We start from the raw sequence: 55,921 nt of genomic DNA on the forward strand, positions 1-55,921 counted from the left end.
GGCACGCTGTTGAGTTCTCAAGGAACGGACGCTTCCTTTGGTGCGGAGTCAACCGCGCCCTCCGGGCGTTTAACGTTCAAGGTGTTTCAGTTTTTCGTTTCCGTGTTTCGCTTTCGCGTTTCCAGCTTAGCACACCGTTTCGGCGGCTTCGCTTTCCTCGCTTTCGGCTTCCACCGCGTTTCCGCGTTTTCCGCCTCCCGGACTCTAGCAGATCTTGCGACCCGCTTTTCGTCCGTTGCTTTCGGCCTTCGAAACTTTCGTTTCCCCGGCTTCCGGCTCTTCGAGCTTAGCAGCCCTTCCGGCCTGCTTCGCCCATCGCTTCGGCTTCGGAAATTTGTTCTCTCCGCTGCTTTCCGCGACGTCCCGAACATTAGCGGATCGCATTTCGCACCGTCGAATCGGCAGCAATTTACGTTCCGGCGTTCTTCGGGACACCCGAGCACAGAACGACGGTGTGACGCGCACGCGCACCACACCTGGTTCGAATGATCGGGATGGCCACCCCGGGACCAGCCAGCACGAGCGCCTAGGCTCGCGTCTGTCTCAGGTCTCCCTGTCGGGCAACTTGGAGGACCCTACCGGGGGTCGGAGCCGACTGCAAACCGGCGCGCGTGGCCTCCGTTTCAGGTGTTCGAACCCGAGCAGACTCCCCGCATGGTGACCTCTACTGCACGGCGAGTGAACCCGATCGCGACTGTCGTCAGTGTCGTGGCCGCGGTGATCGCCGTCATCCTCGTTCTGCACATCATTCTGTTCGTCTTCGAAGCCAACCCCACCAACGGCGCGGTGGAGACCGTCGCCGACTGGGCCGACTGGCTGGCCCGCTGGGCCAAGGACCTCTTCACGCCCGACAACGTCAAGGCCCGGGTCGCGGTGAACTACGGACTGGCCGCGGTGGTCTACCTCGCCGCCGGCGCGCTGATCTCGCGTTTGGTCAGCCGGGTCTGACCGCGAACGCGGTCCGCTCGATACTTCCGTACGGTGGCGGCGCACCAGTCGCGATGATTGGTACGAGGACCGAACCGCAGCGCCGCCGACCGGAGGGCCCCATGTCCCTGCTCACCCCGGACAGCCTGGGCGATCTCCTGGGCTTGTTCGATTTCGGGAACGGGTGTGTCACCCGGGTCCACATCGACGACCCGTTCAGTCCGGGTGGGGCCACGGCACGTGTCCTGGTGGATGCCCGTGATCGGGAGCACGGCTGGCCGTGGATTCCCGTCGAATTCACCCTTACGGGACTTCGCGACTACCGGGTCGAACACGGCAAGGGCTTCTCCGGAATGCTCTATTTCGACCCGGTGCTGTCCCGATTCACCGATGAGACGTACGGGGACCTCTTCTATCTGGACTTCGATCCGGTGGACGGCCCCGGCGCGTACGAGCCGGTCGACGCCGGCGACGTCGTCGGTCGGTCCCAGTGCTTCTTCGCCGCCGAGAGTTGCTCGTGGCGTGCCCTGCCGCCCGCGGAGAGTCCCCGACTCAGGCTCATTGGTAACGCTTAGGTCTCAAACCTTTCACTTACTAGGTTTAGCTTCTACGTTCACTCGCAACCCGGATCGGTGGCGAGTGTTCGAGTCGTGAACGCTCGACTGTCGATTTCTCCGCATTCGATACGAAGTCGAGTCGAGGAACCCATGAAGCTTCAGCGGAAGCGTTTCGCCGCCCTGCCCGCAGCCATCGGCGCCGGGGCCCTGCTCCTGGCCCTGACCGGGAGTGCCGACGCGGCCCCCGGACACGGTGACAATCATTCGTCGGTGGCCGGGATGCGGATCCTCCTGAGCAACGACGACTCGATGCAGAACGCCAAGCCCGACGGCGCCGACGGCCGAGGCGTCTACGAGGTGCGCCGGGCGCTGTGCGCCGCCGGGGCGGACGTCGTGGTGATGGCTCCGTGGCAGTTCATGAGCGGCTACGGCACCGCGGCCACCGGCGGCGGTGCGCTCACCGTGTCCCGGCGCACCACGCTGCCGGCCGGTTTCGAGGGCGACTGCGCCGGGGCGCCGAGCAAGGGAGTCGTCTTCGGCGTGTGCAAGGGCGACGCCCCGTGCGGCCCGACCACCCCCAGCGCCACCCCCGTGGACACCGTACGGCTCGCCCTGCGTGGCGGGCTCGCCGCCAAGGTCGGCTGGCGCACCGGCCCCGACCTGGTGCTCACCGGCATCAACTCCGGGCCGAACGTCGCCTCGGTCACCAACGACTCGGGCACGCTGGGCGCCGCCATCGCCGCGATCGACAACGGCAAGCCGGCCATCGCGCTCAGCGGCGGCTTCGACATGGCCTCCTTCAAGGTGACCCCGGAGACCTACCGCGCCTTCGCCGACTTCCTGCCCTCGTACGTGGCGCAGCTCAAGGACCGCAAGGCGCTGTCGGACGAGTACGTCGTCAGCATCAACTACCCGAACGCGGTGCCCGGCCGGAAGCCGGGCCGGCCGGTGTGGACCGAGATCGGTACCGAGACCGTGGTGGCGATCCAGTACACGGCCAAGGCCGACGGCGACACCTTCGCGATCGGCCAGGGCGACTGCGCGGTGCCCGGTACCTTCTGCCGCCCGGAGACCAAGCGGCACGCCGACTGGACCGAGTTGAACAAGGGGAACATCACCGTCTCCGCCGCAACCGGTGACCGCACCCTCCGGGGCGGCGCGGACGACCGCCTCGAGCGGTTCGTCAGGACCGGCCGCTGAGCCGACCGCCGAATCGCGACCGAGGCGGCCCGCCCCGATCCGAGTCCGGGATCGGGGCGGGCCGCCTGGCTCGGCCACCGCCTCGATACTGGTCGGATGGCAGACAAGCAGCGCCGACGCGGTCGTGCTCCCGAGCCGGTCCGTGCCGAGGTGGGTTCCGGCAGCGCCGAACTGGAGCCCGATCCGGATCGGGCCCGGGCCTGGACGCTGCGCCTGCACGGATCACCGCAGTCGCACGTGGATCTGGGTGATCCGACCTGGCTGGAGTTCGAGTACGTGCGCCGGCTCGGCCACGTGGTCGACCTGATCGCGGACACCGGCAAGCCGCTGCGGGCCTTCCACCTCGGCGGCGGCGGGCTCACGCTGGCCCGCTACGTCGCGGCCACCCGGCCGCGGTCGCGCCAGCAGGTGGCGGAACTGGACGGGGATTTGGTCGAGTTCGTCCGCCGCGAGCTGCCGTGGGAGAAGAACTGGCAGATCCGGGTGCGTACCGGTGATGCCCGCCAGGTGGCGGGCAAGGCACCCGACGCCGCGTTCGACCTGGCCGTGGTCGACGTGTTCGCCGATTCCCGGGTGCCCGCGCATCTGACCTCGGCCGAGTTCGTCGGCGAGGTGGCCCGGACACTGGCCCCCGGCGGGGTGTACGCGGTGAATTTGGCCGACGGCGGGCGACTCGACTTCGTGCGATCCCAGGTTGCGACGGTGCGCTCGGTGTTCCCGAACCAGCTGCTGATCGCCGACCCCGCGGTATTGCGGGGTCGGCGGTTCGGCAACGTCGTGCTGGTGGCCTCGCACGGCGAGCTGCCGATCGCCGAGTTGGCCCGGCGGACCGCCGCCGACCCGTTCCCGGGGCGGATCGAGCACGGCTCGGCGCTGGCCGACTTCCCCGGTGGGGCCGCGGTGGTGCACGACGCCACGGCGGTCGCGTCGCCGGCCCCGCCCGCGCGTACCTTCGGCCGGAACTGAACCGGCGCGCACCGAACCGGCGCGCACCGAACGGACGCAAGGCGACCCCGCGCGCACCGACCCGGCGGCAAGGAACTCGGGCGAACCGCTATCGCCGTCGCTTGCGCTCCTCCACCCGGCCCTTGAGCAGGCCGACGAGCAGCAGCACCACCAGGGTCGCGACCAGCAGGACCACCGTGACCGCGGACCCGAGCAGCACCTTGCCCCGGTCGGTCAGGGTAAACACCGAGACCGGCAGGGTCCGCCATTCGGCCGGGTAGACCATGATCGTCGCGCCGACCTCGCCCATCGACAGCGCGATCGCCAGGCTCGCCGCCGCCGTGATCGACGGCAGCAACATCGGCAGCCGCACCCGCAGCAGCACTCGGGCCGCGCTCGCGCCGAGCGAGGCGGCCACGTCCGCGAAGGCCGCGTCGGTACGGTCGAGCCCGGCCGACACCGTGGAGTACGCGAACGTCACCACCAGCACCGCGTGCGCGGCGATGACGATCCACTTGGTGCCGTTGAGCAGGATCGGGCCGTCGCTGAAGGCCACCAGCATGCCCAGACCGACCACCACCGACGGCACCGCGACCGGTAGGTGGAACACCGCGTCGGTGAGCCGGCGGATCCAGCGCGGCGCGGTCCGGGCGGCGATCGCCGCCCACGTGCCGACCACGATCGCGATCAGCGACGCGCCCAGCGCGGTCTCGATGCTGACCACGAGGCTGTCGTAGTTGGTGCCCGCGGTGGCCTCGCGGATGTTCTCGCTCGTCCAGGACGCGGGCAGCACGCTGTTCCAGTCGCCGGCGAACGCGGCGATGCCCAGGATCGCCAGCGGGGCGAGCACGAGAGGGGCGAAGACGAGCGCGAAGAGGGCCCAGACGAGGGCTCGTCCGCTACGCGACCAGACCAGCACGGCCGGCTCCTGTCCGGGAGAAGACGAATCGGTAGACCGCGTAGAGCGTGAGCGACAGCGCGACCTCGACCACCGCGACCACGCACGCGCCCGGGTAGTCGAAGGTGACCGCGCCCTTGGCGTGCACGAGCATCGGCAGCGTGGTGACGTCCTTGGCGCCGATGAACAGCACGATCCCGAACTCGTTGAGGGTGAGCAGCAGGGTCAGGCTGCCGCCGGCCGCGAGCGCGGGCCATGCCTCGGGCAGCAGCACCTGGCGAATCACCCGCAGCGGTCCCGCGCCGAGCGAGGCCGCGACGTCGAGCCGGTCCCGGGGCACCAGCGCGAAGGCGGCGAGCAGCGGGCGCATCACGAACGGGGTGTAGAAGGTGATCTCGGCCAGCACCACGCACCACGGCGAGTACAGGAAGCCGACCAGCGGTTCGCCCAGGCCGAGCTTGTCCGCCGCCGCGTTCACCACGCCCGCCGTGCCGTACAGGAAGGTGAAGGCGAGCGCGATCAGGAAGGACGGGAAGGCGAGCACCGTGTCCACGATCCGTCCGACCGCGCGGGCGCCGGGGAAGGGCACGAACGACAACACCAGGGCCAGGAAGAAGCCGACCACCAGACAGCCGAGCGTGGACAGTACGGCGATCTTGACGGTGTTCCACAACGCGTCGCCGAACGAGGGCGAGTTCAGTACCTGGCGCCACACGTCCAGGCCGACCCGCTCGTCCTTGTCGACGAAGGACTGCTTGACCACGAGCGCGAGCGGATAGAGGAAGAATCCGGCGGCGAGCACGAGCGGTGGGAGTACCCACAGCGCGCGGGACGCGCCGCCGCGGGCCTTGCTCGTGCGCATCGGAGCCGGGGTGGGCTCGGCCGCGATCGGCGGTTCGGTCACGGTCGCGGTCATCCGGCCGCTCCCACCGGGACCAGGACGCACGGTGCGGCGGGCAGCGCCACGCCCAAACGCTCGCCGAGGGCCGGGACCTCGGCCAGGTCGGTGACGTCGATCCGGATCTCCCGACCCGTCGTGCCGTCGCCGTCGCCGTCGAGCACGCAGGTCAACCGGTAGTCGGCGCCGCGCCACTGGGTCGCGGTGAGCCGCGCGGGCAGCGTGTGCGGCTGGTCGACCGCGGTCACCCCGAGGGTGTGCGGGCGCGCCACCAGCATCGCCCGCTCGCCCTCGGCGAACGCGCGGGTCGGGTCGGCGGTGACGGTCAGCCCGCCCACCGCGACCTCGACCGCGTCTTCCCCGGCCGCGCACGCCGCGAGCACCCGTGCGCCGAGCAGGTTGGCCGCGCCCAGGAAGGACGCGGTGAACTCGCTGGGCGGGCGCCGGTACAGCCGGTCCGTGGCGTCCAGGTCGACCAGCCGCGCGTCCCGCATCACCGCGATCCGGTCCGCGAGGGCGAGCGCCTCGGTCTGGTCGTGGGTGACATACATGATCGCCACGTCCGGCAGGTCGGCGCGCAGCCGCTGCAACTCGCCGAGCAGGTCGGCGCGCAGCGTCGCGTCCAGCGCGGACAGCGGTTCGTCGAGCAGCAGTACGGGCGGGCGAATCGCCAATGCCCGCGCGATCGCCACCCGTTGCTGCTGCCCGCCGGACAACTCGCGGGGGTAGCGCCGGGCGTAGCTCGCCATGCCCACCATGTCCAACGCCTCGGTGACCCGGCGGGCCACCTCGGCACGCGGCACCCGGCGGGCCTTGAGCCCGAACGCGACGTTGTCCGCGACCCGCATGTGCGGGAACAGCGCGTAGTTCTGCACGACGACGCCGATCCCGCGCTTGTTCGGCGGTTCGTACGTGACGTCGCGGCCGGCCAGGGTGATCCGCCCGGAGGCGGGTCGGAGGAAACCCGCGACCGCCTTGAGCGCCGTGGACTTGCCCGAGCCGGACGGCCCGAGCAGGGCGACCGTCTCGCCCGGGGCGACCTCCAGGCTCAGTCCCTCCAGGGCCACGACGGATCCGTATCGGACCGTCAGGTCCTGGATGCCGATCGCCGGTCGGGTCGGCGCTGCGCTCACGGTGGTCGCCTCGGTGCGCTCGATGGCTGGTGCGGTCATGCGGGTTCCCTCCCTCTCCGCGGTTCTCTCGGGGTGTCGGTGGCTCGGGTCAGCGACCGACGGCCTTGTTGTACGCGGCCAGGTCCGCGTCCAGTTCCTTGAGCACCGTGTCCCATTCCGGCGTCCAGATCTCCACGCCCTCCAAGGCCTTGGCGATCTCGGCGGCGTTGGCGTCGGTCGGCTTGACGTCCTCGCGCGCGGGCAGGCCCAGCGCGTCGGCGGAGACCGAGGTCTGCGCCTCCGGGGAGAGCAGGTAGTCCATCAGCTTGCGGCCGGCGTCGGCGTGCGGGGCGCCGGAGGACAGGCCCATGAAGTACGGCAACGCGAAGGTCGAGGCCTTGCCCGCGTCGTCCGCCGGGAACCAGACCTTGAAGTTGGACTTGTCGTTGTGGATCGACGCCAGGTTCATCTGGAGGTCGCCGTTGGCCACGCTGAGCTCGCCCTTGCCGACCTTGGGCTGGAGCTTGCCGGTGGAGGAGGACGGGCCGACGTTGTTCGACTCGAGCCGCTTGAGGTAGTCGAGCGCGCCCTGCTTGCCGTACAGGTGCTGGAGCTGGATCAGCACGGCGGTGCCGTCACCGGCCTGGCCCGGCGTCGAGTACTGGAGCTTGGACTTGAACCGGCCCTCGGTCAGCTCCTGGAACTTGGTCGGCGCGGGCTTGGCCTGGTCGGGGTTGTAGATCCAGGACGCGTAGTTGTTGACCACGGCCACATAGCGGCCCTGCGCGTCCTTGGAGCCGGCCGGCACCTTGTCGGCGCCGGCGGGCGCGTACGCGGTGAGCAGGTTCGCCTGGGCCGCGCGCTGGATGAACGGCGGCAGCGTGATCGCCACGTCGGCCTGCGGGTTGCCCTTCTCCTTCTCCATGCGGGTGACCACCTCGCCGGAGCCGGACTCCACCAGGTTGACCTTGATCCCGGTCTTCTTCTCGAAGTCCGCGAAGCGCTTGGTGTACCAGTCGGCGAGCCCGTCCACGGAGTAGACCGTCACGCTGCCGGAGCCCTTGGCGGGCGCGCCGCCGGAGGCGGCGTTCGCGGCGGGCTTGGTGTCGTCCGAGCCGCTCCCGCCGGTCCCGCCGCAGGCGCTCGCGCTGAGCACGACCACGGTGGCGGCGGCGGTGAGGCCGAGGATGCGTCGCATGGGAAATCGCCCTTTCGAAAAGACGAATCAGCCCTGGAGCAGGGCGGGGAGGTCGCGGATGGAGCCGAGTACGTGGGTGGCGCCGGCCGCTTCGAGGGCGGCGCGGTCGTGCGCGCCGGTGAGCACACCGGCGGCGATGGAGGCACCGGAGCGCAGCCCGGTGAGCACGTCGAACGCGGTGTCGCCGACCACGGCGACCTCCCGCAGGTCCTCGACGCCCAGGCGCAGTACGGCGGTGAGCACCAGGTCGGGGTAGGGCCGTCCGCGCCCGGCGTCGGCCGGGCACAGGGTCAGGTCGGCCAGGTCGGTCCAGCCGAGCGAGGCCAGGATCGCGTCCTGGGTGGGTCGGCCGAAGCCGGTGGTGAGTGCGACCTTGACCCCGTCGGCGCGCAGCGCGCGGACGGCCGCCTCGGCGCCCTCGATCGGCGCGCACCGGCCCGCCGCGACCAGGTCGGCGTAGGCCGCCTCGAAGGCGAGGTTGGCGGCTTGCGCACGCTCCTCGTCGCCGTCGAGCAGGGCCCGGAAGACGGTGATCTTGCTTTCGCCCATGGTGGCGTGGACGTAGCCGAGCTTGTGCTCGAAGTCGGCGGAGCCGACCTCGACGCCGGCCGCGCCGATCGCCCGGGTGAACGCCTCGACGACGAGGCCGTCGTCGGCGACGGTGGTGCCGGCCATGTCCAGGACGGCGAGCTGATAGTGCGTCATGAGTGGTGCTCCGGTTGGGCTTTCGGCAACGGGCGGGAGTTTCGGGGGTGGGCGGGGCGCAGCCGGGCCTAGAGGCCGGCCAGGTTCGCGGTGCGTTCGGCGATGGCGGGCGAGCAGGTCATCCCGCGCCCGCCGGGGCCGGTCACCAACCAGGTCGCGGGGGCGACCTGCTCGCGGTGCACGACCCGGGTGGTGTCGGTGGTCTGCGCGTACACCCCGGCCCAGCGGCGGCGCACGGCCGGCAACGGCCGGCCGAGCAGGCTCTCGGCGACCTCGACCAGGTGCTCGTAGGGCGCGGAGTCCACGTCGAACGTGAACGGCTCGTCGTACTCGTGCGTGTCGCCGATGGTCAGGCCGCCGTCGAGGCGCTGGACCATCAGCAGTTGCATGCGGTGCTCGGCGGGCACCGGCGCCTGGGGGTGGGCCGCGCGGAGCGCGTCGAGCGCGGTGCCGGCGTAGGCGGGGTAGTAGCGGAAGCTGTCGCCGTCGGCGACCGAGGTGGTCAGCGGCTCGTCGAGCGGGTCGGTCTGCATCATCTGTAGGCGCACCCGGCGCACCGGCAGCTCGGGGGCGAGCTCGCGGACCAGGCCGGTCAGCCAGGCGCCGGTGCACAGCACCACCAGGTCGCCTTCGTGGGTGTGGCCGTGGTCGTCGCGTACGCCGGTGCCGCTCGGCAGCAGGTCGCGCACCTCGCGTCCGGGCAGCCAGGTGTACCGGCCGCCGGCCGCCAGGTGGGCGCGCAGCGCGGGCAGTGCGACCCGGGACTCGACCGCGCCGTCGCGCTCGCACCACAGGGCGGCGTCGAAGCCGCCGCGCAGCGCCGGGTTGTGCTCGCGGGCCTCGCCCGGGGTGAGCAGCTTCAGGCCGCGCTCGGTGGCGTCGGGCAGCGCGAGGGCCGCCTCGGCCACCGCGACCTCCTCGGCGCCTCGGCAGACGGTGAGCGAGCCGTTGGGGCGAAAGCCGGTACCGGGCACGTCGGCGCCGATCCGCTCCCACAGTTCGCGGGCCCGCAGCGCGGTGGCCAGTTCGTCGCCGACGGCCCGGCCACCGATCCACACCAGGCCGAAGTTGCGCACCGAAGCACCGCGCGCCTCGCGCTCGCGCTCGATGTGCACGACCTCGTGACCTCGATCGATGGCCTGCCAGGCATGCATGGTGCCCAGCACGCCACCTCCGACGACGATGACTCGCACCGGCTTCCTCCACGTTCTCGGGGGCGATTGCGACCAGCTTGGGAGCGGTCGATGCCGAGCATGCGGAGGCGGTATGTCGTCCGGGTGAACAGTCCGTTAAGGTCCGAACCTGTTATCTTTTCGTGATCCAATCCTGCCGGGGCCTACGCGCGCAGACGCGTGGCGAAGCCCATCCGGTCGCCCCGGAACAGCGCCCGGACCCGCTCGATGGGCACGCCGTCCGGGTCGTAGGACGTGCGCATGACCAGCAGCATCGGCAGCGCCGGGTTGGTCTCCAGGAGCAGCGCCTCGCGCGGCGCGGCCAAGACGGTCTCCACGGTCTCGTCTATCTCCGCGAAGACCACTCCCAGGTCCTTCTGCAGGCACAGGTACAGCGACCCCTCCGGGCGCAGCACGTCCAGGATGGTGGGAAAGCGGTCCAGCGGCAGGTACGTGCTCTCCAGGCCGATCGGCTCGTCGTCGGCGAGCAGCACCCGCTCCAGGTGCACGGTCAGGTCACCGGTGCGGATCCGCAACCGCTCGGCCAGATCGGGCTGCGCGACGTGGTGTTCGAGGGTGACCACCCGGCGGCTGGGGGTCAGCCCCATCGAGCGCACCGCCTCGGTGTAGCTGCCGAGGCTGACCGGCTGCATGAGCTTGGGCGGCGCGACGTAGGTGCCCCGTCCTCGGGCGGAGCGCAGTCGGCCCTCCATCACCAACTCGCCGATCGCCGATCGCAGGGTGCTGCGGGCGACCCCGTAGGTCGCGGCGAGTTCGCGTTCGGAGGGCAGCAGCGCGTCTTCGCCCAACTCGTCCATGAGTTGGAGCAGGCTCATCTTCACCATGTACGACTTGGGGACGCGGCCGTGTTCGGGGACGCCGTCGCGATAGGGACGGGCGGTGGAGTCTGGGCTGGGCACGAACGGAGCCTATTCGGCCGGCGCCGGGTACGTGCGACCCTTCCACGCCGCACCCCGCCCGCGCGCGTGCCGAACCGCCGAGTGCACGGTCATGCCCAGGTACAGCGTGGCCGCGAAGGGCAACAACACCGCCTCCGCGGCGGGCCGCCCGTAGTAGCGCACCATCGGCACGTAGGTCCCGGTCATCAGGGCCCACACCGCGAGCGCGAGCAGCGCGAGCGCGGCGTCGCCGCCGACGATCGCGGCGAACAGCGCGACCGGCGCGGCCAGGTAGATCAGCGCCAGCCCCACCACGGTGCCCGCGAGCAGCAGCCAGGAGTGCCGCAACTGCGCGAAGGCGCTGCGCGCGACCATGTTCCACAGGTCCGCCAACGCCGGGTAGGGCCGCACGCTGTCCACGTGGCGCACCGGGTCGGCCAGCACCAGCCGGATCCGCCCGCCCGAGCGCTTGACCGCGGTGCCCAGCGACACGTCGTCGATCACCGCGTCCCGGATCGCCGCCACGCCGCCGGCCCGCTCCAGCGCGGTACGCCGGACCAACACGCAGCCGCCCGCGGCCGCCGCGACCCGCGAGCCGGGCCGGTTCACCCGGCGGAACGGGAAGAGCTTGCCGAAGAAGTACACGAAGGCGGGCACGATCAGCTTCTCCCACCGGGTGTGCGTGCGCAGCCGGGCCATCACCGAGAGCAGGTCCAGGCGCTCGTGTTCGGCCTCGCCGACCAGGCGGGCGAGCGAACCGGGCGCGTGCGCGATGTCCGCGTCGGTGAACAGGATCCAGTCCACGTCGCCGACCGACTCGACGCCGTGCCGCAGCGCCCACACCTTGCCGGTCCAGCCCGCCGGCGGCTCGCCGGGCGAGGTCACGGTGAGTGGCACCCGGGCCGCCGCGCCCAGTCGCCGGGCCAGCTCGCCGGTCCCGTCCGTGCTGCCGTCGTCGACCAGGAGCACCTCGACCCGGCCGGGAAAGTCCTGCGCGAGCAGCGTGGGCAGGCTGTCGCCGAGCACCGCCGCCTCGTCGCGCGCGGGCACGATCACCGCCACCGACGCGGTCTCGGCCACCGGCGCCACGGCCCCGCCAAGGCGCACGTCGGTGCGCCAGAACCAGCCGTGGCACAGCGTCAGGTAGAGCCAGGCGAGGCCGGACACGGCGGTGATCCACAACAAGACGTCCACATCGGAAGCCTGCCGGCTCCACCGCGCCACTCGGGCGCTCCTTCCGGGTGAAGTCCGCGCGCGAACGGAGTCCTCGTCTCAAGAGCGCGAGCGCCGCGCCCGATAGCGGGTAGGGGAGCGTTCTCGACAGCTGGGTGAACTACCCATCGGCAGAAGGGCGGTGCCCGTCATGGGCGACGCGACGACGAGGACCCAGGAGCATGTTCGCGGCGGGGCCACCCGCTGGCAGGGATTCGAGGTCGGCACCCGCGTACGCGTGCAGGTGGGCCTGAGCACCGGCCACATCGGTGAGGTGTGCGAGGTGTTCGCCGACGCGCATCGGCCGCCGCTGTCCCCGTACCAGTGGTACTCGGTGCGTTTCGCCGACGGCCTTCGCCCGCTGTACCGGCACGACGAGCTCGTCGAGCTCGCCTAGCCCCTTCCCTCCCGATCCGCCGTCCGGCCCGGTCGGCCTGCCCGCACAGACCGCGTGCGCCCGCGCCCCGATGGCGGGCGCACGCGGCATTCCCCGGGCCGAAGACCCCGGGTCGTCCGCCCTCGGTCGCGTGTCCAACGACACCGTCGGTCGGGTCTTGCGCTCGCACGCCCGCCGGGGCAGGGTGCGGACACGGGATCTGAAAGGGCGTCAGAATGACGATCAAGCTGGGCGTGATGGCGCCCTTCGCGGACGGTCTGATCACCTCCGGCGGCTTCCTGCGCGACTTCGCCGGGACGCTGGAGGAGTGCGGCGTCGAATCCGTGTGGACCGTCGAACACGTCGTGGTCGCCGAGGACTACGAGCCCCTGTACCCGTACTCGGATTCCGGTCGCACCCCCAGCGCCGCCGGCGTGGTGCCGATGCCCGACCCGCTGGAGACCATCGCCTTCCTCGCCGGCGCCTCGCGCACGCTGCGCTTCGGTACGGCGATGGTGGTCGCGCCGCTGCACAGCCCGGTGGTGCTGGCCAAACGGGTCGCCACCATCGACCGGCACTCGGGCGGCCGGTTGATGCTGGGCCTGGGCATCGGGTGGCAGAAGGAGGAGTACGCCGCGGTCGGCGCGTCCTTCACCGAGCGCGGCGCCCGCCTGGAGGAGTGCGTCGGCGCGATGCGCGCGCTGTGGGCCGACGCCCCCGCCACCTTCCGCGGCAGGTTCACCTCCTTCGAGCGCGTGCACTGCCTGCCGCGCCCCGAACGTGGTGCGGTGCCGGTGGTCCTGGGCGGCAACAGCGAGCCCGCCGTGCGCCGGGCCGGGCGGCTCGGCGACGGCTGGTTCCCGTACACGATCGCGCCCGACGAGTTCGAGACGCGCGCCGAACTGCTGCGCACGTGCGCGCGTGCGGCCGGCCGCACGGCGGACGCGGTCGAGATCACCGCATGGCCGGGCTCGTGCGACCGCGAGCTCCAGCACGACCCGAACTGGGTGCGCCGGTTCACCGACGCGGGCGCGACCCGGCTGGTGTTCGCGCCGAACCCGGCCGAACTGGCCGGTCCCGGTGGGCTGGACACGTTGCGCGAGCGGATCGCGCGCTACCGCGAGACCGTGCTGGACAAGCTGTGAGCACCGCCGCCGAACCCGTTCCCGACCCGGTGAACATCCTCGACCACGTCACCCTGACGAACGATCAGGTGGCGTTGTGGCTGGGCCAGTTCCATGATCGCTATCTGCCCGGCGCGCAGCGGCGCGGAATGCGGCTGGAACGCGTCTGGCGTTCGCCCGCGGGCCGGGACGCGACCACCGTGCACATCCTGTGGGTGCTGCCGACGATCCGCGCGTTCTACGCGATGCGCGGGGCCGCGGCGGCCGATCCGGACGTCGCGGCGTTCTGGGCCGCCACCGACGGCTATGCGCTGGATCGGCAACGCCGGGCGCTGCAACCGGCGATGTCCGCGTCCGCCGCCGAGCCGGATCCGGCCCGGGTGGGCGCCGGCGACGCGGCCGCCACCGCAGCGGATCACATCCCGGCGGACCACACCGCACATCGCACGGGAGCACACGCATGACTCGTCGAGTGGTGCTGGCCACGACCATGCCCGGCCCGGGGCACCGATCGCTCTCGGCCGGGCCGGACCTGCCCGGCTGCGTCGGCGGGCACGGCTACTCGTGGGATCTTCGGTCCGACGCGCGGCCCGAACTCCCGGCGCGGGCCGACGAGGTCGCGCTGCGCCCCGTGCGCGCCGGGTTCGCGCCGCTGACCGGTCCCCGGGTCAAGCGCACGCTGCTGTTGACCGTACGCGCGGGCACACCCGCCGACGTACTGGCCGAGTTCGAGGCGGATCTGATCGCCATGCCGCAGCACATCCCGACGATCCGCTCGTGGGCGCTCTCCCGGGTGGTGGAGCGGACCGGGCGGTCGCGGTGGACGCACGCGTGGGAGCAGGAGTACGCCGCGGTCGAGGGGCTGACCGGCGAGTACCTGCTGAACCCCTACCACTGGGCGCATGTGGACCGCTGGTTCGACGGCGAGGTGCCCGGGTCGATCGTGGAGCCGACGCTGGCCCACGTCTTCCGCTGGAGCGATGTCCCGGTGCTCACCGAAACCGTTCCTGACTGATCGTCACTTTCCGCGCCCGACAAGGGCAACCAACAGGTGGGTCCATTCGCGGTCGGTGAACCTCAGGACCGCACACGCACGTTGCTTCGAATCGCGCACCACCACCTCGCAGGGGTGACGATTCACCACTTCCACACAGTTCCCCTGCACGCTGCTGTAGGAGCTCCGTCGCCACGTCGGTGCGTGGGTTTCCCGCAACGAGGTCGCCATCGGCCCGTCCCCCCTGACTCGTCGAGGCCACGCCGACGGGGCGAGTCGAACCCGCTTCCTCCATGTGAGGGCCAGGGACATCGCCCGATCGGGTGAACCGTGTACACGCGGACACCGAAGTGGCGGCGAGAGTTGCACCACCGGGTTTCGTGGAGCATCCTACCGAGCACCCTCACTTTACGCGCTTACAAGATCACTTAAAGCGACGGGACGGGGCGGGGCCGCTTGCGGGGGCAAACGCAGCCCACGCAACAGGAGGTAGCTGCATGACCACCCTGGCCGATCCGGAAGTGGCGGACGCAGAGGACGAGGTCAGCCCGACCATCACGCTGCCGGCGATGCCCGCGTGCGTGTCCGCCGTGCGGGAGCATGTCCGCGTGGCGCTGACGGTTTGGGACCTCGAATCCTTGTCCGACATCGCCGTACTTCTCGCCTCCGAACTGGCGACCAATGCCGTACGCCACGCGGGTCTGGGACGCCCTTTCAGCGTCGTGGTCCGCCGAGACCGCGCCCCCGACGGCGCCGCCTGTGTGTGGATCGAGGTGCACGACACGGACACCCGGGTGCCCCAGGTGGTCGAGGCGACCGACGACGACACCACCGGGCGCGGCCTGCTCCTGGTCGAATCGTTGTCCGACGGCTGGGAGTCGATCCCCGAACCCGGCGGGAAGTGCGTGCGCTTCCGGCTCGCGATGACCGCCTGAACCCGCCCGTACGGCGCCCGCCGCGGGCTCACTCCACCGGTTGCGCCGCGGCCGACCGGGCGACGTAGACCGGCAGTTCGTGCACGTGGGCACGGCCGGGCGCGAGCGTGTCCACGGCGAGCCGACCCAGGTGCGGGTGGTGGGTGAACAACACCACCTGGAACCGGTCGGCCATCGCGTCCAGCACCGAGAGCATCGCGCGCGTGCGCCCGTCGTCGAACGTCATCGCGATGTCGTCGAGCACGATCGGCATCGCCCGACCCGCTTCGGCGTACGCGTCCAGCGAGGCCAGGCGCAGCGCCAGGTAGAGCTGATCGCGGGTGCCCTCGCTCATCTCGTCCACGCCGACGGAACCGGCCGCGGCGACCGGGGAGGAGCCGGCCCGCCGCGCGCGCAGCACCGGGGCGCCCTTGCGGCCGTCGGTCTCCACGAGCAGCCGGTCGAAGCGTCCCGCGGTGAGCGCGGTGAACACCTCCTCCGCCCGGGCCAGCACCGGAGCCTGGTTCTGCTTGCGGTAGTCCTCCATGCAGCGCAGCAGCACCTCGCGGGCCAGCCGCAGCCGGACGAACTCCTCGGTGTCCTCGGCGATCGTGGCGACCGTGCCGGCCACCTCCTCCTGGGCCCGGGCGGCGGCCACCGACTCGCGCTCCAGGTCCCGCACGATCTGCCGGCACCGACCGAGTTCCTCGCCCGCCGCGGCGTACGCCGCCTCGGCCTCCTCGACCCGGCGCGCGGCGTCCTCGATCGCCACGTCGAGTTCCTCGGGGTCGTGCCGCGCGGCCTCCTGTTCGAGTTCGGGGGACAGCAGCGCACCGTGCTCGACCAGCGCGTCCTCGATCGCGCGCAACCGCGCGGATCGGCCTACCGAGGCGCGCAGTTCGTCGGCGTCGGCGGCACCGGCGGCCTCGACCAGCGCGGCGAGTTCGCCCTCGGCACGCTCGACCGCGCCCCGCCCGGCGGCCACCGCGTCCTCCAGCCGGGCGATCCGCTCGGCGAGCCTGCCGCGGGCCTCGTCGGCCCGCCGGGCCCGGGTGGACTCCTCGTGCAGCGCGAGCACCGCGGCGAACGCCGGACGCCCGTCCGCCTCGATCGGCTCCGGCCGTCCGCACGCGGCGAACACCTCGGCCACCCGCGCGCCGAACGCGGCCACCCGCTCGTCCGCGCGGATTCGGCGCCGCTGTGCCTCGGCCGCGTGCCCCACCGCCGCCGCCACCTCGGCCAGCGTGTGCACCGCCGCTGCGACCGCGTCGGGGTCGCCCTCGGGCAGGTCCAGGCCGTGCACCAGTTCGTGCCAGCTCCGCTCCCACGCCGCGCGCTCGTCCCGGGCCCGGTCCGCCTCCGCGTCGGCTTCGGCGAGTTCGGCCTCGGCCTCGCGCACGGCCGCGAGCCCGCTCTCGCGCACCCGCATCGCGTCCGCGAGCGCGTCGCGACGGGCGTCGGCCAGTTCGATCAGCGCGGCCAGGTCGCTCGTGCCGGCCGGCGCGCCGGACTCGGCCAGCGCGACGCGAAACGCCCCCGCCAGTTCGGCGGCGCGCGCCCTGCCCGCGGCCAGTCGATCCCGCGCCGCGCGCGCCTCGACCTCGATCCGGGCCAGCTCGGCCAACGCGTCCAGGAAAGCGCCGGCGTCGTGGGGGTCCGGCGCGGGCAACCCGCTGGGCGCCCAGGCCGCCGCCCACTCCGCCGCGAGCTCGGCCCGGCGCGCGGTCAATTCCAGCCGCCGCTCGGCCAGTCGGGCCAGCGTGCGCTCGTCGTGCTCGACATCCACCCGGAGCCGGCCGAGCCGGACCGCGTCCTCGGCCCGGCGGGCGATCCGCTCGGCGATCTCGTCCGCCACCCGAACCGCGCGTTCGTAGGCGTCGATCCGGTCGTCGGTCAGCGGCGGGCTCGCGCACACCAGCGTCCACAGCCGATCGCGCTCGGCCCGGGCGGCGGCCCAGTCGGCGGGCGCGGGCGGCGGATCGGCGAGCGCGAGCACGGCCAGCTCGCGCCGCCGCGCGTCGTGATCGGCCACCGCCTCGTCCTCGGCCCGCGTACTCGCGTGCAGTTCCTCGCGGACCCGGCCCACCCGGTCCAGGTGGTCGGCGACCCGTTCCCGGCCGGGCAGTCGCAGCCGCGCCGGCCGGTCCTCGGCGAGCGGCGCCAGGTCCGCCAGGTTGTGCCGGGCCCGCAGGTCGTGCGCCTCGCGTTCGAGCTCGGCCACCCGCCGTTCGTCGCGCGCGATGTCCTCCACCAGGTTGCCCGGCACCGCCCGAAGCAGCGCGCGCAGCGCGGCCGGGTCGGCCGGCTCCGGGGTCAGCGCGCAGGTCGCGCGCGCCGCGTCCAGCCGGCCGCGGCGATGCGCGACCTGCTCGCCGGCGCCCGCGAGCCGGGCCTCGCACACCTTGAGGTGGTCCCGCAGCGCGGTGACCCGGTCGCCGACGCCGGGCGGCACGTCGTACGCCGTGGGGTCGTCCAGGGCACGGTCCGGGCGCACCCGGGACAGCAGTTCGGCGGCGCCCGCCCGGGTCTGCGACGCCTCGGCGTCGGCGTCGGCGGCCAGCTCGACCGCGTCGCGGATCGCCGCGACGTCCGCGTGCAGCGCGTCCACCTCGGCCACCTGCGCCGACAACGCGCGGTCCACCACCAGTTCGGCCGCCTCTCGGCGGGCCTCGGCCGCCTCTCGCGCGGCCCGTTCGGTCTCCGCCGTCGCCTCCCGCATCCGCTCGTCGAGCGCGGCCAACTCGGCCGCGAGCTCGGCGGGGGCCGGTGCGCCCTCGGCGAGCAGTGCGGCCCGCTCGGCGTCGAGCGCGGTGCGTCGGGCCAGCACCGGCAGCGCCTGGCGGACCCGATCCAGCCGGCTCGCCTGCGCGCGCGCCTCGCTGCGGTAGCCGCCGAGCCGGTCGCGCTCCTCCTCGGCCCGCCGGGCCTCCTTGACCGCGTCGCCGAACACCGAGGGTGCCAGCGCGTCGTCCTGGACCCGCTTGCGCAACCGGCCCAGCTCGGTCAGTCCCGCGTTGATCCGCTGGTTCTTCCCGCGCGTCTTGTACAGCTCGTCGGCGCGCTCCTCCAGGCGGGTCAGCACCTCGCCGAGTCGGGCCGAGGAGCGCGACTCGAACAGCGCCCGCCCCACGTCGCCCTCGCCCCGGAGCAGTTCCGCGCCGCCCTCGCGCAGCCCGGCGTGGTCGAGCGCGAAGACGTGCCGGAAGTCGTCGCGGCCCACGCCCGCGAGCAGTCGGGTCAGCTCGGCCTCGGCGAGCACCGTGCCGTCCGCGCGGGTGAGCGGGTTCTTGTCCCGCTTGTGCCGCACCACGTCGAGCACGCTCCCGCGCTCGTCCCGCACCAGCGCGCCGAGCTTGAGGTCGCGCATCGCGTGCACGAAGTCGTACGAGGTCTGCCGGTCCATGCCGTACAGGAGCTGGTCCAGGGCGTGCCGCACGGTGGACTTGCCGGCCTCGTTCGGGCCGCTGATCACGTGCACGCCCGGGGCACCGAGCTCGATGTGCCGGTCGGTGAAGCAGCCGAACGCGATCAGGTCGAGCCGATCGATCCTCATCCGGACTCCCCGTCGGTCCCGGTGACCAGCGCCGTGAGCAGGTCGACCGCCTGATCGAAGATGTCCGCGCGCCAGGCCCGGTCCGCGGGCGTGATGCCCTCCTCGGCCACCTTGGGGTCGAGCGTGCGCAGCCCGGGCACCGATCGGATCAACTGTTCGAGGGCGTCGGGATCCGCGCGCAGGGCCTTGGCGGTGCGGGCCAGGTCCTCCACCAGTGCGGGCAACTCGACCCCCGTATCGCCCAGTTCGGCGTGCCGGGTCTCCAGGCGGACCTTTTCCAGCCACACCCCGGAGAACTCGGCGGCCAGTGCCCGGGCCTCGAACACGAACCGGCGTTCGTCGCGCCACAGCGCCTCGTGCGCGTCGGACGCGCCGACGACCCGGACCCGGGCCGCCAGCAGTCGATCGCCGGCCGCGGCCCGCTCCTCGGCCATCCGCCGGCGCACCAGGTCGAGCACGTCCTCGATGCCGGTCGCCTCGGTCGCGTCCACGTCCAGGCGCGCCCAGCGCACCACGTCCAGGTCGCGGTGCTCGATCTCGGCCCGGCCCCGGTCGCCGTCGACCGTGATCAGCGTCGCGCCCTTGGGCCCGGTCTCGCGGGCGTGCCGGCCCTGCACGTTGCCCGGGAAGACGATCCACGGCTCGGCGGCGTGCACCACCTCGCGCGCGTGCACGTGGCCCAGTGCCCAGTAGTCGTAGCCGCGCGAGAGCAGGTCGCCGACGCTGCACGGCGCGTAGTTCGCGTGCCCCTCGGCGCCGGTCAGCGCGGTGTGCAGCAGCCCGACGTTGAACATCCCGCCGCGCGGCGCCGGATAGCTCACCGCGAGGTTCTCGGTCACGTCCCGCACCGCGAAGCCCTGACCGTGCACGGCCAGCCCCAGGTCCTCGTACGCGACGGTCTCCGGGCGCGCGGTGGAGAACCGGTGCACGTTGGCGGGCAGGCGCAGTTCGCGGGTGATCCGGCTGTCCGCGTCGTGGTTGCCCGCGACCAGCAGGACCGGGATGTCCGCCTCGGCGAGGCGGCGCATCTGCACCGTGAAGAACAACCCCGTGTGGTAGTCCTTCCAGTCGCCGTCGTAGATGTCGCCCGCGAGCAGCACCGCGTCGACCGCCTCGGCCAGCGCCAGGTCCACCAGGTTGACCACGGCCCGCCGCGCCGCACCGCGGATCTCCGCCGCGGGTGCCCCCTCGTAGCCGGAAAGTCCGCGCAGCGGGCTGTCGATGTGCAGGTCGGCGGCGTGCAGCAGCTTCATGAAGCGGGGCGCCTCCGGTCGGCGTTCACAGGGCAGCCCAGGATAGGCACACGGCACCGACAGGGCGGGCCCTCTTCGTCGATGTGTGGCGGGCCGGCCGGACCCCGGCAAAGGTGGGGCTGGCCCCACCCCCGATCCGCCAGGCACCTACCTGGTTCGCGGGGGGCCGCCCGGCCAGGCTGGAGGAAACGCCGCACATCCGTCCTGGAGTTCGCCGTGACAGCTCGACACACCGACCGGAGCCGGCCGATCCCGGGTCCGCTCGCCGCCTGCGCGGTCTGTGCGGTGGCGGGCGCGATCCTGTGCCTGGCGGCCGCGCACCGCTACGGATTCTCCGCCGACCTGGACGTGCGCGGACTGCTGCGGCGACCCGCGCCCACCATCACGCTGGTGTTCGGGCTGTCCGGTCTGTTGGTGGCGCTGCGCGCCCGGCCGAGCCGGGGAAAACCGGTTGAACCGACCCGGCGCCCGGCGGCATTGTGGAGACTCCGCCGAAGGGCGGTGAGCACGAGCGGGCCGCCCCGTCACGGGGAGGGGGCGACCCACTCGCGTGTTACTGGTTAGGATGTGCACGAAACCTACGCAGGCTCGCGTAGCTCAGCGGGAGAGCGCCTCGTTCACACCGAGGAAGTCACTGGTTCGATCCCAGTCGTGAGCACCGATCAGATCATGATCACGCGCCAACCGAGGGCCGCTCCGAAGAGCGGCCTTCGGCACGTTCAGGACCGTGCCCGGCAGCAGGTGATCCGGGTCCTCGCCGATCGTGTCGCGGTTCGCGTCGTACAGCGCCTGCCAGCCGCCGATCACGCCGAGGTCGCGCGCGATCGACGACAGCGTGTCGCCGACCTTGACCGTGTAGGTCGACCCGAGAATGCCGATCTGTCGGGCGCATTGCGGCCACGCTTCCCAGCCCTGCATGCGCAGGATCACCTCGGCGACGGCGATCTGCTCCTCGCGGGTGGCCCGATCCGGGCGGGTGGCGTACTCCTGTCCGCCTGCCTCGTCCCACGTGCTCGGCAGGATCTGGAGCCCGCCGTAGTAGCCGTTCCCGGTGTTCAGGTTCCATCGACCGCTGCTCTCGCAGTCCGCGAGGGCGTCCCAGGTCCGGTCCTCGACGGCCTCGGCAACGGTGGCCGGGGCCACGGCCAGTCCGGCGCCTACGACACCGACCAGCAGGATTAAGACGGATGATCTGATCAACTGTTTGGCCATGTCAGCCGACAGTAGGCAGCCGGCGCCCCGATTCCGGTGACCGGACCGGGGGCAGGCCGGGGAATCACCCGAGTGCCCCAACGCGGGCGGCGGTGCGCCCGGAAACGAGCGGGTCGGATCGAGCCGGCCCTATCCGATGTCGGGCAACAGGCCCGACGGGATGTCCAGACCCGAGGGAAGCAGCCCGGACGGCAACAGACCGGAGGGCAACAGGCCGGTGGGCAGACCCGGTTGGTTGGGCCCCTGGGTGGAGGGCGTCTTCTTCGGAGCGTCCCCGTCGTCGTCCCCACGGGTGATCAGGATGATCGCGGTCACCACGGCCGCCACCACCACCAGTGCGATCACCAGCGTGATCAACGGGTTGCCGCGCCGGCCGCCGCCCTGCGGAGGCGGGGGCGGCTGCCCGGGCTGTTGCGGATACCGCGGTGGCGGTTCGTGGTGCGACACGGCTTCGACTCCCCCAAGCGACCGGTGCCGGGGCCGAACTATCCCCGAACACCCATGCTGTCACGATCGGGACGCGCAGGAGCCGATCCACCGAAGTCCAGGCGAAATGATCACCTGATCGAGGGGAATCCCGAACCGCCCGGGCCGGGGCGCGGGTTCGATCCCCCGTCGTGGTGCGCGGCGGGGGATCGAAGCCATGCCCGGGGTCCGGCCGATTCCCGCTCCCAGCACCGGAGGTCTCGCTCGCTCCCCCGGACTCACAGGTCCTTGGTCAGCAGTTCGAACTCCAGGTCGTCCCGCAACGGCCGGCCGAACCGCTCGTTGCCGTACGGGAACGGGGACAACACGCCGGTACGCGCGAATCCGCGCCGCTCGTACCAGGCGATCAGTTCCTCGCGCTGCCGGATCACGGTCATCTGCATGCGCTCGGCGCCCCACAGCCGCACCGCGACCCGCTCGGCCTCGGCGAGCAGCGATCGACCCAGGCCGCCGCCCTGTCGTCCCGGGCGGATCGCGAACATCCCGAAGTAGGCGACCGAGTCCGCGCGGCGCTCGAGCTGGCAACAACCGAGCAGTACGCCGTCCCGCTCGGCGATCCACATCACACTGTCGGCCCCGTCCACAACCGCCGCGACCGCGTCCGCGTCGGTGCGCTGCCCCTCCAACAGGCTCGCCTCCGTGGTCCAGCCCCGTCGACTCTCGTCTCCGCGATAGGCGGACTCGACCAGCTCGACCAGGGCAGGGATGTGGGATGCATCGGCCTGGCGGAAGGAGATCGGTATGAGCCCCTCGGGGGCCTCGTGCGTCCGCGTCGACGCGTCCTGCGGCACCATTGTTGTTTCTCGCCCCTCGTCGATTCGGCGATGTGTTCCATGCCGCCCCCGAGCGTACGGCGTGGGTCTCGCGAGGGGCCTCCGCTTTCCGTCGCGCTCGGGCGGTGACAAGGTGTCCGAAGCGTGGCAACCGAATGGCCTCGCCACGGATCGAGGGCCATCGGGCGACAGGACACGGAAAAACGGGAGAAGTCGCACATGGTGAGGGCAGGCGTTCGCCGGCTACTGGACATACGAAGGACCAGGATCTCTCTGGCCCTGGTGGGTCTGTGGCTGCTCGCCGCATGCGTCGCCATTCGACAGGCCAACGAGGTTCTCGACCGACCACAGGACCGCAGACTGCCCGAGTTGGACGCCTGGCTGGGTCCGGAAGGCGTGCTGCACCTGCCCGGTTCGCTCTACGACACCGACTCGCGCGGCACCACCTTCAGCGAGACGCCGTTCGCGGGCTGGGTGCTGCGCCCGCTCACCAAGGCGGCGGAGAACGCGCTGGGCGTCGCGTGGACGATCGTGACCCTGCTGATCGTGGCCGCGATCGGGGTGCTGGTCGCGTACGCCCTCCCGGCGTTGCGCACCCGCCGCGCGCAACTGCTCGCGGCGCCGCTGATCATCAGCCTTCTGGTGCTGTCGCTGCCGGTCCGGGGCAACCTCTCGCTCGGCCAGATGAGCCTGCTCCCGGTGCTGCTCGCGTTGCCCGCGATGCTCAGACCGGCGCCGGGCAAGCCCGCCTCGATCGCCGTGGGCGTCGCCGCCGCGCTGCACCCGGCGATGTTGCTGTTCGCCGTCTACCTGTGGATGACCGGCAAGCAGCGCACCGCCGCGAACGCGACCGCGACGTTCCTGGGGTGCACCGCGCTCGCCTGGCTCACCATGCCGCGCGACTCCTTCACCTACTGGGTGCACCACGTCGCGGGCGCGGGCCTGGGCGGGGACGCCGACGCGCTGTCCAATCAGTCGCTGCACGGCCTGATGTTGCGGATCGGGCTCTCCGGGCCGCTGGAGATCATGCTCGTGGTGCTGCTGTCCGCGGCGGTGCTGTGGTTCGGCATGCCGCGCGCGGTGGCCTACGCCAAGGACGGCCAGGCGCTGCTCGGTGTCGCGCTCGCGGGCTGCGTGATGGTCGCGGTGGCCCCGGTGTCCTGGCAGCACCAGCAGTTGTGGATCCTGCTCGCCGCCGCCGGCCGGCTGGGCGCCCGGCAGACCGACCGCATGGTGTGGCCGGTCGCGGTCTTCATGATCATGACGTTCGACAGCAAGACGCTGATCTGGGGCAAGCTCTCCGCCGTCCGGGTGGTCGCCGACAACGGTCCGCTGCTGCTCGCGATCGCGTCGGCGTGCGCGGTGCCGTTCATCACCAAGGCGTCGGCCAAGTGGACCCCGCAGGCGATGCCGCAGGGGGCCGCCGCACAGGGCCGGTTCTCCTGGATCCCCGCGCTGCCGTTCGGCTGGCGTCCGCTGTCCCGGCCGAACCTGCTGCTCGAATTGCTGATGATCAGGGTCGGCTACCAGGTCTACTCGTTCATCCGCGCCTCGGTGCCCGACCAGCGCCGGGTCGCCGAGGCGCACGGACAGCAGATCATCGACCTGGAGAAGTTCCTGCACGTCGACGTCGAGCGGAGTCTGAACCACTTCGTGGCGAGGATCGGCTGGCTGGAGAACGGCATGAACTTCTTCTACGAGACGTTCCACTTCATCGTGCCGCTGACCATCCTGGCGATCCTGTACATCCGCAAACCCGCCGCGTATCGCTCGGCCCGCACCGTGCTGAGCGTGGCCACGGTCACCGGCCTGGTCGGCTTCTGGCTCTACCCGCTCGCGCCGCCGCGCCTGATGCCCGGCTACGACTACATCGACACCGTGCACGGCGTACAGGATCTGAACAACCCGAACTTCGGCGCGCTGACCAAGATCTCCAACCAGTACGCGGCGATGCCCTCGCTGCACGTGGGCTGGTCGTTGTGGTGCGGCCTGATGATCCTGGCCATCGCGCCCAAGGGTTGGCGCTGGCTGGGCCTGACCTATCCGCTGGCGACCACGCTGGTGGTGATGGGTACCGCGAACCACTGGATCATGGACGCGGTCGGCGGTGCCGCCGTGGTCGGCCTGGGCTTCGCGGTCCAGTACCTGCTCACGGGACGCTCGGCCTTCTCGGTCGAGCCGCCCGCCGTGCCCGCGCCCGTGCCGGCGACGGTGTCGGTCGGCACCAAAGACGGATCCGCCGTCGTGGATAACACAGCGATGTCGACCCGGGCCGGCGACTCGGTGGTGATCACCCGTTCGACGGAGTCAAAACAGGATGATTCCGATCCACGCGACGATTCCGACAAACAGCCGGTCAGTCACAAATAGTGACGACACACCTTGGCATTGCCAACACTTTGCCAACGACGCCCGCAACCCGATCGTGTTTCGAGCGGTAGTCACTGTGGCCGGTGCCGGAGGGGCCCGGCCTCCCAGTGACACCTCGAGGAGCACCATGACGCACATCTCGCGCCGCGTAGCCCAGGCCGCGCTGCTCATCGCCGCCGGCGCCGCCCCGATCCTCGGCGCGTCCGCCGCCCACGCGGCGGACCTGCCCACGGGCGGCCTCGGCGCGCTGACCCAGCCGGACGTCGGCGGCGTCGCCGACAAGGTGCCCGCGGCCGCCGAGGGTGCGGGCAACACGGCGGGGGGCACGGCCTCCAAGACCCTCCCCGCGGCCTCGAAGACCGCAGGTCAGACGGCCGGCACCACCGCTTCGAATCTGAACAAGACGGTGGGTGAGGGCGCCGCGGCGGCCGCGCCGGCCGCCGGTGACGCGGTCGGACAGGCGGCCCCGGCCGCCGGTCAGCTCGCCGGTGGCGGCGTGCCCGCCGCACCGTCCCTGCCCGCCGTGCCCTCCCTCGGCGGACTCCCGCTGGGCGGCTGATTCATCCGGTTGGAATCCCAGTGAAACCGGCGGGGGGGGGGGGGGGGGGGGGGGGGCGTCCCCCCCCCCCCCCCCCCCCTTCCCCCCCCCCCCCCCCCCCCCCCTCCCCCCCCCCCTCCCCTCCCCCCCCCCCCCCCCCCCCCCCTCCCCCCCCCGCGAAGCTGGCGGTCGCTGGTCAGAACCACACCCATCGCACCCGCGCCCCGACCCGGTCGGGGTTCCACCGAGGAATCGAACACGGCACCGCCCGCCTTGACGCCCTTGGATACCACCGGGGCCTCGGCCCGGCGGACGCGCCCGCTCCCCGCAGGGGCCGGGATGCACGGCACGCGGTATGTCGAGTAATCGGACTCTTCAACCACCTGACCAACCCTACCTTTGCGTGCTGACAGCAGAGGGGCGATCGACGACATTGCGTCAATGCCACGTCACTCGTGCCACCGTCGATTTGCCCTGCTTACGGATGTTCTCCGCGTACTTGGACTCTCCGGGGCGGCCGGCCTCACGCGACACGCGCTGTGACGCCGCTCACACCCTTCAATGCTCCAACGTACAGCGTGTATGTCTCGCCTTCCAGACCGTGGAGAACGTGTGCAGGCTTTGTGAGAAGGCCGCGCGTCGGGAACCTGCCGACCTGTTCTCCGCGTATCTTCGAGTGAGATGCACAGACCTTCCACCGACGCCAGCCCTGAGCAAGCCGGCGGCCGCCCCGGGACAACGCCCCCCGTTCCGGGGCGGTGGTCTGTTCACTCACAGTACACGCGTGGCCTCGTAGCGCCGCTGATTCCCGCCATCGTGCTCGTCGTGCTCACCATCCAGGTGGTGGCCGAAAGCGGACCCTCGATCGCGCTCGATCGCACCGTGCGCGACGCGATGCGCGATCTGGCGGGCGCGCGGGGCGCGGCCTGGCTGGACGGCCCGATGCACCTGCTCGCCGATCTCGGCGGACCGCTGCCGGCCGGGATCGTGCTCGCCTGCGCGGCGCTGTTCGCGACCTGGCGGGCGCGCGGCGGGTACCCGCTCGCGATCGCGGCGGGGGCGGTGCTGGTGGTGATGGTCGCGGTGATCGGCGGCAAGGACCTGATCGGTCGGCCCGGGCCCGGCGAATCGCCCGTGCCCGCCGACGAGTGGGGCTTCTTCCCGTCCGGCCATACCGCGACCTCGACGGTCTGCTTCGGGATCGCCGCGCTGCTGCTCGGGCGTGTCGGCTCGGCGCGGGCGGGCCGGTACTGCACATGGGCCGCGGTGCTCGTGTGCGCCGCGATCGGCTTCGCGCTGATGTGGTGCGACTACCACTGGCTCGCCGACGTGCTGGCCTCGTGGGCGCTGTGCGCGATCGTGCTGTGGACGGCGGCTCGGGTGGCCGACGCCGCCGGGCTCAGACCTCGGCCGCCCGCCGGGCCGCCGTCGCCATCGCCTCGTGGAAGCCCGCCATCGTCCGCTCGATGATCGCGGCCACCGTCTCCACCTCGTGCACCAGGCCGACCGACTGACCCGCGGAGGCGAGCGACGCCTCCATGTCGCCGCCGAAGTACAACCGTTGGATCGCGTCGAGCGAACTGCGCGCCGGCCCGCCGGAGGCGGCCAGGGCGCGGGAGAAGTCGGTGCCCAGCACCCGCATGGTCGGGCTGCCCGAGCGGTTGACCACCACGGTCCCGGTCTCGTCCGCGGCTAGCACTGCCTGCTTGTAGTGGGTGTGCACCGGACTCTCGGCCGAGGCCAGGAACCGGGTGCCCATCTGTACCGCCTCGGCGCCCAGCGCGAACGCCGCCGCCATGCCGCGCCCGTCCACGATGCCGCCGGCCGCGACCAGCGGCAGGTCGGTGATCTCCCGGATGCCCTGGAGCAGCACGAGCAGCGACACCTCGGCCGGGTTCTTGAAGCCGCCGCCCTCGGCTCCCTCCACCACCAGTCCGTCCACGCCGGCGTCGACCGCCTTGCGCGCGGCCCGGATCGAGGGCACCACGTGATAGACGATCAGGCCGTGCTCGCGCAGCAGGTCGACGAAGGTCGCCGGGTTGCCCGCCGACGTGGTCACGAAGCGCACGCCCGCGTCGGCCACGTGCCGCACGAGCCGGTCGTCGCGCAGGAACATCAGCGGCAGGTTGACCCCGAACACCAATCCCGAGCCGACCATCGTGTCGATCTCCCGGCGGCAGGCGTCGACCTCGCCGGAGGAGGTCTCCACCATCCCGAGCCCGCCCGCCGCGGACACCGCGGCGGCCAGTGGGGAGCGGGCTATCCAACCCATCGGCGCCTGGATCACGGGGTGCCGGGCGCCGGTGTGCGCGAGTACGCGGTTGACCATGGCCGGAGGCTATCTCGACAGGTGAACGGTGAGAAAACTTTTCCCGCGACGCAATCTGCGGATTACGCGCCATCAGATGCCAGCTTGAAGCGTTATTCGATGAAATCTGGGCGTACAACCTGCGGAATCAGTTGCTAACGGGATCTTGACGGGTGATCAAACGGGCGTTTGTATTACGCCGCACCGTTCGGAAGGTACGAACGGCTCACCATCCGTCCCGGAGGCGATAACCGCACCCCGCTGTCCCGCAGAGGTAGCGCACATGGCTGTTGAAACAACCCCACCGCCGTCCGGGACCCTGACTCCAGTCACCCTCGACGCCGGTGGTACCCCCGCCCCGCTCAAGCGCTCCATCGGAGTCGTCGGCGGCACACTGCTCACCCTCTCCTGTCTGACCCCCGCGTCCTCGCTCTTCGTGATCGTTCCGGACATGTTCGAGACGCTCGGCTCCGGCACCGCGTTGGCCCTGGTCGTGGCCGCCGTCCTGTGCGTCGGCGTCGCGTTCTGTTACTCCGAGCTGGGCACCCTGATCCCCAGCGCCGGCGGCGAGTACGCCATGGTCGGCACCCTGATGGGCCGCTTCATGGGCTGGCTGGTCTTCATCATCGCCACCATCGTGGTGATGATCGTGCCGCCGATCATCGCGCTGGGCACCGCCGATTATCTGACCTCGATCGCGACGATCGACACCCTGTGGGCCGGCGCCGCGGTGATGATCCTGGCCACCATCATGGGTTTGCTCGACCTGCGCGCGAACGCGTGGGTGACCGGCGTGTTCCTGGCCCTGGAGGTGATCGCCGCGGCGATCGTGGCCTTCCTCGGCTTCGCCAACACGCACCAGTCCACCTCGACGCTGATCAAGCCCGAGGTCATCGCGGACACCGCGGGCAACACGACGGATCCGGTGAAGATGGCCGTGCTGATCGCGGGCATGGCCGGCGCGCTGTTCGCCCTCCAGGGCTTCTCCACCGCGGTCTACCTGGCCGAGGAGATGGAGAACCCGCGCCGCACGGTCTCCCGCACGGTGTTGTGGACCCTGGGTCTGGGCGGCGTGATCCTGATCGTGCCGACCATCGCGATCTCGCTGGGCGCACCCGACCAGGCGACCCTGGCGGGCGGCGACATCCTCGGCCTGGTCGAGGGCTGGTCCAACCACGGCATGGCCACCTTCATCGGCCTGTGCATCGCGCTGGCGATCATCAACGCGGGCGTGGTCATGGTGATCCAGAACTCGCGGGTGGTCTACGCCTCGGCCCGCGACCGGGCCTGGCCCGAGCCGATCAACCGGGCCTTCGGCAAGGTGAACCGGTTCGGTTCGCCGTGGGTCTCCACGCTCGTGGTCGGCGTGCCCGGCGCACTCCTGTGCTTCGTACCCACGACGCTCCTCAGTGAGGTCACCGGCGTCGCGGTCGCCGCGCTCTACCTGGTGGTGGCGCTCGCCGTGCTGGTCGCGCGCAAGGGCGCGCACAAGACCACCCAGGCGTGGCGGATGCCGCTGTGGCCCGCGATCCCGGTGCTGCTGATCGCGGCGATGATCTACGTGCTGACCGAACAGCCCACCCGTGCGCTGCTGATCACCGGCGGTGTGCTGGTCCTGGCCGCGCTGTACTGGGTGCTGTACCTGCGGCCGCGCCAGGAGACCCGCTGGAACATCAAGCTGATGGCCGACGACTCCTGACCGTCGCGGGCCTGCGGCGACCGCCGCACGCCGTACCCGCCCGAGGGCGGTGCCTCCTCCTGTGGGCACCGCCCTCGGGCGCGTCCGGACCCGTTTCGGTCCGCCGCCCGGCTCAGTCCTCCAACAGCGCCGACCGCAACCGGTCCAGCCGGTCCGCCTCCAGGCCCAGGCCCCGCTCCAGGTAGGCGTCGAAGCCGCCCCAGTGGGTGTCCATCACCTCCAGCGCGCCGCGCAGGTACTCCTCGCGTACCTCCAGGAACGGCTGGAAGAGTTCGAGCAGGCCGGGCCGCATCGCGAGCTTGTCGCTGTTCGGCTCGTAGCGGTTGCCCGGTTCGTTGCTGACCAGGTAGTTCGCCACCGCGTCGTCGGCGGAGACGCCGACGATCCGCTGCACCAGCGCCGCCGCTATGCCCGCCCGGTCCTTGCCGGCCGAACAGTGCACCACCACCGGCAGACCGTCGGCGTCGATCATCGCGCGCAACATCTCCGCGTGCTTGTCGACCCGGTTCACCACCTGGTCGCGGTAGTCCGCCGCGATCGACTTCTCCGCGCGCCCGTTGCCGAGCCGCTCGCGCAGCACGCTCAGGTCGGCGTTGCGCAGATCGCTCCAGAAGTCCGAGTGCCGGGCCGGGTCGGACATCGGCAGGTTGAGCCATCGCGCGCCGTCCGGCAGCACGTCGGCGCCGTCCAGCTCGATGTCGGCCGGGCTGCGCAGGTCCACCACGAGCCGGATGCCCAGCTCCGCGATCACCGCGCGGTCCGCGTCGGTGGGCTTGGCCAGGTGGCCGCTGCGGAAGTAGCGGCCGGCGCGCACCCGCCGGCCGTCGGCGGTGGGCAGTCCGCCGATGTCGCGGAAGTTGCGGACCCCTTCGAGGGCGAGTCCGGCGTCCGCCTGATGTTGTGTCACGTGTCTCCTCGTGCTGCTCGGGCTCGTACTGCCTCGGCGCGGGTCCCGGGACCCGCCGAACGAATGCGGCGGGTTCAGGCGCCGCGGACCGGACGCGGCTCGCCGAACCGCTCCAGGAACCCCTCGTCGGTCATCTCGCGCATCTCCTCGATGGTCACCACGCCCAGCATGAGATCGGTGAGAAAGCGCGGTGCGGGCTTGGCTCGCATCGCGTCCGTGATCGGACCGGGCGCGGTGTGCGCCCGGGACTCGACCCGCCCGTCGGGGTGCAGCGTGAACGTCCGGTAGCCGGGGCCGTCGAAGTGCCTGCCGGCGTAGTCGATGCTGTACGTCGTCGAGGGCGCCACGAACACCGGGACACCGGCGAACTCGCCCTCCAGGCTGCCGTGCAGGTGGCCGCCGGAGATGGCCCGGATGTGCCCGAAGTCGCCGAGCAGCGCGCCGAGTCGACCGGAGGGGTCCAGGTGCGGGGAGATCTCCGCGAGTGGTGGCTGGTGCACGAACAGCAGGACGTGTTCGGCGTCGGACCCGGCCAGGATCTCCCGGATCCGGGCCGCCTCGGGCGCGCTGAGCTCGGGCCCGTCGGCCCGGGTCATCCGGTCGTCGAGATCGCGGTACACGCCGTCGCCCACGTGTTCGCGGCCGAGCGCGTTGGTGTCCACCATGAGCAGCAGCCACTTCCCGATCCGCACCGCGGGTTCCAGGTGCACACCGGTACGCGGCAGGCCCGCGGTGTAGGCGTCGTGGCTGTCGTGATTGCCCGGCAGGCAGTACACCGGCACCGGGAGCTCCTGCAGCACGTCCCCGAGCCGCCGGTAGGCGCCCGGTTCGCCGGTGTCCGCCAGGTCGCCGGACGCGACCAACACGTCGGCGGCGGAGAGCGCGTCGGCGGCGTGCGCGAGGGCCGCCGCCAATCCGGCGTCCGGGTCGTGCTGCACGAACCCGTGCGTGCCCGGAGCGTCCCGGTAGTGCACGTCGGAGATCTGGATCAATCGGACGGCCGTATCGCCGTCCGGTCTGTCGTCGATGGGCATGCGCCGTTCCCCTGTCGCGTTCGTCGCGGCCGCCGATTGATCATCTGACGACCCGTCACGCATGCTGCCAGGGAAGGCGTACGGAAGAAATGGGCAAGCCCGCCCGGCGCGCGCGGGAACGACGAAGCCCGCCCGACCACGTCATTGGGGTCGGGCGGGCTGCGCGCGAAGTACGGCGCGCGGTATGTCAGTCGTTGGTCGGGAAGCCCAGGTTGATGCCGCCGTGGCTGGGGTCGAGCCAGCGCTGGGTGACGACCTTGCCGCGGGTGAAGAACTGCACGCCGTCGGCGCCGTACGCGTGCAGGTCGCCGAACAGCGAGTTCTTCCAGCCGCCGAACGAGTAGTAGGCGACCGGGACCGGGATCGGCACGTTGATGCCGATCATGCCGACCTCGACCTCGTTCTGGAACCGGCGGGCCGCGCCACCGTCGTTGGTGAAGATCGCGGTGCCGTTGCCGTACGGGTTGGCGTTGATCAGCGCCAGGCCCTCGTCGTAGGACTCGACCCGGACCACCGACAACACCGGGCCGAAGATCTCGTCGGTGTAGATCGACATCCCGGGCGTGACGTTGTCGAACAGGGTCGGGCCGACCCAGTAGCCCTCGGCCGTGTCGGCGCCGTTGATCGGGTGCTCGCGGCCGTCCACCACCAGCGTCGCGCCCTGGTCCTCGCCCGCCTGGACGTACGACAGCACCTTGTCCGCGTGCTGCCGGGTGACCAGCGGGCCCATCTCGGACTGGGCGTCGTTGCCGGCGCCGACCCGGAGCTTGGTCATCCGCTCCTTGATCCGGGCGATCAGCTCGTCGGCGATCGGCTCGACCGCGACCAGGGCGGAGATCGCCATGCAGCGCTCGCCGGCCGCACCGAAACCGGCGTTGACCGCGGCGTCGGCGACCAGGTCCAGGTCGGCGTCCGGGAGCACCAGCATGTGGTTCTTGGCGCCGCCGAGCGCCTGCACCCGCTTGCCGTAGCGGGTGCCGTTCTCATACACGTACTTGGCGATCGGGGTCGAGCCGACGAACGAGACGGACTTGATGTCCGGGTGCTCCAGGATGCGGTCGACCGCGACCTTGTCACCGTGCACGACGTTGAACACGCCCTCGGGCAGCCCGGCCTGCTTCCACAGGTCGGCGAGGAAGTTCGCGGTGGACGGGTCCTTCTCGCTGGGCTTGAGAATCACCGTGTTGCCGGTGGCGATCGCGATCGGGAAGAACCACATCGGGACCATCGCCGGGAAGTTGAACGGCGAGATGATCGCGACCGGGCCGAGCGGCTGGCGGATCGAGTAGACGTCGATGCCGGTCGACGCCTGCTCGGAGTGCCCGCCCTTCTGCAAGTGCGGGATGCCGCAGGCGAGTTCCACGACCTCCTGGCCGCGGGCGATCTCGCCGAGCGCGTCCGAGTGCACCTTGCCGTGCTCGGCCACGATGATCGCGGCGAGCTCGTCCTTCTTGGCGTTGAGCAGCTCGCGGAAGTTGAAGAGCACGGAGGAGCGCTTCGCGAGCGAGGCGTTCTTCCAGCCGGCGAAGGCGCGGACGGCGACCGAGACGGCCTCGTCGACCTCGGCCACGGAGGCGTAGTCGACCGTGCCGGTGACCTTGCCGGTGGCGGGGTTGTGGATGTCGCCCCGACGCTCGGAGGTACCGGTCCACTCCGCGTTGGCAATCCAGTGGGTTACGTGGTTCGTCACGGTCCGACCTTCCGGGGGATGCGGTTCTGGCGAGGGGCCGCACAAGCCCCGTACGGTTTGCCAGTCTGCTGGCCGGAGGGTGTGGGCTCAAGGTTCACAGTGTCGGCGGTTGGGGCGTTCGCCTTACAGACCGTCTTGGTCGGTGTTGAGGGTGCCCACCCGCCCACCCGTTACGTTTCGGGACGACGCTGCGGATTCACCACGCGGGGCGGGCGAACCATGGCCTCGCGGCCCCCGCCGGGGCTCGGGAACGGCGCACCGGAAGCCGGGTGAGGCGCATGCTCACCCGGCTGCCCGACGGCGCGGTCAGCGCCCCCGACTCGATCGCGTGAAGTGATCGACGAGCGCGCGAGGAGAGCGGCCGGAGGCCGCCCGGCGGCACAGCCGCCCCGCGCGCAGCGCGGTTCTAACTGTCGAAGCCCATGCCTACCTTGTCGAGGGCCTTGAGCCACAGGTTGCGCTTGCCGCCGTTCTTGTCGGCGCGGTCCATCGACCACTTGGTCATCGAGACGCCGGCCCACTTGATCGGCTCCGGCGGGAACGGGAGCGGCTTGGTGCGGACCATCTCGAGTTCGGTGCGCTCGGTGGGGCGGCCGTCGAGCCGGTCCAGCATCACCTCGGCGCCGAAGCGGGTGGCACCCACGCCCAGGCCGGTGTAGCCCAGCGCGTACGCGACCTTGCCCTTGTAGGCGGTGCCGAAGAACGCCGAGAAGCGGCTGCAGGTGTCGATCGCACCGCCCCACGTGTGGGTGAAGCGCAGGCCCTCGAGCTGCGGGAACGTCTCGAAGAAGTGCTGGGCGAGCTTCGCGAAGGTCTCCGGCCGCTGGTCCAGGTCCGAGGACAGCTTGGAGCCGTAGTGGTAAATGGCGTCGTAGCCGCCCCACAGGATCCGGTTGTCCGCGCTGAGCCGGTAGTAGTGGAACTGGTTGTTCGTGTCGCCGATGCCCTGCCGGTTGTGCCAGCCGACCGCCGCGAGCTGCTCCTCGGTGAGCGGCTCGGTCATCATCGCGTAGTCGTAGACCGGGACCACGAACGGCCGCAACCGCTTGACCAGCGACGGGAACACGTTGGTGCCCAGCGCCACGTTGCCCGCGAAGATCCGGCCGTACGCGGTCTCGAGCACCATCCCGGAGCCGTGTTCGGCCAGTCCGGTCACCTTGGTGCGCTCGTGGACGCGCACGCCCAGCGACTCGCACGCGGCCTTGAGGCCCCAGGCCAACCGGGCCGGGTCCACCATCGCGCAGCCGGTCTTGTCCCACACGCCCGCGAGATAGGTCGGCGAGGCGACCTCGGCCCGGACCTCGTCGCGGTCCAGGAAGGTCAGTTCGGTGCCGTACCGCTTCGCGAGTTCGATCTCCTCGCGCAGTTCCTCGACCTGGTGCGGCTGCGTCGCGACGTTGAGTTCGCCGGTGCGCTCGAAGGCGCAGTCGATGCCGTAGCGCTCGACCGCCGCCTGGATCTCGTCCAGGTTGTGCTCGCCCAGCCGCTCCAGCCGGGCCAGTTCGTTCGGCCAGCGGTCCAGGCCGTTGTAGAAGCCGTGGGTCAGGCTCGCGGCGCAGAATCCACCGTTGCGACCCGAGGCCGCCCAGCCGATCTCGTGTGCCTCGACCAGCATCACGTCGCGCGAGGGGTTGCGTTCCTTCGCGATCAGCGCGGTCCACAGGCCCGAATAGCCGCCGCCGACGACCACGAGATCGCAGTGCTGGTCGCCGACCAGGGCCGCGCGCGGCTCGGGGCGGTCGGGCCGGTCGAGCCAGAAGGGAGTCGGCGCGGCGTCCGCGAGCGAGCGGACGGCCTCGACCGAGGGGGCAGGATCCGACGTGTTCCGGGGACCCATGGGGTTTCACCACTTTCGCGGGGCCCGCCGGGGTCCCCTTGTCGGACCCCGGCGGTTTCACCGCATAGCTACAGATCTGGGATTGATCATCATGCAACGGACGAACTACGCCCGCTGTTTGGCCCGCCGTGACGCGCGGATCTGTCCGATCATCACGATCAGCACGGCGATCACGAACATCGCCGAGCCGATCACGTTGATCTGCGGCGGGGTGCCGCGCTGGGCGGCGCCGTAGACGAACATCGGGAAGGTGACCGTGTTGCCCGAGGTGAAGTTCGTGATCACGAAGTCGTCGAAGCTCAGCGCGAAGGCGAGCATCGCGCCCGCCCCGATGCCGGGCGCCGCGAGCGGCAGGGTCACCCGCAGGAACACCTGGGTGGGTGACGCGTACAGGTCCTGCGCGGCCTCTTCGAGCTTGGGGTCCATGCCCAGCACGCGGGCCTTGACCGCGACCACCACGAAGCTCAGGCAGAACATGATGTGCGCGATCAGGATGGTGACGAAGCCGGTGTTGATCCGCATGTTCAGGAACAGCGTGCCGAGCGAGGCGCCCATCACCACCTCGGGCATCGACATCGGCAGGAACAGCAGCGTGTTGATCGCGCCGCGGGCGCGGAACCGATAGCGGCCGAGCGCGAACGCGATCGCGGTGCCGAGCACCGTGGCCGCGATCGTGGACAACACCGCGATCTTCATGCTGACCGCGACCGAGTCGCAGATGCCCGCGACCCCGCACGGCTCCTTCCACGCGTCGAGCGTGAAGCCGTTCCAGGTGTAGTTGAAGCGCCCGTTCGGATCGTTGAACGAGAACATCAGCACGACGATGTTGGGCAGCGTCATGTAGCCCAGCGCGAGTAGGCCGAACAGCACGATGACGTTGCGACGCAACCAGTTGACGACGGCCATCAGACCAGGTCCTCCGTCCCCGCCTTGCGGATGTACGCCGTCACCATGAGCACGATCAGCAACATCAGGATGAACGACAGGGCGGCCGCGGTCGGGTAGTCCAGCACCCGCAGGAACTGGGTCTGGATCACGTTGCCCGCCATGCCGGTGTCGGGCGAGCCGAGCCACTGCGCGTTGACGTAGTCGCCGGACGCCGGGATGAAGGTGAGCAGCGTGCCGGAGACCACGCCCGGCAGCGACAGCGGGAAGGTGACCTTGACGAAGGTGGTCTTCGGCGACGCGTACAGGTCGCCCGCGGCCTCGTGCAGCCGCGGATCGATCCGCTCCAGGCACGCGTACAGCGGCAGCACCATGAACGGCAGGAAGTTGTAGGTCAGACCGCAGATCACCGCGAGCGGCGTGGCCAACACCCGGTCGTCCTGGGTGAGTCCGAGGAACGCCGTGACGTTGGTGAAGTGCAGCTTGTTGAGCACGTCCACGACGATCCCGTTGTCCGCGAGGATCGTCTTCCAGGCCAGCGTGCGGACCAGGAAGCTGGTGAAGAACGGCGCGATCACCAGCACCAGCCACATGCCGCGCCACCGGCCGGCCTTGAACGCGATCGCGTAGGCGAGCGGGTAGCCGATCACCAGGCACATCACGGTCGCCGCGGCGGCGTACCCGAACGAGCGCAGGAACTGCGGGTAGTACTGCTCGATCGCGTCCCAGTAGGTGGCCCAGTGCCAGGTGAGGTCGTAGCCCTTGCTCAGGTTGCCGGTCTGCAGCGAGGTCGAGCCCTGCACCACCATCGGGACGGCGAAGAACACCACCAGCCACAGCAGACCGGGAGCGAGCAGCGCGTACGGCACCCATCTGCCGCGCCGTTCGAGCTCCGTGGTCGCCTTGGTGTCCTCCGCACCCCCCGTCGTGCCCGCGCCCAGGGTGCCCAGCGCGCTCACGCGGCGTCCTCGCTCGCCTCGGCGATGCCCGCGGTCAGGTCGCCCGACTCCAGGCCGAAGCCGTGCCCCGGGTTCCAGTGCAGGATCACCGTCGCGCCGGGCACCACACGCGGGTCGCGCTCCATGTTCTGCTCGAACACGGTGAACTCCTGGCCCCAAGGCATGCGCACGACGTACTGCGTGGAGACGCCGATGAACGCGGCGTCCACGATCACGCCGCCGTCGAGGCGATTGCGGCCGTCCGCGATGGTGGCGTCCGCCGCGTAGGTGATGGTGATCTTCTCCGGACGGATGCCCATCACCAGCCGGTCGCCGTCGGCGGACGAACGGGCCGCGGGCAGCACCAGCCGGTTGCCCTGCGCGTCCAACAGCAGATCACCGTCGGCGCGCCCGGTCACCTTGGCCTCGATCAGGTTGGACTGGCCCAGGAAGTTGGCCACGAAGGTGGTGCGCGGCGCCTCGTACAGCTCGACCGGCGAGCCGAGTTGCTCTATTCGGCCGCCGTTCATCACGGCGATCGTGTCGGCCATCGTCATGGCCTCTTCCTGGTCGTGCGTCACGTGCACGAAGGTGATGCCCACGTCGGTCTGGATGCGCTTGAGTTCGAGCTGCATCTGCCGCCGCAGCTTGAGGTCGAGCGCGCCCAGCGGCTCGTCCAGGAGCAGTACCTGCGGCGTGTTGATCAGCGCCCGGGCCACCGCGACCCGCTGCTGCTGACCGCCGGAGAGCTGGGTGGGCTTGCGCTTGGCCAGGTGCCCGAGCTCGACCAGGTCGAGCATGTCCTTGACCGGACCCGCGGTGTCCTTGATGCCGCGCCGCTTGAGCCCGAAGCCGACGTTGTCGGCCACGCTCAGGTGCGGAAACAGCGCGTAGTTCTGGAACACCGTGTTGACGGGGCGCTTGTACGGCGGCAGCGCCGTGACGTCGCGGTCGCCGATGCTGACGCTGCCCGTCGAGGGCTGCTCCAGTCCGGCGATCATCCGCAGCGTCGTGGTCTTGCCGCACCCCGAGGCGCCGAGGAGGGCGAAGAACGATCCCGCCGGGATCGTCAGGTCCATGGGTCGGACGGCCGTGAAGTCGCCGTAGTGCTTGCTCAGACCCGCCAAGGAGACGTCGCCGGAGTCGCCGGCCCGCTGCTGCTCAGTCATGATTCCTCTCGCCGCATCGCGGGCCGGGGCCCGTCCGCCGGCCGCAAGGGCGGTCGAGGGCTCGCGCTCCCGACCGCCCGCTCGATGGGGGTGGTTACCGATTTCCGAAGATCGTCCGGTGCCAGTCCTTGCGGGCGATTCCCGTGCCGTCGTACATGACGTGCTTGACCTGGGTGTACTCGTCGAAGGAGTACTGCGACATGTCCTTGCCGAAGCCGGACGCCTTGTAGCCGCCGTGCGGCATGTCGCTGATGATCGGGATGTGGTCGTTGACCCACACGCAGCCGGCCTGGATCTCCCGGGTCGCGCGCAGCGAGCGGAAGATGTCCCGCGTCCACGCGGAGGCGGCCAGGCCGTACGGGGTGTCGTTGGCGAGTCGGATGCCCTCCTCGTCGCTGTCGAACGGCAGCACGACCAGGACCGGGCCGAAGATCTCGTCCTGCACGATCTCGCTGTCCTGGGCCACGTCGGTGACCAGCGTCGGACGATAGAACGCGCCCTTGGCCAACTCGCCGCCGGGGATCTCGCCGCCGGTCACGATCGTCGCGCCGTAGCCGCGGGCACGCTCGACGAAGCCGGCCACCGACTCCTGCTGACGCCGCGAGACGAGCGGGCCGAGGTCTGTCGAGGGGTCCATCGTGTCGCCGAGCCGCACCCCGTCGTACAACTCCGCGACGCCCGCGACGAAAGCGTCGTAGAGCGGGCGCTGCACGTAGGCGCGGGTCGCGGCGGTGCAGTCCTGGCCCGAGTTGATCAGCGACGCGGCGACCGCGCCGTTGATCGCGGCGTCGAGGTCGGCGTCGTCGAAGACCACGAACGGGGCCTTGCCGCCGAGTTCCAGGTGCAGCCGCTTGACGGTCTGCAGCGCGACCTCGCCGACTCGCTTGCCGACGCCGGTGGAGCCGGTGAACGAGATCATCGACACGTCCGCGTGGCCCATCAGGTACTCGCCGACGGTCCGGCCCTTGCCGGTGATCACGTTGACCACGCCGTCGGGGATGCCCGCGTCGGAGCACGCCCGCGCGAACATCAGCGAGGTCAGCGGCGTGATCTCGGCGGGCTTGAGCACGATGGTGTTGCCCGCGGCGATCGCCGGGAGGATCTTCCAGGCGGCCATCTGGAGGGGGTAGTTCCACGGCGCGATCGAGCCGACCACGCCGATCGCCTCGCGGCGCACCATCGACGTGGAGCCGGCCGAGTACTCGCCGGCCGCCTTGCCCTCCAGGTTGCGCGCCGCGCCCGCGAAGAACGCGGTGTTGTCGATCGTGCCCGGCACGTCGAACTCGGTGCTGAGCCGGATCGGCTTGCCCGCCTGCGCGCTCTCGACGCGGGCGAAGTCCTCGGCACGCTCCTCCAGCAGCACCGACAGCCGGTTCAACGCGGTCGCCCGCTCGCCCGGGGTGGCCCGCGACCACTGCGGGAAGGCGCCCTTGGCGGCGGCTACCGCCGCGTCCACGTCCGAGGGGTCCGCCAGCGTGAGGGTCTCGACCGTCTCGCCGGTCGCCGGATTCGTGACGTCGAAGGTCTCTCCTGACGAGCCCTGCCGCAGTTGTCCCCCGACGTACTGATGACCTTTGCCGAAGTCCTGCACAGGCATGGGAGCCCTCCAAGGGGGTTTTCGATGAGCCGACGGGCGCCGCGGGTGGCGGTTATGCGCGTGAGCCGCGTCAGCGTAGGACGATGCCGTTTCGACACGGGGTGCCGCAACAGGCACATCGACAGGTACGAGGACGTGGGCTTTACAGGTCGTGAATCGTCGCGATCGACCCCGGGGTCGGGGGTCGAACCGCTCGACGACCTGTCACCATGGAAGTATCGCCGGCCGAGCCGTTTACAGATTGCTCGCCGATGCCCGCTTCCCTCGGGAACCAACCGCCGTCGCGGTCGGGCCGAAGTCAGCTCGCGGAGGTTTTCGGATGTTCCCCACGGTCGCCGACGTACTGGCCCTCGATATCGTCCGGCGCGGCCGCCCGCAGGTGGTCGCGGGTGAACGCGGCCTGGCCCGGCCGGTGCGCTGGGTGCACATCAGCGAGCTGCCGGACGTGACCCGGCTGCTCAAGGGTGGCGAGCTGGTGATGGCCACCGGCATCGCGCTCCCCGAGGAGCGCGAGGGCCTGCAACGCTACATCCGCGATCTCGCCGACGTGGACGCGGCCGGTCTCGTGGTCGAGCTGGGCCGGCGCTACACCGACCAGTTGCCGCGCGCGCTGGTCGCCGCAGCCGAGCAGGTCGGCCTCCCGGTGATCACGCTGCGCAACGAGACCCGGTTCATCGGCATCACCGAGGCCGTACACGGGCTGATCATCGACGCCCAGCTCGCCGAACTCCAGGCGTCCGAGGCGGTGCACCAGGCGTTCAACGAACTCGCGGTCGAGGGCGCCGAACCCGCCGAGATCGTCCGGCAGGCGTCCCGGATGGCCGGGCGCCCGGTGATCCTGGAGAACCTCGCCCACCAGGTGCTCGCCTACGACGCGCCCGGGGTGGTCGCCGAAACCCTCCTGGAGAACTGGGAGGACCGCTCGCGGCAACTGCGCATGTCCGCCCGGACCGCCTTCGACGAACGCACCGGGTGGCTGGTGACCACGGTCGGCGCGCGCGGCCACGACTGGGGCCGGCTGGTGCTGGTCGGCGACGGCACGCCACCGCTCGCGCAGCAGAGCATGCTGCTGGAGCGGGCCGCCTCCACCCTCGCGCTGAACCGCCTGGTGGTGCGCGACCGGGAGAGCCTGGAGCGGCAGACCCACCGCACGCTGCTGTCCGGCATCCTGACCCACTCCTACACGGTGGCCGAGGTGACTCTGCGGGCCCGCGCGCTCGGTGTGCCGCTGGAGGGGCGGCGGCTGGTCGGCGTGGTGTTGCGGCTGCGGCGCAGTGTGACCCCGGCCGCGCTGGAATCGCAGGCGCGGCTGCGCGACTTCACCGAGATCGCCGCCGCGGCGGTCCGCGAGCGCCGACTGGCGGCGCTGGTCGGCGGCCTGGACGACGACAACGTCGGGCTGCTGGTGGCGCTCGCGTCGCAGGACACCGAGGACGGCGCGCTGGAGGGCTTCTCCGCGGCGATCCGCCGGCTCGCCCCGGACCTCGCGGACGACATCGTGGTCGCGGTCGGCTCCTCGGTGGGCGCGGTGCGCGACGCGCGCCGCTCGCTCCTGGAGGCCACCCAGGTCGCGGACGCCGCGCTGCACCAGGGCGGCAAGGCCGCCTTCTACCGGCTGCCCGACGTACGGCTGCGCGGACTGCTGCACCTGCTGCGCGACGACGCGCGGCTGCAGACCTACGTCGAGCGCGAACTCGGGCCGCTGCTCGCCTACGACGCCCAGCAGGGCACCCAGTTGATCGCGATGCTCCAGGTCTATCTGGACCACGGCCGGAACAAGTCCGCGGCGGCCGACGCCGCGCACCTGTCCCGGCCCTCCTTCTACGAGCGCCTGCACCGGATCGAACGAATCCTGGGCGTCGACCTGGACCAGGTGGAGAGCTGCCTGTCGCTGCACGTGGCGCTGCTGGGTCTGGAGGCGCTGCGCCGGTGAGCGCGGCGCCCGTGGGATCGGCGCTCAGGCTCCGGGGCGGGCGCCCGCGAGGGTGAAGTCGGTCACCGCGAGCGCGTGCAGTGCCGCGTCGCGCGTCCACAACTGCTCGGTGCTGAAGACGTCGACCTCGATGTAGATGCCATTGACGATCACCGCCGCCAACATCGCGTGCCGGGAAATACCGGACTCGGTCCAGGTGTATTCCCAGACCACACCCTTGGCACCGTGAATGGCGCGTTCCTCGAAGACCACTTTCCGATAGTCGCGAAAAACCTTGGGCGCGTTCTGTTCGTCGTCGCGCCACTGCTCCAACAAATCCGTGGTCTGTTGGAACGCGGTACGCCCGGTCAACACGCTCGCGCCGGCCGGGTCCGAGTAGATCACGCTCTGGTTCTGCTCCTTTCGGTTCCAGCCCTGCGGGACCTGCCACGCGAAGGTGTTCTCGTCCGCCTTGCGCACCGGGATCGGCGCGGTCCCCGGGGTCGCGCCCGGGTACGGCGCGAGGCCCGCGACCGGGTTCGTCGAGGGCCGGCCGTTCGTCCCGGAGGCGGTCGACGGCCCCTCGCTGCCGCTCGCGCCACCCCTGTTCGTCCCGCCATCGCCGTCGGCGAGCAGCAGCGCCGCGACGATGGCGCCGGCCACCAGGAGTGTGACGACGGGCATCAGCACGGCCAGGAAGCGGCGGCGCGAGCGGGGTGGCCGGCGGGTGCGGCCCGGCAGCGGGAAGGTCGGCGAGTGGGCTCCGCCGGGCGGCGTGCTCGGCCGCTGCCCCGGCGGCGGCGCGGCGGGCACACGCGGGAACGGGTCGAGCGGGGTGCCGTCGTCGGGAGCGATCCGGGCGGGCGGGACCAGGTCGCGCAGCGGTGGTTGCGGATGCGTGGTCGGCACCAGCGTCGCGTCGTCGTCCGCCTCGACCGGGGCACGCTCGTTCGTGCCGTACTCGACCGGCCCCCGCTCGGCCGGCCCGCGATCGAGCGCCCGGCCGAGTGCGGTGGGCGGGATCGGTTGGGTCGACCCGCCCGCGTGCCGGCGCCCCTCGGCGGCGAGCAGCGCGCTCAGCCTGGCCTCCACCTCCGCCGAGTCCGGGCGCTGGGCCGGGTCGCGCCGGAACAGGTCGCGCACGAGCGGTCCCAGCGGACCGATCTCCTCGGGCACCTCGGGCTCGGCGATCACGATCGCGTGCATCGTGGCCACCGGCGTGGAGCGCCGGAACGGCGACGCGCCGGTGACCGCCGCGCACAGCGTGACGCCCAGCGACCACAGGTCGGAGGCGGGTCCGGGGTGTTCGCTCTCGATCCGCTCGGGCGCCATGAACTCGGGCGAGCCCAGGATCGCACCGGTCCCGGTCAGCCCGCTGACCCCCTCCAGCGCGGCGATGCCGAAGTCGGTCAGCACGGCGTGGCCGTCCCGCTCGAGCAGCACGTTGCCCGGCTTGACATCGCGGTGGATGACGCCGTGCGCGTGCACGACGCCGAGCGCGCGGGCGATCTGCACGGCCATCGCCGCGGCGGCGTGCGGGGTGAGCGGCCCGTCCTCCTCCAGGATCGTGTCCAGCGAGCGGGCGTCGAGCAGCTCCATCACGATCCACAACCGGTCGTCGTCCTCGACGTAGTCGTAGACCCGCACCACGTTGGGGTGATTGATCCGCGCGGTCGCCTGCGCCTCCCGCAGGCTGCGTTCCCGGAAGGACTGGGACGCGCTGCGCCCCCATCCGGTGCTGATCACCTTCGCCGCCACCGGTCGGTCGAGCAGGCGGTCCCGGGCCCGCCACACGGTGCCCATCCCGCCGCTGCCGAGCACGTTCACCAGCTCGTACCGGGCTCCGACCACAAAGCCCGCCCCACCGTCTCCAGGCCCGCCCGGCATCGGCTTTCCCCCAGGTCCCGCCGCTTCTCAAGATCAGACCATTGCCGCTTTCGTGGGATTACCTCAAAAAGGCCCTGCGAAAGCTTAGGACGGACATGGTAGAACGAATCGTCACACATAGCGGGAGGGGGATACCGCATGTTCACTCCGAAAAAACTTCGATCAGAAAACGTCAAGCGCGCGGCGTTGATAATTTCTGTTCCGGTCGGAATAGGAATGATTCTGAACGCCGGTCTGGCCGTCGCGGATATCGAGGGGAACGGTCCCGTCCATCGGTACGGCGGTGGGCACACCCCGACGGGCGAGGTCACCACGAAGCCGCCCGCGACCACACGACCACCGGTCACCACCAAGCCGCCCACCTCACAACGGCCGAGCAGCACGCCGCCGCCCACGACGAACAAGCCCACGACCACCAGGCCGTCGACCACCAAGCCCTCGACCACCGAACCGGGGACGACGCCACCACCGACCACACCGCGGCCGAGCACCACCCCGCCCACCACCGCGCCGTCCGGCTCCGCGTCGCCGACCGTGCCGCCCACGGCCGAGCCGTTCGCGGTGACCACGTCCACCCAGATCACCTTCGACGCCAACGGCCGGGGCTCGATCGCGTTCACCGTCACCAACGCCACCGACCGGGCCCAGCCCGCCCGCGACGTGTACGCCCGCACCACCGGCGCGCTCCGGATCCTCTCGGTGTCCGGATGTTCGACCGCGCCCGCGCTCAAGTCCCCGGGACCGGCCTGGACCACCACGTTCAAGTGCGCACCGGGCGCGCTCGGGCCGCACGAGACCAAGCGGTGGTCGGCGGCCGTGGAATACCTGCCGGCCGTGCGGCAACCGCGCGCGGCGCGCGCCGAGGTGCGACTCCCGCTCGCGCCGGAGGCGGACATCTCCACGTTCTGCGTGCTCGTGGTGCCCGAGGGTGCGACGGACACGTCCGTGGTGCTGGGCCGGGCCGGACCGTTGACCCTGGTCAACCGGGCCAACAACAACGACCCGTCGTTCATCGGGTACACGGTGAACACCGCGAATCCGGGCGTACCCGGCACCACCACCGGTGGCGGGACCACCGCTGGTGGCACGACTGGTGGCGGGACCACCGGCGGTGGCGCGACCGGTGGTGCGAGCACGGGCGGAACCACCGGCGGCACCGAAGCGCCCCCGCCGCCGAGCACCCTGCCCAAGACCGGCCCCGGCGACGACACCGTGTCACTGGCCGGCGGCGCGCTCGGCCTGATGCTGGTGGGCAACGCGCTGTTCCAGGGCACGCGCCTGCGCCGGGTCCGTTCCGCCGAGGGCGAGGACGAGGCGGACCGGGACTGATCGCACCCCGACCACACCCGGCGCGCGCCCGCCCCGGACCGTGCGCTCGGCCGAGCATGAACCCGGCCGAGCGGGCGCGCGCGGCGAACCGGACGGCCCCGACCCGTGCACAACGGGCCGGGGCCGCCCGACGTCAGTGCCCGGTGAGCGCCAGCACCCGTCGCGCGGCGGGCCGCTCCAGCAGATCGGCGAACGTGGTCCGCCCCTGCACCACCTTGCGGAACACCCGCCATCCCTGCGGCAGCGTGGTCACCGCGTGGTGCAACATCCCGGGATGCCGCTCGAAGACGCCGAGCAGGAGCCGTCCGGCGCGCATCTCACGACCCAGCACGGCGTCGATGTCCGCGTGGTAGTCGGCACCGATCTTGTCCACCTCGGCGTCGCCGGCCACTGCGGCCATCAGCGCGGCCCGCTCCCCCGCCAGCCGGCCGGAGCGCAGCGCGTACGAGATGCCCTCGCGCGTCCACGGTTCCAGCAGCCCGGCGGCGTCCCCGGCGACCAGCACCCGCCCGCGCGAAAGCGGCGCGCTCTCCTTGCGACAGCGGGTCAGGTGGCCCGACTCGACGGCGGGCCGGAACCCGGCCAGGCCGAGCCGACCGACGAAGTCGCGCAGGTAGGCGCGGGTGGCCTCGCCCTCGCCCCGGGCGCAGATCACGCCCACGGTCAACGTGTCCCCCTTGGGGAAGACCCACCCGTACGAGCCCGGCAGCGGGCCCCAGTCGAGCAGGATCCGGCCGCGCCAGTGCGCGGCGACCTCCGGCGGTACCGGGATCTCCGCCTCCAGGCCCAGATCGACCTGCTCGAAGGTGACCCCGACGTAGGCCGAGCTGCGCCCGGCACTGCCGTCCGCACCGACCACCGCGTGCGCGCGCAGCACCTCGCCGCCGGCCAGGGTCAGCGTCACCCGGCCGTCCCGCTCGGCGATCCGGGAGACCGCGACGCCCTCGCGCAGGACCGCGCCCTCGGCCACCGCCGCGCGGGTCAGCGCCTCGTCGAAGCGGGCCCGGTCGACCAGGCCGATCAGCGTGGTCCGGGCCGAGCGCACCCGCCGGCGGCGCCCGCGCAGGGTGAACTCGACCTCGTGCACCAGGTCCTCGACCGGCGGCTCGAACCCGGGCGGGAGGGAGTTCTTGGAGGGGCCGATGATGCCGCCGCCGCAGGTCTTGTAGCGCGGCAGTTCGGCCCGGTCCAGGATCAGCGTCCGTCGGCCCGCGCGGGCCGCGGCCAGCGCCGCCGACGCCCCGGCGGGACCCGCTCCGATCACCACGACATCCCAGCTCACAGGCTCGGCACCGGGGTCGGTGCTGGGGTCGGCGGGCAGTTCGACGGCGGGCACGGAGACGGCCTCGGGGGAGCTGCTAGTCATGGATATCGACCCTAGTGCGTCCGTCCGGGCGGCTCTCGACGGGAGGTCGGCCGACGGCCTGCGCGTCTGCCCGGATCACCCCCGAACGCGAACTATGCTCCGCCGGTGTCCCACGACAGCGCGCCCTTCCTGATCGTCTTGACCCTGGCATTCGTCGCGCCACTGACCGCGGACCTGCTCGGCCGGTGGATTCCGGTGCCCACGGTCGTGCTGGAACTGCTGTTCGGAGTCGTGGTCGGGCCGTCGGTGCTGGACTGGGTGCGGGAGACGACCGTGTTGACCTTCACGGCCAACTTCGGGCTCGCGTTCCTGATGTTCCTGGCCGGCTTCGAGATCGACCCGGCCCGGCTCAGCGGCCGACCGCTGCGGCGGGCCACGTGGGGCTGGGCACTGTCCCTGGTGGTCGGCCTGCTGCTCGGCCTGTTGCTGGTGCGGTCGGACTCGGCCACCACGAGCCTGGTGATCGGACTCGCGCTGACCACCACCGCGCTGGGCACGCTGCTGCCGATCCTGCGCGACGCGGGCGCGCTGCCCACCCGGTTCGGCGCGCAGGTGATGGCGATCGGCACGCTCGGCGAGTTCGGCCCGATCGTGGCCGTCTCGCTGCTCCTGAGCGGGCGCAGCGCGGGTGCCTCGGCGGTCGCGCTGGTGTGCTTCGCCGCGTTGACGGTGGTCGCGTTCGCGTTCGCGCGCCGTCCGCTGCCCGGCCCACTTGACCGGGTGGTCCGGGCGACGCTGCACTCCAGCGGTCAACTCGCCATCCGGCTGTCGGTGCTCGTGCTCGCGCTGTTGGTCTGGGCCGCGGACGAACTCGGCCTGGACGCCCTGCTCGGCGCGTTCGCGGCCGGTCTGGTCATCCGGCTGCTGCTGTCGGACATGCCCGCGGCATCGCGCGAGACGGTCGCGGGCAAGCTGGACGCGATCGGCTTCGGGTTGTTCGTCCCGGTCTTCTTCGTGGTCAGCGGCGTGCGCTTCGAAGGCCGCGCGCTGTTCGCCGACTTCGGCACGGTCGCCATGCTGCCGATGTTCCTGGCGCTGCTCCTGGTGGCGCGCGGCCTGCCGACGTACCTGATGGAGCGCGGCTCACCGTCGGCCGTACGCCTGGGCCTGGCCCTGTTCGCCTCGGCCGGCCTTCCGCTGATCGTGGTCATCACCGGCATCGGTGTGGAGGAGGGCCGACTGCGCGCGGGCACCGCCGCGGCGATGGTCGGTGCCGGGATGATCTCCGTGCTGGTGTTCCCGCTGCTCGGGATGCGCGCCTACCGCGGCGCCGTCGCCGCCGACCCGACCCTCGCCGAGCGCTGACCCCGCGACCCACCGACCGGCCGGCCACCGGCCCGCGGCACCTCGGCCGCCGACCGCCGGGTCACAGGCCGATGATGTTCCCCCACGCCTTCTCCCAGCGCCGTTCCTCGTCCTCGGTGGTCTCCCGCATGCCGTGCAGCTTCGCGGTCATCTCGGCGTCCGGGAAGATCAGCGGGTTGCTCGCCGACTCGCGCATCTCCGGGTCCGAGGACTCGGCCAGCACCTGCTGCGCGGCCGGCACCGGACACACGTACGCCACGTAGTTCGCCAGCTCGGCCGCGACCTCCGGGTCGTAGTAGAAGTCCATCAGCTTCTCGGCGTTGGTCTTGTGCGCGGCCTTGTTCGGCACCATCAGGTTCTCCGACCACAGCTCGGCGCCCTCCTCGGGCACCACGAACTCGATGTCGGGGTTGTCCAGCTTGAGCTGGCCGACGTCGCCGGAGTACGCCTGGCAGGCCAGGATGTCGCCGCCGGCCAGGCCCGAGGTGTAGTCGTTGCCGGTGAAGCTGCGGATGTGGTCCTTGTCCACCAGCTTCTGCATGCGCTCCATCACCTTGTCCACATCCGCGTCGGTGAAGGTCCTGATGTCCGTGCCCTCACCCAGCATCAGCAGCGCGACGGCCTCCATGAAGCCCGCGAACACGGTGACCCGGCCCTTGAGTTCGGGGCGCCACAGGTCGTTGACCGAGCGGATCTCGCGGTCCACCAGCTTCTTGTTGTACGCGATGCCGGTCATCCCGCTCTGCCACGGCACGGTGTACTCGCGCTTGGGGTCGTAGCCCGGGCTGCGCAGCGATTCGGCGAGGTGGGCGTCCACCTGCGGCAGGTTGGCCTTGTTCAGCTTCTGCACCCAGCCGAGCCGGACGAAGCGGGTGCACATCCAGTCCGAGATGACGATCGCGTCGCGCCCCGGCTCCTTGCCCGCCTGGATGGCCGGGTGGATCTTGCCGAAGAACTCGTCGTTGTCGTTGATCTCCTCCGAGTAGCGGACCTTGATCCCGGTCTTCTCGGTGAAGGCGTCGAGCGTGGGGTGCTTCTGCTCGTCGTTCTCGTCGATGTCGATGTACAGGGCCCAGTTGGAGAAGCGCACCACCTTCTCCTGCTCCGACCGGTCCCGGCCGGCGCGCTTGCTCTCCTGGACGTACGCGGACGGCACGCCGCACGCGGCCAGGGTGCCGACGGCCGCGGCCGCGCCGGCGCCGCGCAGGAACATCCGCCGGTCCACCCGGTGACCGGCGATCCGCAGCGGGGACTGGGCGCGAGTGCGGGCGCGGGTCATCGGCGACTCCTTGGCGAATGCGGGGGTGGGACCTGCTCCGTGGGCGGGGGACCGCGCTGTGCGTACAGATGGCCCACCGCATCGTGGCGGTGACCCGCCCCCGACGGCAACACGCACCCTGTCAACCCTCGCGAAGCGGAGTTGACAGGGTGCGTGTCGGATGTCGCCGGTGCCGCTCGCGCGGCGGGCCGGATCAGGCGTCGTAGTTGGTCATCACGTGCTTGATCCGGGTGTAGTCCTCGAAGCCGTAGCCGGAGAGGTCCTTGCCGTAGCCGGAGTGCTTGAAGCCGCCGTGCGGCATCTCGGCGACCAGCGGGATGTGCGTGTTGATCCACACGCAGCCGAAGTCGAGCCGCTTCGCCATCCGCATCGCCCGGCTGTGGTCCTTGGTCCACACCGAGGACGCGAGCGCGTACTGCACGCCGTTGGCGTTGTTCAGCGCCTCGGTCTCGTCCTCGAACGACTGGACCGTGATGACCGGGCCGAAGACCTCGTTCTGGATGATCTCGTCGTCCTGCTTCAGGCCGGAGACCACGGTCGGGGCGTAGAAGAAGCCCTTGTCGCCGACCCGGTGCCCGCCGGCCTCGACCTTCGCGTGCCCGGGGAGGCGGTCGATGAAGCCGCTGACCTGCCCGAGCTGGTTGACGTTGTTGACCGGGCCGAAGTCCGCGTCGTCCTGCGGACCGGTGGAGGTGGCGTTCGCGGCGGCGGCCAGCGCGGCGGTGAACTCCTCGCGGATCGAGGAGTGCACGAGCACCCGGGTCGCGGCGGTGCAGTCCTGGCCGGCGTTGAAGAAGCCCGCGCCGGCGATGCCCTCGGCCGCGGCGGCGATGTCGGCGTCCTCGAAGACCACGACGGGCGCCTTGCCGCCGAGTTCGAGGTGCACCCGCTTGAGGTCCCTGGACGCGCTCTCGGCGACCGCCATGCCGGCCCGTACCGAGCCGGTGATCGAGGCCATCGCCGGGGTCTTGTGCTCGACCATCAGTCGACCGGTGTCGCGGTCGCCGCAGATCACGTTGAACACGCCGGCGGGCAGGATCTCGCCGATGATCTCGGCGAGCAGCACGGTGGAGGCGGGCGTGGTGTCGGACGGCTTGAGCACCACGGTGTTGCCCGCGGCCAGGGCCGGCGCGAACTTCCACACGGCCATCATCATCGGGTAGTTCCACGGCGCCACCTGGGCGCAGACACCGACCGGCTCACGCCGCACCATGGAGGTGTGCCCCGCCATGTACTCGCCGGCCGACTTGCCCTCGAGCATGCGCGCGGCGCCCGCGAAGAAGCGGATCTGGTCCACCATCGGCGGGATTTCCTCGGACGCGGTGAGCGCGCGGGGCTTGCCGGTGTTGCGACACTCGGCGTCGATCAGCTCGTCCGCGCGCTTCTCGACCGCGTCGGCAATCTTGAGCAGCGCGAGCTGCCGCTCGGCGGGCGTGGTCTCGCTCCAGGTCTCGAACGCCGTGGCCGCCGCGCGCATCGCGGCGTCGACGTCCCGCTCCCGGGAGAGCGGGGACGTCGCGTAGACCTCGCCCGTGGCGGGGTCGACGATGTCGAGCGTGCCGCCGTCCGCGGCGTCGGTGAACGTGCCGTCGATGTAGTTGCGCAGAGTACGCAGGTCGCTCATGTCCCAAGTCTCCTTCGAAAACGGGGCGGCGCCGGCAGGACGGCGAGGGGGTCGATCCCGACCTGGGCCGCGATCCCAGCCTAACCGGATTGCTGTCGGTATCCGCATCCCCATCCCACACCAACAACTGAATCAGTTGTCTCATTGATCAAAGTCAACGGATTCCCTTGCGAAAGGCCCATCTGATGAGGCAGAGTGACTACGTGGCCGGTCGAGACAGAAACCCGAACGCTCCGGCCGACGCCGTGTCGAAGGCGATCATCGAGCAGCTCCAGGAGGACGGACGCCGCTCGTATGCCGCGATCGGCAAGGCGGTCGGTCTCTCGGAGGCCGCGGTACGTCAACGCGTACAGCGCCTGCTCGACCAAGGCGTGATGCAGATCGTCGCCGTGACGGATCCGCTGACCGTCGGCTTCCATCGCCAGGCCATGGTCGGGGTTCGCGTCGAAGGGGACATCGAACCCGTAGCGGACATACTGGCCACGATGAAGGAAGTGGACTACGTCGTCATCACGGCTGGTTCGTTCGACCTCATCGTGGAACTCGTATGCGAGAACGACGACCACCTGCTCGACATCATCAACAAGAGGATTCGAGCGATTCCGGGCGTACGGAGCACCGAGAGCTTCGTCTACCTGAAGCTTCGGAAGCAGACCTACCAGTGGGGTACTCGATGACACAGCAGTACGACAACGCGGCACTCTCCAAGAGCGCCTACGACCACCTGTGGATGCACTTCACCCGCATGTCGTCGTACGAGAACGCTCCCGTGCCGACCATCGTGCGCGGTGAAGGCAGCTACATCTGGGACACCAACGGGCGCAAGTACATCGACGGCCTCGCCGGCCTGTTCGTCGTACAGGCCGGTCACGGCCGCACCGAGCTGGCCGAGGTGGCCCGCAAGCAGGCCGAGCAGCTCGCCTTCTTCCCGGTGTGGAGCTACGCCCACCCCAAGGCGATCGAACTCGCCGAGCGCCTGGCGCACCACGCTCCGGGCGACCTGAACAAGGTCTTCTTCACCACCGGTGGCGGCGAGGCCGTCGAGTCCGCGTGGAAGCTGGCCAAGCACTACTTCAAGCTGACCGGCAAGCCGACCAAGCACAAGGTCATCTCGCGGGCCATCGCCTACCACGGCACCCCGCAGGGCGCGCTGTCGATCACCGGTCTGCCGGACTACAAGGCGCCGTACGAGCCGCTGGTGCCGAGCACCTTCCGGGTGCCGAACACCAACCAGTACCGCAAGCCGGAGTTCCTGGCCGACTCCTCGCCCGAGGGCTTCGGCCGCTGGGCCGCCGACCAGATCGAGGTGGCGATCCTCAACGAGGGCCCCGACACCGTCGCCGCGGTCTTCCTGGAGCCGGTGCAGAACGCCGGCGGCTGCTTCCCGCCGCCGCCCGGGTACTTCCAGCGCGTGCGCGAGATCTGCGACCAGTACGACGTGCTGCTCGTCTCGGACGAGGTCATCTGCGCGTTCGGCCGACTCGGCACGATGTTCGCGTGCGACAAGTTCGACTACGTCCCCGACATCATCACCTGCGCCAAGGGCATGACCTCGGGCTACTCGCCGATCGGCGCGATGATCGTCTCTGATCGCCTCGCCGAGCCGTTCTACAACGGCAGCGACAACGTCTTCATGCACGGCTACACGTTCGGCGGGCACCCGGTGTCCTCCGCCGTGGCGCTGGCCAACCTCGACATCTTCGAGCGCGAGGGCCTCAACCAGCACGTGCTGGACAACGAGTCCAAGTTCCTGGCCACCCTGCAGAAGCTCCAGGACCTGCCTATCGTCGGCGACGTGCGCGGCAACGGGTACTTCTACGGCATCGAGATGGTCAAGGACAAGGCCACCAAGGAAACGTTCAACGAGGACGAGGCCGAGCGCCTGCTCCGCGGCTTCCTGTCCACCGCGCTCTACGACAACGGCCTGTACTGCCGCGCCGACGACCGCGGCGACCCGGTCATCCAGCTCTCCCCGCCGCTGACCGCGGACCAGGGTGTGTTCGACGAGATCGAGCAGATCCTGCGCGGAGTGCTCACCGAGGCCTGGACCAAGCTGTAGATCGAGCAGTAGACCCCGGCTATTCGACGAACCCTCAGTGAGTCTGCCGCCGTCGCGCACACGCCAGTGCGCGCCGGCGGCAGACTCATATCCGAAACGAAATCCGCCGAAGAGCCGAGAAATACCGACAACCACGACATCGACCCGCCCGCGCCCCGACCCGCGCCGCGCTCGGATCACCGAAGAGGCCCGATGAGCCACCCCACTCCCGACTCCACCCTCGGCTCCACTGCCCGCACTCGCGTACGCCGGCTGCCCGACCACGCCGTCCGGGAGCGAACCGCGCTGCACGCCGTGCTCGACGCCGGCCTGGTCGGCCACCTGGCGATCACCGGCGAGGACGGTCAGCCGTTCGTGCTCCCGGTCGCCTACGCCCGCGACGGCGAGCGGGTGCTGATCCACGGCTCGACCGGCAGCCGGCTCTTCCGCGGCCTGGCCGCGGGCGCCCCGACCTGCCTGACCGTGACCCTGCTCGACGGCCTGGTGCTGGCCCGCTCGGCATTCGAGTCGTCCATGCACTACCGCAGCGCGATGGTGCTCGGCTCGTGCGTCGTGCTGCCCGAGGACGAGAAGGTCGCCGCGCTGGACCTGCTCACCGACCGGCTGCTGCCCGGCCGCCGCGAAGAACTGCGCCCGCACCGGGTCAAGGAGTTGGCCGCGACCCTGGTACTCGCGCTGTCCCTGGACGAGGCCTCGGTGAAGATCTCGGCCGGACCGCCGGACGACGACGACGAGGATCTGGACGCCCCGATCTGGGCCGGCGTGGTGCCGATCGGCGAACACTTCGGCGAACCGGTGCCCGCCCCGGACCTGCGCTTCAACCTGCCCGCGCCGGACTACCTGAGGAAGTGGCGACGATGACCGCCGACTACCGCGCACTGTCGCTGTGGTTCGACACCCTCGACGAGGAGATCACCCCGCGTCCCGCGCTCACGGGCGACCTGGACGTGGACGTGGCGATCGTCGGCGCCGGCTACACCGGCCTGTGGACCGCCTACTACCTGGCCAAGGCGGACCCGACGCTGCGCATCGTGGTCCTGGAGCGGGAGATCGCCGGCTTCGGCGCCTCCGGCCGCAACGGCGGCTGGTGCTCGGCGCTGTTCCCCGCCTCGCTCGCGAAGGTGGCCCGGAGCAGCACCCGCGAGCGGGCCATCGCCCAGCAGCGGGCGATGAACGCGACCGTGGACGAAGTCGGCCGGGTGGTCGCCGAGGAGGGCATCGACTGCGACTTCGCCAAGGGCGGCACCGTCGTGCTGGCCCGCACCCCGGTGCAACTGGCCCGGGCCCGCGACCTGGTCGCGGACGAACACGCGTGGGGCTTCGACGACACGGACGCCCGACTGCTGGACGCCGCCGAGGCGCGCGCGATGGTCGGCGCCACCGACGTGCTCGGCGGCACCTACACCCCGCACTGCGCGGTGATCCACCCCGCCAAACTGGCCCGCGGCCTGGCCGCCGCGGTGGACCGGCTGGGCGTGGGCATCCACGAGCACACCCCGGTCACCGCGATCGAGGACGGCGCGGCGATCACCCCGCACGGCCGGGTCCGCGCCGACGTCGTGGTCCGGGCCACCGAGGGCTACACGCCCGAGTTGGCCGGCTTCCACCGCGACCTGGCTCCCGTGTACTCGCTGATGGTCGCCACCGAGCCGCTGCCCGAGTCGTTCTGGGCCGAGGTGGGCCTGGCCCGCCGGGAGAGCTTCAGCGACATGCGGCACCTGATCATCTACGGGCAGCGCACCGCCGACGACCGGCTCGCCTTCGGCGGGCGCGGCGCCCCGTACCACTTCGGCTCCAGGGTGCGGCCCGAGTTCGACCGCGACGACAAGGTCTTCGCCGAACTGCGTCGGGTGATCGCCCAGCTCTTCCCCGCGGCGGCCGACGCGCGGATCACCCACTCGTGGGGCGGACCGCTCGGCGTGGCCCGCGACTGGTACGCGAGCTGCGGCCTGGACCGCGCCCGCGGCCTCGCCTGGGCCGGCGGCTACGTCGGCGACGGCGTGGGCACCGCGAACCTCGCGGGCCGCACCCTCGCCGACCTGATCCGCGACGAGTACACCGATCTCACCCGACTGCCCTGGGTCCGGCACCGCTCGCCCAGGTGGGAGCCCGAACCCTTCCGCTGGATCGGCACCAACGTCGGCCTGCGGGTGATGGCCGGCGCGGACGCCGAGGAGCGACGCACCGGGAAGGAATCCCGGCTCGCGCACGCGTTCGGCCGGTTCCTGGGCCACTGACTCGCCCCGGGGGCGGGGACCGACCGGGCTACCGCCCCCGGATGACGCAGCGCCAGGCCTCCAGGTGCTCCGCCGCCGCACCCGCCTTGAGCAGGAAGTCCGCCGCCGAGCCGTGCCGCTCGGCGAGCACCCGCAGGAACGTGTCGATGGACGCCCGGGCCGCGCCGCGCATCGCCGGCGCGACCGGGTGCGCCGGATCGATCCGGGGCTGCCGGGGCAGCCGGTCGATCCGCTCGAACATCTCCACCAGGTGCGTCTCGGTCTCGGTGTAGTCCGCGATGATCGCCTCCCGCTCCACCCCCGCGACCGACAACAGCAGCGCGACCAGGATCCCGGTCCGGTCCTTGCCCGCCGTACAGTGCACCAGCGCCGGCACCCCGCCGTCGCCGGCCAGGATCTCCAGCGAGCGCACGTAGGACTCGCCGCCGCGCTCGGCCATCCGCATGTAGAGCAGGCCCGCGCCGTACTCGTCCACGTTCCCCAGGTCGATGTCGTCGTCCAGCCCCAGGCCCTGGGTCTGCCCGGCCGAGACGTCGCCGACCGCGGCGCGGTCCGCGGCCAGCGCCGAGCGCCGGCCCAGCAGCGGCAGCCGGTGCCGGATCACCCCCGGCCACTGCGCCGGCGGCAGGCCCTCGCCGTCCGAGCGCAGGTCCAGCACGTGCCGTACGCCGTAGGTGTGGGTGAGCCGGTCGACTCCCTCGGGGGTCAGCAGATCCGGGGTCTCACACCGCATCAGTACGCCCGTTCGAGTGACTCCCCCGTCGATCAGCGGTAGGTCGCCGATGTCGCGGGCATTGAGCAGATCTGGAAGATCGAGTCGGCGGTTCATGTGCACCCCGTTCGGAACGCGTTCGATAGACCTGTTCGCCTCATCATGGTGCGCGCGAACTCCCGCCGCCGGCAGGGTTCCCCGAGTGAGGGGTTTCTCGCCCCTGCCGCAACCCGGCGCCACGACACTCGTTGGAGGAAACGGGTGGCAACGAACGTTTCTCTGCGGGAGGTGTGCCATGTCCCTGTCGTCCCGCGCGGCGAGACCCCATGACCGGCGCGTCGTCCCCAGGACCGCGAGCTCCCCGCCCGACAACGACGTGCTGCGCTGTCGCGGACTGACCCTCACCCAGGGTCCGGTCACCCTGTTGCGGGACGTCTCCGCGGCGGTGCGCGCCGACGAGACGTTCGCCATCACCGGGCCCGGCTGCGCCGGCAAGTCGGCGCTGCTCGCGTGCCTGTCCGGCGTGGTCGCCCCCGATTCCGGCGAGATCTGGTTCAACAGCGGCCCGATGCACGTGCTCGACGAGAAGGGCCGGACCGCGCTGCGCCGTCGGTACTTCGGGCTGGTGGACGGGCGCACCCGGCTACTCCCGGAGCTGACCGTCGCGGAGAACGTCGCGCTGCCGCTGCTGCTGGACCGGATCCGCCGGGCCGAGGCGTTCGCCGTCGCCCGGCACTGGATGGAGCGGCTGGACGTGACCGAGCACGCCGAATCCCGGCCGGCCGGTCTGGGCAGCGCGCTGTTGCGCCGCGCGGCGGTGGCCCGCGCGCT

The 55,921-nt window shown here is 71.3% G+C and carries 51 protein-coding genes, 1 tRNA gene and 1 pseudogene (1 of these 53 cut by a window edge); 24 read left to right on the forward strand and 29 right to left on the reverse strand.

Annotated elements, in window-relative coordinates:
- From ACZ4FV_RS18120 to ACZ4FV_RS18140, 5 genes are all read left to right on the forward strand, one after another.
- Positions 1-489 (forward strand): hypothetical protein (locus ACZ4FV_RS18120; RefSeq protein WP_465322896.1); only part of this gene is annotated, 489 nt, incomplete at its 5' end.
- Positions 490-654: 165 nt separating this feature from the next.
- Positions 655-948 carry a hypothetical protein gene (locus ACZ4FV_RS18125; RefSeq protein ID WP_465322897.1) on the forward strand — a complete coding sequence of 98 codons (294 nt, stop codon included), beginning with the start codon at positions 655-657 and terminating at the stop codon, positions 946-948.
- Positions 949-1,049: 101 nt separating this feature from the next.
- Entirely contained in the window at positions 1,050-1,502 is a 453-nt protein-coding gene (locus ACZ4FV_RS18130; RefSeq protein ID WP_395867467.1) for a hypothetical protein, read from the forward strand.
- 132 nt (positions 1,503-1,634) lie between these two features.
- Positions 1,635-2,684: a 5'/3'-nucleotidase SurE gene (locus ACZ4FV_RS18135; RefSeq protein WP_395867469.1), complete on the forward strand. Its 1,050-nt coding sequence runs from the start codon at positions 1,635-1,637 to the stop codon at positions 2,682-2,684.
- Positions 2,685-2,780: 96 nt separating this feature from the next.
- On the forward strand, positions 2,781-3,650 hold the full coding sequence (locus ACZ4FV_RS18140; RefSeq protein ID WP_465322898.1) for a spermidine synthase: 870 nt from the start codon (positions 2,781-2,783) through the stop codon (positions 3,648-3,650).
- Between the two features lie 88 nt (positions 3,651-3,738).
- Here ACZ4FV_RS18140 and ACZ4FV_RS18145 read toward each other — a convergent pair whose 3' ends face one another.
- From ACZ4FV_RS18145 to ACZ4FV_RS18180, 8 genes are all read right to left on the reverse strand, one after another.
- Positions 3,739-4,548 carry an ABC transporter permease gene (locus ACZ4FV_RS18145; RefSeq protein ID WP_395867473.1) on the reverse strand — a complete coding sequence of 270 codons (810 nt, stop codon included), beginning with the start codon at positions 4,546-4,548 and terminating at the stop codon, positions 3,739-3,741.
- Positions 4,529-5,443, reverse strand: a complete 915-nt coding sequence (locus ACZ4FV_RS18150) for a 2-aminoethylphosphonate ABC transporter permease subunit (protein WP_395867475.1) — start codon at positions 5,441-5,443, stop codon at positions 4,529-4,531. Before ACZ4FV_RS18150 ends, ACZ4FV_RS18145 begins: the two co-directional genes overlap by 20 nt.
- Complete coding sequence (locus ACZ4FV_RS18155) at positions 5,440-6,597, reverse strand: ABC transporter ATP-binding protein (protein ID WP_395867477.1); 1,158 nt, start codon at positions 6,595-6,597, stop codon at positions 5,440-5,442. Before ACZ4FV_RS18155 ends, ACZ4FV_RS18150 begins: the two co-directional genes overlap by 4 nt.
- Positions 6,598-6,646: 49 nt before the next feature.
- Positions 6,647-7,735 carry a 2-aminoethylphosphonate ABC transporter substrate-binding protein gene (locus ACZ4FV_RS18160; RefSeq protein WP_395867478.1) on the reverse strand — a complete coding sequence of 363 codons (1,089 nt, stop codon included), beginning with the start codon at positions 7,733-7,735 and terminating at the stop codon, positions 6,647-6,649.
- Positions 7,736-7,762: 27 nt separating this feature from the next.
- Complete coding sequence (locus ACZ4FV_RS18165; RefSeq protein ID WP_395867479.1) at positions 7,763-8,440, reverse strand: phosphonatase-like hydrolase; 678 nt, start codon at positions 8,438-8,440, stop codon at positions 7,763-7,765.
- Positions 8,441-8,508: 68 nt separating this feature from the next.
- Positions 8,509-9,633 (reverse strand): TIGR03364 family FAD-dependent oxidoreductase, encoded by a 1,125-nt coding sequence (locus tag ACZ4FV_RS18170; protein ID WP_395867480.1) that lies wholly within the window; start codon positions 9,631-9,633, stop codon positions 8,509-8,511.
- Between the two features lie 143 nt (positions 9,634-9,776).
- Positions 9,777-10,457, reverse strand: a complete 681-nt coding sequence (locus ACZ4FV_RS18175) for a GntR family transcriptional regulator (RefSeq protein ID WP_395867956.1) — start codon at positions 10,455-10,457, stop codon at positions 9,777-9,779.
- An 84-nt stretch (positions 10,458-10,541) separates the two neighbouring features.
- Positions 10,542-11,705, reverse strand: coding sequence for a glycosyltransferase (locus ACZ4FV_RS18180; RefSeq protein WP_395867482.1), 1,164 nt, complete (start codon positions 11,703-11,705; stop codon positions 10,542-10,544).
- Between the two features lie 169 nt (positions 11,706-11,874).
- On the opposite strand from ACZ4FV_RS18180, the gene ACZ4FV_RS18185 reads away from it, so the two are divergent.
- The 4 genes from ACZ4FV_RS18185 (at position 11,875) to ACZ4FV_RS18200 (ending at position 14,238) form a co-directional block, all read left to right on the forward strand.
- Complete coding sequence (locus ACZ4FV_RS18185; RefSeq protein ID WP_395867484.1) at positions 11,875-12,120, forward strand: hypothetical protein; 246 nt, start codon at positions 11,875-11,877, stop codon at positions 12,118-12,120.
- Between the two features lie 215 nt (positions 12,121-12,335).
- Positions 12,336-13,244, forward strand: a complete 909-nt coding sequence (locus ACZ4FV_RS18190; protein ID WP_402234632.1) for an LLM class F420-dependent oxidoreductase — start codon at positions 12,336-12,338, stop codon at positions 13,242-13,244.
- Positions 13,241-13,687, forward strand: coding sequence for an NIPSNAP family protein (locus tag ACZ4FV_RS18195; protein ID WP_395867488.1), 447 nt, complete (start codon positions 13,241-13,243; stop codon positions 13,685-13,687). Before ACZ4FV_RS18190 ends, ACZ4FV_RS18195 begins: the two co-directional genes overlap by 4 nt.
- Entirely contained in the window at positions 13,684-14,238 is a 555-nt protein-coding gene (locus ACZ4FV_RS18200; protein ID WP_402234634.1) for a Dabb family protein, read from the forward strand. The genes ACZ4FV_RS18195 and ACZ4FV_RS18200 overlap by 4 nt, the downstream gene beginning before the upstream one ends.
- A 3-nt stretch (positions 14,239-14,241) precedes the next feature.
- Here the strand turns inward: ACZ4FV_RS18200 and ACZ4FV_RS18205 are convergent, their stop codons facing one another.
- Positions 14,242-14,529: a DUF397 domain-containing protein gene (locus tag ACZ4FV_RS18205; RefSeq protein ID WP_395867491.1), complete on the reverse strand. Its 288-nt coding sequence runs from the start codon at positions 14,527-14,529 to the stop codon at positions 14,242-14,244.
- 185 nt (positions 14,530-14,714) lie between these two features.
- On the opposite strand from ACZ4FV_RS18205, the gene ACZ4FV_RS18210 reads away from it, so the two are divergent.
- Positions 14,715-15,152: an ATP-binding protein gene (locus ACZ4FV_RS18210; protein ID WP_395867493.1), complete on the forward strand. Its 438-nt coding sequence runs from the start codon at positions 14,715-14,717 to the stop codon at positions 15,150-15,152.
- A 28-nt stretch (positions 15,153-15,180) separates the two neighbouring features.
- On the opposite strand, the gene ACZ4FV_RS18215 is transcribed toward ACZ4FV_RS18210, so the two are convergent.
- Both ACZ4FV_RS18215 and ACZ4FV_RS18220 read right to left on the reverse strand, forming a co-directional pair.
- Positions 15,181-18,684 carry an AAA family ATPase gene (locus ACZ4FV_RS18215; RefSeq protein ID WP_395867495.1) on the reverse strand — a complete coding sequence of 1,168 codons (3,504 nt, stop codon included), beginning with the start codon at positions 18,682-18,684 and terminating at the stop codon, positions 15,181-15,183.
- Complete coding sequence (locus tag ACZ4FV_RS18220) at positions 18,681-19,937, reverse strand: metallophosphoesterase family protein (protein ID WP_395867497.1); 1,257 nt, start codon at positions 19,935-19,937, stop codon at positions 18,681-18,683. The genes ACZ4FV_RS18215 and ACZ4FV_RS18220 overlap by 4 nt, the downstream gene beginning before the upstream one ends.
- Before the next feature lie 216 nt (positions 19,938-20,153).
- Here ACZ4FV_RS18220 and ACZ4FV_RS18225 point away from each other — a divergent pair, with 216 nt between their 5' ends.
- Together ACZ4FV_RS18225 and ACZ4FV_RS18230 are read left to right on the forward strand one after the other, a co-directional pair.
- A complete protein-coding gene (locus ACZ4FV_RS18225) occupies positions 20,154-20,501 on the forward strand; it encodes a hypothetical protein (RefSeq protein WP_395867499.1) in 348 nt (115 codons plus the stop codon).
- Positions 20,502-20,523: 22 nt separating this feature from the next.
- Positions 20,524-20,595, forward strand: a tRNA-Val gene (locus tag ACZ4FV_RS18230).
- 290 nt (positions 20,596-20,885) lie between these two features.
- On the opposite strand, the pseudogene ACZ4FV_RS18235 reads toward ACZ4FV_RS18230, so the two are convergent.
- The 3 genes and pseudogenes from ACZ4FV_RS18235 to ACZ4FV_RS18245 form a co-directional block, all read right to left on the reverse strand.
- Positions 20,886-21,149 (reverse strand): annotated as a pseudogene (locus tag ACZ4FV_RS18235) (transglycosylase family protein); the annotation flags it as partial.
- Between the two features lie 129 nt (positions 21,150-21,278).
- Complete coding sequence (locus tag ACZ4FV_RS18240) at positions 21,279-21,596, reverse strand: hypothetical protein (protein WP_406297509.1); 318 nt, start codon at positions 21,594-21,596, stop codon at positions 21,279-21,281.
- Between the two features lie 257 nt (positions 21,597-21,853).
- A complete protein-coding gene (locus ACZ4FV_RS18245; protein WP_395867504.1) occupies positions 21,854-22,429 on the reverse strand; it encodes a GNAT family N-acetyltransferase in 576 nt (191 codons plus the stop codon).
- 198 nt (positions 22,430-22,627) lie between these two features.
- On the opposite strand from ACZ4FV_RS18245, the gene ACZ4FV_RS18250 reads away from it, so the two are divergent.
- From ACZ4FV_RS18250 to ACZ4FV_RS18260, 3 genes are all read left to right on the forward strand, one after another.
- The gene (locus ACZ4FV_RS18250) at positions 22,628-24,778 is read left to right on the forward strand and encodes a bifunctional glycosyltransferase 87/phosphatase PAP2 family protein (RefSeq protein WP_402234639.1); all 2,151 of its coding nucleotides are present in this window, start codon (positions 22,628-22,630) and stop codon (positions 24,776-24,778) included.
- A 127-nt stretch (positions 24,779-24,905) separates the two neighbouring features.
- Positions 24,906-25,337, forward strand: a complete 432-nt coding sequence (locus tag ACZ4FV_RS18255) for an ATP-binding protein (RefSeq protein ID WP_395867508.1) — start codon at positions 24,906-24,908, stop codon at positions 25,335-25,337.
- Between the two features lie 804 nt (positions 25,338-26,141).
- Positions 26,142-26,786, forward strand: coding sequence for a phosphatase PAP2 family protein (locus ACZ4FV_RS18260; protein ID WP_402231905.1), 645 nt, complete (start codon positions 26,142-26,144; stop codon positions 26,784-26,786).
- Here ACZ4FV_RS18260 and ACZ4FV_RS18265 read toward each other — a convergent pair.
- Entirely contained in the window at positions 26,716-27,645 is a 930-nt protein-coding gene (locus tag ACZ4FV_RS18265) for an NAD(P)H-dependent flavin oxidoreductase (protein ID WP_395862103.1), read from the reverse strand. The genes ACZ4FV_RS18260 and ACZ4FV_RS18265 overlap by 71 nt on opposite strands.
- 262 nt (positions 27,646-27,907) lie before the next feature.
- Here ACZ4FV_RS18265 and ACZ4FV_RS18270 point away from each other — a divergent pair, with 262 nt between their 5' ends.
- The gene (locus ACZ4FV_RS18270; protein WP_395862101.1) at positions 27,908-29,323 is read left to right on the forward strand and encodes an APC family permease; all 1,416 of its coding nucleotides are present in this window, start codon (positions 27,908-27,910) and stop codon (positions 29,321-29,323) included.
- A gap of 112 nt (positions 29,324-29,435) precedes the next feature.
- Here ACZ4FV_RS18270 and ACZ4FV_RS18275 read toward each other — a convergent pair whose 3' ends face one another.
- The 8 genes from ACZ4FV_RS18275 to ACZ4FV_RS18310 all read right to left on the reverse strand — a co-directional run bounded on the left by ACZ4FV_RS18275 (position 29,436) and on the right by ACZ4FV_RS18310 (position 39,380).
- Positions 29,436-30,230, reverse strand: coding sequence for a tyrosine-protein phosphatase (locus ACZ4FV_RS18275; RefSeq protein ID WP_465322899.1), 795 nt, complete (start codon positions 30,228-30,230; stop codon positions 29,436-29,438).
- A 74-nt stretch (positions 30,231-30,304) separates the two neighbouring features.
- A complete protein-coding gene (locus ACZ4FV_RS18280) occupies positions 30,305-31,264 on the reverse strand; it encodes a metallophosphoesterase (protein WP_395862098.1) in 960 nt (319 codons plus the stop codon).
- A 187-nt stretch (positions 31,265-31,451) separates the two neighbouring features.
- On the reverse strand, positions 31,452-32,954 hold the full coding sequence (locus ACZ4FV_RS18285; protein WP_395862096.1) for a CoA-acylating methylmalonate-semialdehyde dehydrogenase: 1,503 nt from the start codon (positions 32,952-32,954) through the stop codon (positions 31,452-31,454).
- 406 nt (positions 32,955-33,360) lie between these two features.
- Positions 33,361-34,791: an NAD(P)/FAD-dependent oxidoreductase gene (locus ACZ4FV_RS18290; RefSeq protein ID WP_395862094.1), complete on the reverse strand. Its 1,431-nt coding sequence runs from the start codon at positions 34,789-34,791 to the stop codon at positions 33,361-33,363.
- A 105-nt stretch (positions 34,792-34,896) separates the two neighbouring features.
- Positions 34,897-35,697: an ABC transporter permease gene (locus ACZ4FV_RS18295; protein ID WP_395862093.1), complete on the reverse strand. Its 801-nt coding sequence runs from the start codon at positions 35,695-35,697 to the stop codon at positions 34,897-34,899.
- Entirely contained in the window at positions 35,697-36,617 is a 921-nt protein-coding gene (locus tag ACZ4FV_RS18300) for an ABC transporter permease (protein WP_465322921.1), read from the reverse strand. Before ACZ4FV_RS18300 ends, ACZ4FV_RS18295 begins: the two co-directional genes overlap by 1 nt.
- Positions 36,618-36,631: 14 nt before the next feature.
- Positions 36,632-37,783: an ABC transporter ATP-binding protein gene (locus tag ACZ4FV_RS18305; RefSeq protein WP_395862091.1), complete on the reverse strand. Its 1,152-nt coding sequence runs from the start codon at positions 37,781-37,783 to the stop codon at positions 36,632-36,634.
- Between the two features lie 94 nt (positions 37,784-37,877).
- The gene (locus tag ACZ4FV_RS18310; RefSeq protein ID WP_465322900.1) at positions 37,878-39,380 is read right to left on the reverse strand and encodes a gamma-aminobutyraldehyde dehydrogenase; all 1,503 of its coding nucleotides are present in this window, start codon (positions 39,378-39,380) and stop codon (positions 37,878-37,880) included.
- A 319-nt stretch (positions 39,381-39,699) separates the two neighbouring features.
- On the opposite strand from ACZ4FV_RS18310, the gene ACZ4FV_RS18315 reads away from it, so the two are divergent.
- Complete coding sequence (locus tag ACZ4FV_RS18315; RefSeq protein WP_395862087.1) at positions 39,700-41,313, forward strand: PucR family transcriptional regulator; 1,614 nt, start codon at positions 39,700-39,702, stop codon at positions 41,311-41,313.
- Between the two features lie 24 nt (positions 41,314-41,337).
- Here ACZ4FV_RS18315 and ACZ4FV_RS18320 read toward each other — a convergent pair whose 3' ends face one another.
- Entirely contained in the window at positions 41,338-43,143 is a 1,806-nt protein-coding gene (locus ACZ4FV_RS18320) for a serine/threonine-protein kinase (protein ID WP_465322901.1), read from the reverse strand.
- On the reverse strand, positions 43,116-43,754 hold the full coding sequence (locus tag ACZ4FV_RS18325) for a hypothetical protein (protein ID WP_402231913.1): 639 nt from the start codon (positions 43,752-43,754) through the stop codon (positions 43,116-43,118). Before ACZ4FV_RS18325 ends, ACZ4FV_RS18320 begins: the two co-directional genes overlap by 28 nt.
- Here ACZ4FV_RS18325 and ACZ4FV_RS18330 point away from each other — a divergent pair.
- A complete protein-coding gene (locus ACZ4FV_RS18330) occupies positions 43,741-44,508 on the forward strand; it encodes a hypothetical protein (RefSeq protein ID WP_465322902.1) in 768 nt (255 codons plus the stop codon). The genes ACZ4FV_RS18325 and ACZ4FV_RS18330 overlap by 14 nt on opposite strands.
- Before the next feature lie 133 nt (positions 44,509-44,641).
- Here the strand turns inward: ACZ4FV_RS18330 and ACZ4FV_RS18335 are convergent, their stop codons facing one another.
- Positions 44,642-45,874, reverse strand: a complete 1,233-nt coding sequence (locus ACZ4FV_RS18335; RefSeq protein WP_395862079.1) for a geranylgeranyl reductase family protein — start codon at positions 45,872-45,874, stop codon at positions 44,642-44,644.
- Positions 45,875-45,979: 105 nt separating this feature from the next.
- Here ACZ4FV_RS18335 and ACZ4FV_RS18340 point away from each other — a divergent pair, with 105 nt between their 5' ends.
- Entirely contained in the window at positions 45,980-47,179 is a 1,200-nt protein-coding gene (locus ACZ4FV_RS18340; RefSeq protein ID WP_465322903.1) for a cation:proton antiporter, read from the forward strand.
- 61 nt (positions 47,180-47,240) lie between these two features.
- On the opposite strand, the gene ACZ4FV_RS18345 is transcribed toward ACZ4FV_RS18340, so the two are convergent.
- Both ACZ4FV_RS18345 and ACZ4FV_RS18350 read right to left on the reverse strand, forming a co-directional pair.
- On the reverse strand, positions 47,241-48,458 hold the full coding sequence (locus ACZ4FV_RS18345; RefSeq protein WP_395862075.1) for a polyamine ABC transporter substrate-binding protein: 1,218 nt from the start codon (positions 48,456-48,458) through the stop codon (positions 47,241-47,243).
- Positions 48,459-48,651: 193 nt separating this feature from the next.
- The gene (locus tag ACZ4FV_RS18350) at positions 48,652-50,082 is read right to left on the reverse strand and encodes a gamma-aminobutyraldehyde dehydrogenase (RefSeq protein ID WP_465322904.1); all 1,431 of its coding nucleotides are present in this window, start codon (positions 50,080-50,082) and stop codon (positions 48,652-48,654) included.
- A gap of 185 nt (positions 50,083-50,267) precedes the next feature.
- Here ACZ4FV_RS18350 and ACZ4FV_RS18355 point away from each other — a divergent pair, with 185 nt between their 5' ends.
- The 4 genes from ACZ4FV_RS18355 (at position 50,268) to ACZ4FV_RS18370 (ending at position 54,378) form a co-directional block, all read left to right on the forward strand.
- Positions 50,268-50,759 (forward strand): Lrp/AsnC family transcriptional regulator, encoded by a 492-nt coding sequence (locus ACZ4FV_RS18355; protein ID WP_395862071.1) that lies wholly within the window; start codon positions 50,268-50,270, stop codon positions 50,757-50,759.
- Entirely contained in the window at positions 50,756-52,141 is a 1,386-nt protein-coding gene (locus ACZ4FV_RS18360) for an aspartate aminotransferase family protein (protein WP_395862069.1), read from the forward strand. Before ACZ4FV_RS18355 ends, ACZ4FV_RS18360 begins: the two co-directional genes overlap by 4 nt.
- 192 nt (positions 52,142-52,333) lie before the next feature.
- Complete coding sequence (locus tag ACZ4FV_RS18365; RefSeq protein ID WP_465322905.1) at positions 52,334-53,002, forward strand: pyridoxamine 5'-phosphate oxidase family protein; 669 nt, start codon at positions 52,334-52,336, stop codon at positions 53,000-53,002.
- Positions 52,999-54,378: an NAD(P)/FAD-dependent oxidoreductase gene (locus ACZ4FV_RS18370; RefSeq protein WP_465322906.1), complete on the forward strand. Its 1,380-nt coding sequence runs from the start codon at positions 52,999-53,001 to the stop codon at positions 54,376-54,378. The genes ACZ4FV_RS18365 and ACZ4FV_RS18370 overlap by 4 nt, the downstream gene beginning before the upstream one ends.
- 28 nt (positions 54,379-54,406) lie before the next feature.
- Here ACZ4FV_RS18370 and ACZ4FV_RS18375 read toward each other — a convergent pair whose 3' ends face one another.
- Positions 54,407-55,207 carry a tyrosine-protein phosphatase gene (locus tag ACZ4FV_RS18375; protein ID WP_465322907.1) on the reverse strand — a complete coding sequence of 267 codons (801 nt, stop codon included), beginning with the start codon at positions 55,205-55,207 and terminating at the stop codon, positions 54,407-54,409.
- A 178-nt stretch (positions 55,208-55,385) separates the two neighbouring features.
- Here ACZ4FV_RS18375 and ACZ4FV_RS18380 point away from each other — a divergent pair, with 178 nt between their 5' ends.
- On the forward strand, positions 55,386-55,921 hold the 5' portion of the coding sequence (locus tag ACZ4FV_RS18380) for an ABC transporter ATP-binding protein (protein ID WP_395862061.1). Its footprint extends 214 nt past the window's final position; the window shows 536 of its 750 coding nt (coding positions 1-536); its start codon is at positions 55,386-55,388; its stop codon lies beyond the right edge, outside the window.

This window comes from Embleya sp. NPDC025285 (assembly GCF_055558835.1).

What these genes read in the sequence shown, in the direction of transcription:
- ACZ4FV_RS18125 (WP_465322897.1), top strand. Translation starts at nt 655, where the DNA reads ATGGTGACCTCTACTGCACGGCGAGTGAACCCGATCGCGACTGTCGTC.
- ACZ4FV_RS18130 (WP_395867467.1), top strand. Translation starts at nt 1,050, where the DNA reads ATGTCCCTGCTCACCCCGGACAGCCTGGGCGATCTCCTGGGCTTGTTC.
- ACZ4FV_RS18135 (WP_395867469.1), top strand. Translation starts at nt 1,635, where the DNA reads ATGAAGCTTCAGCGGAAGCGTTTCGCCGCCCTGCCCGCAGCCATCGGC.
- ACZ4FV_RS18140 (WP_465322898.1), top strand. Translation starts at nt 2,781, where the DNA reads ATGGCAGACAAGCAGCGCCGACGCGGTCGTGCTCCCGAGCCGGTCCGT.
- ACZ4FV_RS18150 (WP_395867475.1), bottom strand. Translation starts at nt 5,443, where the DNA reads ATGACCGCGACCGTGACCGAACCGCCGATCGCGGCCGAGCCCACCCCG.
- ACZ4FV_RS18155 (WP_395867477.1), bottom strand. Translation starts at nt 6,597, where the DNA reads ATGACCGCACCAGCCATCGAGCGCACCGAGGCGACCACCGTGAGCGCA.
- ACZ4FV_RS18160 (WP_395867478.1), bottom strand. Translation starts at nt 7,735, where the DNA reads ATGCGACGCATCCTCGGCCTCACCGCCGCCGCCACCGTGGTCGTGCTC.
- ACZ4FV_RS18165 (WP_395867479.1), bottom strand. Translation starts at nt 8,440, where the DNA reads ATGACGCACTATCAGCTCGCCGTCCTGGACATGGCCGGCACCACCGTC.
- ACZ4FV_RS18175 (WP_395867956.1), bottom strand. Translation starts at nt 10,457, where the DNA reads ATGGTGAAGATGAGCCTGCTCCAACTCATGGACGAGTTGGGCGAAGAC.
- ACZ4FV_RS18185 (WP_395867484.1), top strand. Translation starts at nt 11,875, where the DNA reads ATGGGCGACGCGACGACGAGGACCCAGGAGCATGTTCGCGGCGGGGCC.
- ACZ4FV_RS18190 (WP_402234632.1), top strand. Translation starts at nt 12,336, where the DNA reads ATGACGATCAAGCTGGGCGTGATGGCGCCCTTCGCGGACGGTCTGATC.
- ACZ4FV_RS18200 (WP_402234634.1), top strand. Translation starts at nt 13,684, where the DNA reads ATGACTCGTCGAGTGGTGCTGGCCACGACCATGCCCGGCCCGGGGCAC.
- ACZ4FV_RS18205 (WP_395867491.1), bottom strand. Translation starts at nt 14,529, where the DNA reads ATGTCCCTGGCCCTCACATGGAGGAAGCGGGTTCGACTCGCCCCGTCG.
- ACZ4FV_RS18210 (WP_395867493.1), top strand. Translation starts at nt 14,715, where the DNA reads ATGACCACCCTGGCCGATCCGGAAGTGGCGGACGCAGAGGACGAGGTC.
- ACZ4FV_RS18215 (WP_395867495.1), bottom strand. Translation starts at nt 18,684, where the DNA reads ATGAGGATCGATCGGCTCGACCTGATCGCGTTCGGCTGCTTCACCGAC.
- ACZ4FV_RS18220 (WP_395867497.1), bottom strand. Translation starts at nt 19,937, where the DNA reads ATGAAGCTGCTGCACGCCGCCGACCTGCACATCGACAGCCCGCTGCGC.
- ACZ4FV_RS18245 (WP_395867504.1), bottom strand. Translation starts at nt 22,429, where the DNA reads ATGGTGCCGCAGGACGCGTCGACGCGGACGCACGAGGCCCCCGAGGGG.
- ACZ4FV_RS18250 (WP_402234639.1), top strand. Translation starts at nt 22,628, where the DNA reads ATGGTGAGGGCAGGCGTTCGCCGGCTACTGGACATACGAAGGACCAGG.
- ACZ4FV_RS18255 (WP_395867508.1), top strand. Translation starts at nt 24,906, where the DNA reads ATGACGCACATCTCGCGCCGCGTAGCCCAGGCCGCGCTGCTCATCGCC.
- ACZ4FV_RS18265 (WP_395862103.1), bottom strand. Translation starts at nt 27,645, where the DNA reads ATGGTCAACCGCGTACTCGCGCACACCGGCGCCCGGCACCCCGTGATC.
- ACZ4FV_RS18270 (WP_395862101.1), top strand. Translation starts at nt 27,908, where the DNA reads ATGGCTGTTGAAACAACCCCACCGCCGTCCGGGACCCTGACTCCAGTC.
- ACZ4FV_RS18280 (WP_395862098.1), bottom strand. Translation starts at nt 31,264, where the DNA reads ATGCCCATCGACGACAGACCGGACGGCGATACGGCCGTCCGATTGATC.
- ACZ4FV_RS18290 (WP_395862094.1), bottom strand. Translation starts at nt 34,791, where the DNA reads ATGGGTCCCCGGAACACGTCGGATCCTGCCCCCTCGGTCGAGGCCGTC.
- ACZ4FV_RS18295 (WP_395862093.1), bottom strand. Translation starts at nt 35,697, where the DNA reads ATGGCCGTCGTCAACTGGTTGCGTCGCAACGTCATCGTGCTGTTCGGC.
- ACZ4FV_RS18305 (WP_395862091.1), bottom strand. Translation starts at nt 37,783, where the DNA reads ATGACTGAGCAGCAGCGGGCCGGCGACTCCGGCGACGTCTCCTTGGCG.
- ACZ4FV_RS18310 (WP_465322900.1), bottom strand. Translation starts at nt 39,380, where the DNA reads ATGCCTGTGCAGGACTTCGGCAAAGGTCATCAGTACGTCGGGGGACAA.
- ACZ4FV_RS18315 (WP_395862087.1), top strand. Translation starts at nt 39,700, where the DNA reads ATGTTCCCCACGGTCGCCGACGTACTGGCCCTCGATATCGTCCGGCGC.
- ACZ4FV_RS18335 (WP_395862079.1), bottom strand. Translation starts at nt 45,874, where the DNA reads ATGACTAGCAGCTCCCCCGAGGCCGTCTCCGTGCCCGCCGTCGAACTG.
- ACZ4FV_RS18345 (WP_395862075.1), bottom strand. Translation starts at nt 48,458, where the DNA reads ATGACCCGCGCCCGCACTCGCGCCCAGTCCCCGCTGCGGATCGCCGGT.
- ACZ4FV_RS18350 (WP_465322904.1), bottom strand. Translation starts at nt 50,082, where the DNA reads ATGAGCGACCTGCGTACTCTGCGCAACTACATCGACGGCACGTTCACC.
- ACZ4FV_RS18355 (WP_395862071.1), top strand. Translation starts at nt 50,268, where the DNA reads ATGAGGCAGAGTGACTACGTGGCCGGTCGAGACAGAAACCCGAACGCT.
- ACZ4FV_RS18360 (WP_395862069.1), top strand. Translation starts at nt 50,756, where the DNA reads ATGACACAGCAGTACGACAACGCGGCACTCTCCAAGAGCGCCTACGAC.
- ACZ4FV_RS18365 (WP_465322905.1), top strand. Translation starts at nt 52,334, where the DNA reads ATGAGCCACCCCACTCCCGACTCCACCCTCGGCTCCACTGCCCGCACT.
- ACZ4FV_RS18370 (WP_465322906.1), top strand. Translation starts at nt 52,999, where the DNA reads ATGACCGCCGACTACCGCGCACTGTCGCTGTGGTTCGACACCCTCGAC.
- ACZ4FV_RS18375 (WP_465322907.1), bottom strand. Translation starts at nt 55,207, where the DNA reads ATGAACCGCCGACTCGATCTTCCAGATCTGCTCAATGCCCGCGACATC.